Origin of the sequence: Ruminococcus sp. SR1/5 (genome assembly GCF_000209835.1) — a bacterium.
GTDB lineage: Bacteria > Bacillota > Clostridia > Lachnospirales > Lachnospiraceae > Blautia_A > Blautia_A fusiformis.
The window spans coordinates 1,387,626-1,434,981 of the sequence record NC_021014.1 but is presented as its reverse complement, the minus strand read 5'-3'; the positions used below and the strand labels follow the sequence as shown (position 1 = coordinate 1,434,981).

54 protein-coding genes and 1 pseudogene are annotated in these 47,356 nt (G+C 43.1%); 9 read left to right on the top strand and 46 right to left on the bottom strand.

The genetic code is table 11. From position 1 onward, the window contains the following. The 4 genes from CK1_RS07465 to CK1_RS07450 all read right to left on the bottom strand — a co-directional run. Nucleotides 1–898 (bottom strand): hypothetical protein (locus tag CK1_RS07465; RefSeq protein WP_353611138.1); only part of this gene is annotated, 898 nt, incomplete at its 3' end. A 401-nt stretch (nt 899–1,299) separates the two neighbouring features. Then, nucleotides 1,300–1,740: a DUF1284 domain-containing protein gene (locus CK1_RS07460; protein ID WP_015525657.1), complete on the bottom strand. Its 441-nt coding sequence runs from the start codon at nt 1,738–1,740 to the stop codon at nt 1,300–1,302. Next, nucleotides 1,730–2,281, bottom strand: a complete 552-nt coding sequence (locus CK1_RS07455) for a biotin transporter BioY (RefSeq protein WP_015525656.1) — start codon at nt 2,279–2,281, stop codon at nt 1,730–1,732. Before CK1_RS07455 ends, CK1_RS07460 begins: the two co-directional genes overlap by 11 nt. Beyond that, entirely contained in the window at nt 2,244–2,489 is a 246-nt protein-coding gene (locus CK1_RS07450) for a hypothetical protein (protein WP_306288834.1), read from the bottom strand. Before CK1_RS07450 ends, CK1_RS07455 begins: the two co-directional genes overlap by 38 nt. Before the next feature lie 69 nt (nt 2,490–2,558). On the opposite strand from CK1_RS07450, the gene pduB reads away from it, so the two are divergent. Continuing rightward, on the top strand, nt 2,559–3,281 hold the full coding sequence (gene pduB, locus CK1_RS07445) for a microcompartment protein PduB (protein WP_015525654.1): 723 nt from the start codon (nt 2,559–2,561) through the stop codon (nt 3,279–3,281). A 155-nt stretch (nt 3,282–3,436) separates the two neighbouring features. On the opposite strand, the gene CK1_RS07440 is transcribed toward pduB, so the two are convergent. The 4 genes from CK1_RS07440 to CK1_RS07425 form a co-directional block, all read right to left on the bottom strand. Continuing rightward, nucleotides 3,437–4,825: a PcsB-like coiled-coil domain-containing protein gene (locus CK1_RS07440; RefSeq protein WP_015525653.1), complete on the bottom strand. Its 1,389-nt coding sequence runs from the start codon at nt 4,823–4,825 to the stop codon at nt 3,437–3,439. A gap of 266 nt (nt 4,826–5,091) precedes the next feature. Continuing rightward, a complete protein-coding gene (spoVG, locus tag CK1_RS07435) occupies nt 5,092–5,388 on the bottom strand; it encodes a septation regulator SpoVG (protein WP_015525652.1) in 297 nt (98 codons plus the stop codon). Between the two features lie 57 nt (nt 5,389–5,445). Beyond that, nucleotides 5,446–6,567 carry a glucose-1-phosphate adenylyltransferase subunit GlgD gene (glgD, locus tag CK1_RS07430; RefSeq protein ID WP_015525651.1) on the bottom strand — a complete coding sequence of 374 codons (1,122 nt, stop codon included), beginning with the start codon at nt 6,565–6,567 and terminating at the stop codon, nt 5,446–5,448. Further along, on the bottom strand, nt 6,564–7,841 hold the full coding sequence (locus tag CK1_RS07425; RefSeq protein WP_015525650.1) for a glucose-1-phosphate adenylyltransferase: 1,278 nt from the start codon (nt 7,839–7,841) through the stop codon (nt 6,564–6,566). The genes glgD and CK1_RS07425 overlap by 4 nt, the downstream gene beginning before the upstream one ends. A 313-nt stretch (nt 7,842–8,154) precedes the next feature. Between CK1_RS07425 and murC the strand changes: the two genes are divergently transcribed. The 4 genes from murC to CK1_RS07405 all read left to right on the top strand — a co-directional run bounded on the left by murC (nt 8,155) and on the right by CK1_RS07405 (nt 13,157). After that, a complete protein-coding gene (gene murC / locus CK1_RS07420; RefSeq protein WP_015525649.1) occupies nt 8,155–9,534 on the top strand; it encodes a UDP-N-acetylmuramate--L-alanine ligase in 1,380 nt (459 codons plus the stop codon). Between the two features lie 330 nt (nt 9,535–9,864). Then, nucleotides 9,865–10,962, top strand: coding sequence for a DnaD domain protein (locus tag CK1_RS07415; RefSeq protein WP_015525648.1), 1,098 nt, complete (start codon nt 9,865–9,867; stop codon nt 10,960–10,962). A gap of 22 nt (nt 10,963–10,984) precedes the next feature. Next, entirely contained in the window at nt 10,985–11,971 is a 987-nt protein-coding gene (locus CK1_RS07410; RefSeq protein WP_015525647.1) for an ATP-binding protein, read from the top strand. Between the two features lies 1 nt (nt 11,972). Beyond that, nucleotides 11,973–13,157: a ribose-phosphate pyrophosphokinase gene (locus CK1_RS07405; RefSeq protein WP_015525646.1), complete on the top strand. Its 1,185-nt coding sequence runs from the start codon at nt 11,973–11,975 to the stop codon at nt 13,155–13,157. Nucleotides 13,158–13,320: 163 nt separating this feature from the next. Here the strand turns inward: CK1_RS07405 and CK1_RS07400 are convergent, their stop codons facing one another. From CK1_RS07400 to CK1_RS07355, 10 genes are all read right to left on the bottom strand, one after another. Continuing rightward, nucleotides 13,321–14,868 carry an ATP-binding protein gene (locus CK1_RS07400; protein WP_015525645.1) on the bottom strand — a complete coding sequence of 516 codons (1,548 nt, stop codon included), beginning with the start codon at nt 14,866–14,868 and terminating at the stop codon, nt 13,321–13,323. A 27-nt stretch (nt 14,869–14,895) separates the two neighbouring features. After that, on the bottom strand, nt 14,896–15,957 hold the full coding sequence (locus tag CK1_RS07395; protein ID WP_015525644.1) for a metallophosphoesterase family protein: 1,062 nt from the start codon (nt 15,955–15,957) through the stop codon (nt 14,896–14,898). A 111-nt stretch (nt 15,958–16,068) separates the two neighbouring features. Continuing rightward, complete coding sequence (gene asnS, locus CK1_RS07390) at nt 16,069–17,460, bottom strand: asparagine--tRNA ligase (RefSeq protein WP_015525643.1); 1,392 nt, start codon at nt 17,458–17,460, stop codon at nt 16,069–16,071. A gap of 203 nt (nt 17,461–17,663) precedes the next feature. After that, nucleotides 17,664–19,145, bottom strand: coding sequence for an InlB B-repeat-containing protein (locus tag CK1_RS07385; protein ID WP_015525642.1), 1,482 nt, complete (start codon nt 19,143–19,145; stop codon nt 17,664–17,666). 56 nt (nt 19,146–19,201) lie between these two features. After that, nucleotides 19,202–20,692 (bottom strand): UDP-glucose--hexose-1-phosphate uridylyltransferase, encoded by a 1,491-nt coding sequence (galT, locus tag CK1_RS07380; protein ID WP_015525641.1) that lies wholly within the window; start codon nt 20,690–20,692, stop codon nt 19,202–19,204. Nucleotides 20,693–20,829: 137 nt separating this feature from the next. Further along, nucleotides 20,830–21,159, bottom strand: coding sequence for a C39 family peptidase (locus CK1_RS07375; protein ID WP_015525639.1), 330 nt, complete (start codon nt 21,157–21,159; stop codon nt 20,830–20,832). Further along, nucleotides 21,156–23,282, bottom strand: coding sequence for a hypothetical protein (locus tag CK1_RS07370; RefSeq protein WP_015525638.1), 2,127 nt, complete (start codon nt 23,280–23,282; stop codon nt 21,156–21,158). The genes CK1_RS07375 and CK1_RS07370 overlap by 4 nt, the downstream gene beginning before the upstream one ends. 1 nt (nt 23,283) lies before the next feature. Next, nucleotides 23,284–24,456: a class I SAM-dependent methyltransferase gene (locus CK1_RS07365; RefSeq protein WP_021652850.1), complete on the bottom strand. Its 1,173-nt coding sequence runs from the start codon at nt 24,454–24,456 to the stop codon at nt 23,284–23,286. A gap of 110 nt (nt 24,457–24,566) precedes the next feature. Next, nucleotides 24,567–24,947 carry a hypothetical protein gene (locus tag CK1_RS07360; RefSeq protein WP_015525636.1) on the bottom strand — a complete coding sequence of 127 codons (381 nt, stop codon included), beginning with the start codon at nt 24,945–24,947 and terminating at the stop codon, nt 24,567–24,569. Nucleotides 24,948–25,025: 78 nt separating this feature from the next. Next, on the bottom strand, nt 25,026–25,727 hold the full coding sequence (locus tag CK1_RS07355) for a 5'-methylthioadenosine/adenosylhomocysteine nucleosidase (protein WP_015525635.1): 702 nt from the start codon (nt 25,725–25,727) through the stop codon (nt 25,026–25,028). A 174-nt stretch (nt 25,728–25,901) separates the two neighbouring features. On the opposite strand from CK1_RS07355, the gene CK1_RS07350 reads away from it, so the two are divergent. Then, complete coding sequence (locus CK1_RS07350) at nt 25,902–26,150, top strand: TIGR03905 family TSCPD domain-containing protein (protein ID WP_015525634.1); 249 nt, start codon at nt 25,902–25,904, stop codon at nt 26,148–26,150. Between the two features lie 108 nt (nt 26,151–26,258). Here the strand turns inward: CK1_RS07350 and CK1_RS07345 are convergent, their stop codons facing one another. From CK1_RS07345 to CK1_RS07335, 3 genes are all read right to left on the bottom strand, one after another. Further along, the gene (locus CK1_RS07345) at nt 26,259–27,875 is read right to left on the bottom strand and encodes an MBL fold/beta-CASP domain-containing RNA metallo-hydrolase (RefSeq protein ID WP_015525633.1); all 1,617 of its coding nucleotides are present in this window, start codon (nt 27,873–27,875) and stop codon (nt 26,259–26,261) included. A gap of 350 nt (nt 27,876–28,225) precedes the next feature. After that, complete coding sequence (locus CK1_RS07340; RefSeq protein WP_015525632.1) at nt 28,226–28,705, bottom strand: DUF6147 family protein; 480 nt, start codon at nt 28,703–28,705, stop codon at nt 28,226–28,228. A gap of 64 nt (nt 28,706–28,769) precedes the next feature. Continuing rightward, complete coding sequence (locus CK1_RS07335) at nt 28,770–29,609, bottom strand: DUF4367 domain-containing protein (protein ID WP_015525631.1); 840 nt, start codon at nt 29,607–29,609, stop codon at nt 28,770–28,772. A 91-nt stretch (nt 29,610–29,700) separates the two neighbouring features. Here CK1_RS07335 and murG point away from each other — a divergent pair. Then, nucleotides 29,701–30,767: pseudogene (murG, locus tag CK1_RS07330) on the top strand (undecaprenyldiphospho-muramoylpentapeptide beta-N-acetylglucosaminyltransferase). Nucleotides 30,768–30,831: 64 nt separating this feature from the next. Here murG and CK1_RS07325 read toward each other — a convergent pair. Both CK1_RS07325 and CK1_RS07320 read right to left on the bottom strand, forming a co-directional pair. Further along, nucleotides 30,832–31,359 carry an RNA polymerase sigma factor gene (locus CK1_RS07325; protein WP_015525629.1) on the bottom strand — a complete coding sequence of 176 codons (528 nt, stop codon included), beginning with the start codon at nt 31,357–31,359 and terminating at the stop codon, nt 30,832–30,834. 23 nt (nt 31,360–31,382) lie between these two features. After that, nucleotides 31,383–31,787: an HIT family protein gene (locus CK1_RS07320; protein WP_015525628.1), complete on the bottom strand. Its 405-nt coding sequence runs from the start codon at nt 31,785–31,787 to the stop codon at nt 31,383–31,385. 130 nt (nt 31,788–31,917) lie between these two features. Between CK1_RS07320 and CK1_RS07315 the strand changes: the two genes are divergently transcribed. Continuing rightward, on the top strand, nt 31,918–32,592 hold the full coding sequence (locus CK1_RS07315; RefSeq protein ID WP_015525627.1) for a two-component system sensor histidine kinase NtrB: 675 nt from the start codon (nt 31,918–31,920) through the stop codon (nt 32,590–32,592). Here CK1_RS07315 and CK1_RS07310 read toward each other — a convergent pair. The 23 genes from CK1_RS07310 to CK1_RS07195 all read right to left on the bottom strand — a co-directional run bounded on the left by CK1_RS07310 (nt 32,559) and on the right by CK1_RS07195 (nt 46,019). Further along, nucleotides 32,559–33,161 (bottom strand): rhomboid family intramembrane serine protease, encoded by a 603-nt coding sequence (locus tag CK1_RS07310; RefSeq protein WP_306288833.1) that lies wholly within the window; start codon nt 33,159–33,161, stop codon nt 32,559–32,561. The two genes, CK1_RS07315 and CK1_RS07310, sit on opposite strands and share 34 nt — an antisense overlap. Before the next feature lie 157 nt (nt 33,162–33,318). After that, entirely contained in the window at nt 33,319–33,579 is a 261-nt protein-coding gene (locus CK1_RS07305; protein ID WP_306288832.1) for an FHA domain-containing protein, read from the bottom strand. 80 nt (nt 33,580–33,659) lie between these two features. After that, nucleotides 33,660–34,748 carry a DUF6382 domain-containing protein gene (locus CK1_RS07300; RefSeq protein ID WP_015525626.1) on the bottom strand — a complete coding sequence of 363 codons (1,089 nt, stop codon included), beginning with the start codon at nt 34,746–34,748 and terminating at the stop codon, nt 33,660–33,662. Nucleotide 34,749: 1 nt separating this feature from the next. Then, nucleotides 34,750–34,926 (bottom strand): hypothetical protein, encoded by a 177-nt coding sequence (locus CK1_RS07295; RefSeq protein WP_015525625.1) that lies wholly within the window; start codon nt 34,924–34,926, stop codon nt 34,750–34,752. A 249-nt stretch (nt 34,927–35,175) separates the two neighbouring features. After that, nucleotides 35,176–35,508, bottom strand: a complete 333-nt coding sequence (locus CK1_RS07285) for an A24 family peptidase (protein WP_306288831.1) — start codon at nt 35,506–35,508, stop codon at nt 35,176–35,178. A 94-nt stretch (nt 35,509–35,602) separates the two neighbouring features. Next, nucleotides 35,603–36,154 carry a hypothetical protein gene (locus CK1_RS07280; RefSeq protein ID WP_015525623.1) on the bottom strand — a complete coding sequence of 184 codons (552 nt, stop codon included), beginning with the start codon at nt 36,152–36,154 and terminating at the stop codon, nt 35,603–35,605. 242 nt (nt 36,155–36,396) lie between these two features. After that, a complete protein-coding gene (locus tag CK1_RS07275) occupies nt 36,397–37,374 on the bottom strand; it encodes a DUF5702 domain-containing protein (RefSeq protein WP_306288830.1) in 978 nt (325 codons plus the stop codon). After that, nucleotides 37,271–37,888: a hypothetical protein gene (locus CK1_RS07270; RefSeq protein ID WP_306288829.1), complete on the bottom strand. Its 618-nt coding sequence runs from the start codon at nt 37,886–37,888 to the stop codon at nt 37,271–37,273. The genes CK1_RS07275 and CK1_RS07270 overlap by 104 nt, the downstream gene beginning before the upstream one ends. A 40-nt stretch (nt 37,889–37,928) precedes the next feature. Continuing rightward, nucleotides 37,929–38,132: a Flp1 family type IVb pilin gene (locus tag CK1_RS07265; protein WP_353611137.1), complete on the bottom strand. Its 204-nt coding sequence runs from the start codon at nt 38,130–38,132 to the stop codon at nt 37,929–37,931. Between the two features lie 29 nt (nt 38,133–38,161). Further along, a complete protein-coding gene (locus tag CK1_RS07260; RefSeq protein WP_306288828.1) occupies nt 38,162–38,611 on the bottom strand; it encodes a type II secretion system F family protein in 450 nt (149 codons plus the stop codon). Nucleotides 38,612–38,631: 20 nt separating this feature from the next. Further along, the gene (locus CK1_RS07255) at nt 38,632–39,186 is read right to left on the bottom strand and encodes a hypothetical protein (RefSeq protein WP_015525619.1); all 555 of its coding nucleotides are present in this window, start codon (nt 39,184–39,186) and stop codon (nt 38,632–38,634) included. Nucleotides 39,187–39,195: 9 nt separating this feature from the next. Continuing rightward, nucleotides 39,196–39,978, bottom strand: a complete 783-nt coding sequence (locus CK1_RS07250) for a type II secretion system F family protein (RefSeq protein ID WP_015525618.1) — start codon at nt 39,976–39,978, stop codon at nt 39,196–39,198. Then, the gene (locus CK1_RS07245; RefSeq protein ID WP_330490090.1) at nt 39,975–40,307 is read right to left on the bottom strand and encodes an ATPase, T2SS/T4P/T4SS family; all 333 of its coding nucleotides are present in this window, start codon (nt 40,305–40,307) and stop codon (nt 39,975–39,977) included. Before CK1_RS07245 ends, CK1_RS07250 begins: the two co-directional genes overlap by 4 nt. Before the next feature lie 148 nt (nt 40,308–40,455). After that, nucleotides 40,456–40,752, bottom strand: coding sequence for a hypothetical protein (locus CK1_RS07240; protein WP_015525616.1), 297 nt, complete (start codon nt 40,750–40,752; stop codon nt 40,456–40,458). Nucleotides 40,753–40,881: 129 nt separating this feature from the next. Next, entirely contained in the window at nt 40,882–41,262 is a 381-nt protein-coding gene (locus CK1_RS07235) for a TnpV protein (protein ID WP_015525615.1), read from the bottom strand. A 20-nt stretch (nt 41,263–41,282) separates the two neighbouring features. Then, a complete protein-coding gene (locus CK1_RS07230; RefSeq protein WP_008374214.1) occupies nt 41,283–41,690 on the bottom strand; it encodes a DUF6262 family protein in 408 nt (135 codons plus the stop codon). After that, nucleotides 41,674–43,182 (bottom strand): tyrosine-type recombinase/integrase, encoded by a 1,509-nt coding sequence (locus CK1_RS07225; protein WP_306288827.1) that lies wholly within the window; start codon nt 43,180–43,182, stop codon nt 41,674–41,676. The genes CK1_RS07230 and CK1_RS07225 overlap by 17 nt, the downstream gene beginning before the upstream one ends. Next, nucleotides 43,169–43,504 carry a tyrosine-type recombinase/integrase gene (locus CK1_RS07220; RefSeq protein ID WP_306289078.1) on the bottom strand — a complete coding sequence of 112 codons (336 nt, stop codon included), beginning with the start codon at nt 43,502–43,504 and terminating at the stop codon, nt 43,169–43,171. Before CK1_RS07220 ends, CK1_RS07225 begins: the two co-directional genes overlap by 14 nt. Further along, a complete protein-coding gene (locus CK1_RS07215) occupies nt 43,501–43,692 on the bottom strand; it encodes a hypothetical protein (protein WP_306289077.1) in 192 nt (63 codons plus the stop codon). The genes CK1_RS07220 and CK1_RS07215 overlap by 4 nt, the downstream gene beginning before the upstream one ends. A gap of 38 nt (nt 43,693–43,730) precedes the next feature. After that, nucleotides 43,731–44,174 (bottom strand): site-specific integrase, encoded by a 444-nt coding sequence (locus tag CK1_RS07210; RefSeq protein ID WP_015525612.1) that lies wholly within the window; start codon nt 44,172–44,174, stop codon nt 43,731–43,733. A 38-nt stretch (nt 44,175–44,212) separates the two neighbouring features. After that, nucleotides 44,213–44,896 carry a hypothetical protein gene (locus CK1_RS07205; RefSeq protein WP_306288826.1) on the bottom strand — a complete coding sequence of 228 codons (684 nt, stop codon included), beginning with the start codon at nt 44,894–44,896 and terminating at the stop codon, nt 44,213–44,215. Nucleotides 44,897–44,914: 18 nt separating this feature from the next. Further along, the gene (locus CK1_RS07200; RefSeq protein ID WP_306288825.1) at nt 44,915–45,592 is read right to left on the bottom strand and encodes a tyrosine-type recombinase/integrase; all 678 of its coding nucleotides are present in this window, start codon (nt 45,590–45,592) and stop codon (nt 44,915–44,917) included. A gap of 4 nt (nt 45,593–45,596) precedes the next feature. Next, nucleotides 45,597–46,019, bottom strand: coding sequence for a site-specific integrase (locus CK1_RS07195; protein ID WP_306288824.1), 423 nt, complete (start codon nt 46,017–46,019; stop codon nt 45,597–45,599). A 240-nt stretch (nt 46,020–46,259) separates the two neighbouring features. Between CK1_RS07195 and CK1_RS07190 the strand changes: the two genes are divergently transcribed. Then, entirely contained in the window at nt 46,260–47,057 is a 798-nt protein-coding gene (locus CK1_RS07190; RefSeq protein ID WP_015525611.1) for a helix-turn-helix domain-containing protein, read from the top strand. Nucleotides 47,058–47,356 lie beyond the last annotated feature (299 nt).

Genomic DNA, 47,356 nt, shown 5'->3' with positions numbered 1-47,356 from the left:
CGGATGCATCTGTGACCGTTGCTTTTACATCGAATTTTGTTGCACTGTATGTTCCGTCTGTATTCAGAGTTTTATACTGTCCTGTTTCCTGTGACGGTGCTTCATTCAGCGTAATATCTGCTGCCTCTGTATAGACACCCTCTCTCGGAAGCTTGGAAGCAGCTTTCAGCGCCTGTGCATCTACATAGGTTTCCGCGTCCACTGCAACACTTACATTCTTCACACCCTGGATCTGATATCCGGAAGAGGTCACCTCTGTGCTGTCCTCATTAGCAAAAATCTGATTTTTACTCGTTGTTGCCGAAGTGATAGCGTCATAACTCTCCTGAGTGGTATCCCCGGCATAAAATTCCGAATAACTTAAGGTTGTCGTTCCGTACAGCTTTCCGCTCAGAGCTGTCTGCCCGTCTGCTACTTTTACATAAACGCCTGTTGTTCCTATCTGTGTATATCCCTCTGCCGGCTGCATGGACCAGAGATATTTCACTCCTGCAACAGTGATCTCAGAAGCATCCTGAAGAACCTCGCCTGCTTCTGCCATAAATGCTTCTCCATCACCGAATACCTCTTCTGTATCATCCTGGATCTGCGGCTCCTCTTCCTGTTGAATCTCTTCTGCTGAAATTTCTGCTACTTCTTCCTGAATAGCTTCTGCATCACTTTCTTCCGGCTCTTCCGACTGGATATCAGCTTCACCAACTTCCGGCTGGCCCTGGGAAACAGACTCCTGATTCTCGTTCTCTCCTTCTTCCTGTGCTGTCTCTCCTTGTGTTTCTTCCGACACGTCACTAAAAACTTCCGCCTCAGACGCCATTGCCGTTACCGGCACTCCTGACGCGATCACCGCTGAGCTCAGAACGAGTGCAGCTGACTTCTTAAAAAGCTTCCACTTATGCATACCTGTCCTCCTCTTTGTCTTTTATATTACACGACTTTATACCAGATCATGACCTTACAGCTGCTCTGGTTAATTGAAATTTCTTCTGCAGAATATTCAACATATGTCAGTTTCCGCAGAAGTGCTCTGTCAAGCACGCTTTAGTTTGTCTAAACTAACATATCGTCATTTTATCAATGCTTAAATTATTTGTCTATACATATCTGGCAAAAAAGCCTCGCGGTTATTGTTGTTTTTTCTCAACTAAAAATTGTTTTCAAAATATTTATATTATTATCTAATATTTCAAACAAAAAAGTATATATTCCAAGACATCATTTCAGGAAATGCAACAGCCATTGCCATTTCCTCCGGCATTCTCAGATCATATACTTTTTATATTTCTATATTTTTGCTTTCTTTTATGCCCAGCGGCTCTTCTGTTCTTCGCAGATACTGTTCCACTGGCAGTTTCCACAGATTTCCTTACGTTTATCCATCGCAAGGATTTTTTCCTGGACTTTTTTTGTAAATTCGCTGAAGTGTAATGTCTGTCCGGCCTTCAGTCCACATTTTTCCAGCACGGCATTGTCATACTCTGCCACTTTATCTCCGGCTTCGCAATGTCCGCCCAGATTATTCGGACAGGCAGAGCAGATCTCATCCGTATCCACATGAAGCCTTATTTTCTTTCCCTCCAGAAAAATCTTCAGCATCTCGGCCATATGTGCAGTAAAACCGTTACTGTAGCCTTCCCCCTTAAAATACGCCAGGCACATACCATGATGAGGGCGCAGAGGAATGACTATTTCCTCTGTGCCCTCATCAGAAGCATATGCCGCAGCACTGCTTTTATCTTGCATATTTACGTACCTTTCCTGATAAAACATAAGCCAGTGCAATCTTGATAAGATCCGGAATGATAAACGGGAACACACACCAGCCAAGAACTGCCATAAGGCCTACCGGACCTGTGCTTCTTGTGTAGGCAAACATAAACCATGCGGTTCCAAAGGCATAGCATACGATCAGTCCAACGATCATGGAAATGATCTGAACAACCGGCTTTCTGCCAAAAACGTGCTCAATTGCCCACATAACAAGTGCGGAAAAGATAAATCCAATGATATATCCACCTGCATTTCCGAGAAGAGCTCCAATGCCTCCGGAAAATCCTGCAAAAACCGGAACTCCTACTGCTCCAAGAAGAACGTAAACCAGAACTGCCAGAGTTCCTCTTTTTCCTCCAAGCACACCAACTGCCATAAATACTCCGAATGTCTGCAGAGTAAACGGTACCTGTGCCGGAATGGAAATCCATGAGCAAACTGCCATCACTACTGCAAAAACTGCAATGTAAACAAGATCATACGTCTTGCTTCTGCCTGCTGCCACTGTTGTCATAATAATCTGTATCCTTTCTTTCCTTTTCTGCTTTTCCTGTCGGAAGATCATTTCTATTCTTTATAAATGATATCCGCTCTTTCGCTGTTAACAATTTAACACAGCAGGATTTTAATGTCAACTTAATTTTATTTTTAAGTTTACATTTTACAATGCCGTTTACAACTATGTAAACCTGCCATTTACAAATGATATTGTCAATTTTCACTTTCAAATTCCCCTCTCTGATGCTATACTGAAACCAATGAGTTTTCAGCAAAAAGGGGGATTTTTCCACATGGATATACACGATATTCATAACATCAGCACCAACTGCACACGGACTGAATTTGTAGGGACCGCAGTCCTTGACACAATCGGACTCGTGATCTCCGGAGTTGATGATTCTCTGCTTAAAAAGATGAACGTAGGTACCCAATACCACTGTCTGGGGCTTTTCAGTTCCCGAACAGGCGCTGCCGGCCAGATCACAGCTATTGACGATGCAGTAAAAGCCACAAATACAGAAGTCCTTTCCATTGAACTTCCAAGAGACACCAAGGGCTGGGGCGGTCACGGAAACTATATCGTCCTTGGCGGAAATGATGTATCCGACGTGCGTCACGCCATTTCTCTGGCTCTGGAACTGACTAACAAATATGCAGGTGAGGTCTACATCAGCGAATCCGGCCACCTGGAGTTTGCTTTTTCCGCAAGTGCAGGTCCTGCTATCCATAAAGCCTTCGGCACACCTCTGGGTGAAGCATTTGGTTTCATGGCAGGTTCTCCGGCTGCTATCGGTCTTGTGATGGCAGATAATGCCGTGAAATCCGCAGCAGTATCCATTACACAATATATGACTCCGAATATCGGTACCAGTCATTCCAATGAAGTGATCATCGCCATCTCCGGTGATGCCAGTGCTGTAAAAGCTGCTGTACTGGAAGGCCGTCAGACAGGCCTTGAGCTTCTCATCGGTATGGGAACCTATCCGGAGATCCCGGGTACGCCGTATCTGTAAAATCTCCGGGTTGCAGGAAATTTGTGAATTTCCACACACTACACTTCACGAAACACATATCTGCGTCATGCATACAAAAGCAGCGCTGCAAGGATCAGCATACGATCCTGCAGCGCTGTATTTCTCTTAAATATTCTCCTCTGGATTTTCCCGGATCAGCCCACCTGATATACATCTGCAGACTGAAGTCCGAAGCTTAATGCCTCAGAATGGCTTCCACAATAGATATCCACATGTCCGTAAGGAGTTCCCAGATCCTCTACCGTATAAACAGTGCCGTTGATCAGAAGCTTGGTCCCAAACGGAACACCCGCCATAGCAACGGTACGTCCTGCTGTCGGAACTGTTCCGCTGGCGGTAAGATTGCCGGCTGTACCGCAGCACTGTGCACAGTTGCAGTATGCGGTCAGTGTAAAGTTTCCAAGATATGTTCCCTGACTGGAAGAACCGGAATCGGACGTATCCGCAGAGGCATCTTCCGTCTCCTCGGAAGCTGTCTCATCATTGGAAACCTCCTCAGAAACCTCCTCCTGGGAGCTGTCCTCGGAAACATCTTCGGAACTTCCGGACTGTACATCATCCGCTTCCTCTTCCTCCTCTACAACAATGTCTGTACTTGTAGAGCTGCTGGAAGACTCGGTTGTATCCTCCTCCGGATCATAGCCGTAATCATCGTCAGAATCAGCCTCTTCACTGTCCTCGTTATCCTGATCGGCTTCTTCCTGGGCTGCCGCTTCTGCTGCCTGTCTCTCAGCCTCTGCTGCCGCTTCAGCCTTAGCTTTCTCTTCTGCAGCCTTCTCCGCCTCTGCCTGCTGTACCAGAGCGGTAATACTGCTGTCTGCATTACTGATATCTGACATCAGCTGCTGAGCCTCTTCCTGGCTGGCGCTGATCTGGTTTACATAAGAGTTAATATCATCGCTTGTGCTGGAAGCCATGGACTGCACTTCCTGCTGTTTGGCTGCACGCTCCGTCATCAGATCATCGATCTCTGCGGACTCCGTCTCAACCTTTTTCTCATTTTCCTGGATATTCTTCTGAAGACTCACATATTTATCCAGCATGTCTCTGTCGTATGTAGAAATCTGGATCGCATTCTCCGCGCGATTGAGGAATTCTGCAAGGCTTTCGGAAGAAAGCAGTGTCTCTAGTGCGGAAGTTCCGGCATTTTCATACATATATGCGATTCGAAGCTTCATGGATTCATACTGATCTGCAGAAGCTTTCTTTGCTTTTTTCAGTTCTTTTTTTACTTTATTTAATTCATCTTCCTTCTCAGCAGCCTGGATACTAAGCTCAGAAATGCTGTTGGTAAGATCCTCATACTGTGCGTTTAAATCAGCCAGATAGCTCTCCAGCTCCTGCTTCTTGCTCTCCAGTGTGCCGATGCTGCTCTGTACCTGCGCAAGACCCTCCTCAGCGGCCTGTTTCTCCGCCTGTGCCTCTGCGATCGCAGCGTCTGTACCTGATGCATATACGGTGCTTCCCATGGAAAGGGTCAGCATACCTGTAAGCAGTAATGTGAAAACTTTTCTATTCTTCATATAAACACCTTTCGTCCTTTCATGGATTCTAGTATAACACATTTTTCATAAAAAGCAATAATTTTATTTTATTTCTGTAACAAATACGTAATAATTTAAATTTTTATGAACTGAAAAGCGTTTTTTTTGTTTTCCGGAGCACAAAAAAACTGCCCTCTCACAGATTTATCTGTAAAACGGCAGTTTTTATTCTATGCTGTTTCAATCCAAAGATCATCAGCTACGAGAATACTTCTCTGATGTAATCCCCCCTGAAGCTGCTTCTCTTACTCCGCAGCCTCCATAAGAACCTCATTCTCAGCTTCCTCAGCCATTACTTCCTGATACTTGTCCAGGATGATCGTCTGGATCTGCTCTCTTGTTGCTGAATTGATCGGATGTGCGATGTCACGATATTCACCGTCGCTTGCCTTACGGCTTGGCATTGCGATGAACAGCCCCTTCTCGCCTTCGATCACCTTGATGTCATGTACCACAAACTCATCATCTATTGTGACAGACACAACGGCCTTCATTTTCCCTTCTTTTGCTACCTTCCTCACACGTACATCTGTAATATTCATTGCTACTTGCCCCTTTCATTTCGCTAACCGTATCTGCGGAAAACTGATCTTCCGCATTTATAATACGTAGCGTTCGTTTTTCTCTACGACGATCTTCACTTCTCCTTCTTCGCCGCAGTAATATGAATTTGCCCGGATGGTATCCCGGCTCTCAACAATGCAATTCTCAATATGCGTATTATCTCCAAGATATACGTCATTAAGGATCACAGAGTTTTTGATCACACAGTTATTTCCTACAAATACATCACGGAACAGAACAGAATTCTCCACAGTTCCGTTGATGATACATCCGCTGGACACCAGACTGTTCTTCACAGTTGCACCCGGATTGTACTTAGCAGGAGGTACATCTGCGATCTTGGTTTTGATCGCCGGCTCCTGTTTGAAGAAATAGTTCCGGATCTCCGGTTTCAGGAAATCCATATTTGTCTGATAATAAGCCTCTGCAGTAGAGATATTATTCCAGTAGTTATCGATCTTATATCCGTAAATCCTCTTCAGATTTTTGTAACGGATAAGAATATCATTTACAAAATCATGCCTTCCTTCCTGGGCAGCACGCTCGATCAGTTCGATCAGCTGCCTTCTTCGGATGACATAGATACCAGTAGATACCGTATTATAGGAGGAAACGATCGGTTTCTCCTCAAATTCCTCGATCCGACAGTCCTCATTCATGCGAAGAACACCAAATCTCTCAACCTGGCTCTGATCCTTGCATGTAGTACATACAACGGTAACATCTGCCCGCTTTGCGATATGATACTCCAGGATTTTATTGTAATCCAGCTTGTAGATTCCATCGCCGGAAGCGATCACCGCATAGGGTTCATGACTGTTCTTTAAAAAGCTCAGGTTCTGATAGATCGCATCTGCAGTACCCTGATACCATAAGCTGTTATCTCTGGTAATGGTTGGAGTAAAGACATAAAGTCCTCCCTGTTTTCTTCCGAAATCCCACCATTTGGATGAACTTAAATGCTCATTAAGGGAACGGGCATTATACTGTGTCAGCACAGCAACCTTCTGGATATGTGAATTTGCCATGTTGCTGAGGGCAAAGTCGATCGCGCGGTAACTTCCTGCAATAGGCATTGCCGCGATTGCTCTTTTGTTTGATAATTCTCTCATGCGGTTATTATTACCGCCTGCCAAAATAATACCTATCGCTCTCATTCTTTCCCACCGTCCTTTGCTGCAATTACCTGGCCGGCTGCCAGTTCTCCGTCAGGGTAGTCTTCTTTTGTTGTAACACCGGCGATAGCGGTATTCTTACCGATTTTGACACTGTCCGGAATCACGCTGTTTTCGCCGATAGCCACAAGTCCAAAGGAATATACAGCCGGTTTCAGAACATTCGGTACCTCCTCGCCGCATCCGATCACAACATTATTTCCGATGACAACATCTTCTGCCACGATGGCTTTATCCATAACAACGTTCTCACCAACTGCTGTATTCTTCATGATAATAGAATCACGGATCACACTGCCCTTGCCGATGATAACATTCGGACCGATCACTGAATTATGTACTTCACCATAGATTTCTGTTCCCTCACCGATGATACACTTGTCCACAACTGCATCTGCGGAAATATACTGTGGCGGGATCACATCTCCCTTGGTGTAGATCCTCCAGAATTCCTCATAAAGATTAAACTCCGGAATGATATCGATCAGCTCCATATTTGCTTCCCAGTAAGAACCAAGAGTTCCTACATCTTTCCAGTAGCCGTTGTACTCATAAGCAAAAAGGCGCTGCCCCTTCTCTTTACAGTACGGAAGGATATGTTTACCGAAGTCACAGCCATTCTGATCCTTCAGGGCGATCAGTGCTTCCTTCAGAACCGGCCATGAGAAAATATAGATACCCATGGATGCAAGATTGCTGCTTGGATGCTCCGGCTTCTCCTCAAACTCAGTAATACGGCTGCTCTCATCAGTAACCATAATACCAAAACGGCTGGCTTCCTCAATGGGAACCGGCATACACGCGATCGTAATATCTGCCTTGTTCGCCTTGTGGAAATCCAGCATCACTTCGTAATCCATCTTATAGATATGGTCACCGGAAAGGATCAGTACATAATCCGGGTTATACTGCTCCATATAAGCCAGATTCTGATAGATCGCATTGGCAGTTCCTGTGTACCATTCACTGCTTGTGCTCTTCTCATACGGAGGAAGGACTGTGACACCGCCTTCATTGCGGTCAAGATCCCACGGAATACCGATACCGATATGTGTATTCAGGCGGAGAGGCTGGTACTGTGTCAGCACACCCACCGTGTCAATTCCCGAGTTAATACAATTGCTCAGTGGAAAATCGATGATACGATATTTACCACCAAAAGCGACTGCCGGCTTTGCAACCTTTTCTGTCAAAACTCCTAACCTGCTGCCTTGCCCACCGGCCAAGAGCATGGCAATCATCTCTTTCTTAATCATGCGATCACCTCTTGTATGTTATGATTATTCCATTATAGCATACTTCACTGTATTAGTGAACATTTTTTACAATTATTTTAGCTGTATTTTACTTTTTTTATCGCTATTGTATATTATAAATTGGTAAGACTCATCATTTTTTTCATTTCTCTGGTAATTTTCAACATTTTTCGATGTTATTTTCTGGTTACTTTTATATTCCGGAAAAAACCGCTTTTTTAGCCAAAAGAACCACTTTTCAATTGTTTCTGTTGGCGTTATAATAAAACAGACAAAAGAGCTACGAAAATAACATATATATAAGGAGATTATTATGTATCAGATAGACTTTCATAAACCGCTCCATATTCATTTCATCGGGATCGGAGGCATCAGCATGAGCGGCCTTGCCGAGATCCTTCTGGAAGAAAATTTCCGGATTTCCGGTTCCGATGCCAAATCCAGCCCGCTGACCCGCACACTGGAAGAACGTGGCGCTGTGATCTATTACGGACAGCGCGCTTCCAACATCAAGGATGATGTAGATGTGGTTGTCTATACAGCAGCGATCCACCCGGACAACCCGGAATTTGCCTGTGCGAAAGAAAAAGGGCTTCCAATGCTCACCCGCGCAGAGCTTCTGGGACAGATCATGCGGAACTACGATACACCGATCGCAATTTCCGGAACCCACGGAAAAACCACTACTACTTCCATGGTTTCCCATATCCTTCTTGAGGGTGACTGTGATCCTACCATCAGTGTTGGCGGAATCCTTCCTGCTATCCACGGAAACATCCGCGTTGGAAATTCTGAGACCTTTATCACAGAGGCATGCGAATACACCAACAGCTTTTTAAGCTTCTTCCCTAAGATCAGTGTGATCCTGAACATGGATGCCGATCATCTGGATTTCTTCAAGGACATCGATGACATCCGCCATTCCTTCCGGAAATTTGCAGAGCTTCTCCCTGCTGACGGCACTCTGATCATCAACGCCGACACACCGGAGTATGAGACGATCACCCGGGAGCTTCCATGCAATGTTCTTACCTATGGTCTGGAGCACGATGCCGATTACACCGCAGCAGACATTACCTGGGATAAATACGGACATCCTTCCTTCTCCGTTCTCTTCCGTGGCAAAAAGATCGGCAGCTATTATCTGCGTGTACCGGGTATCCACAACGTATCCAATGCACTGGCCGCCATTGCCGTAGGACGCCTTCTGGACCTTCCGAATGATGTGATCGTCAAAGGTCTCGGAAGCTTTACCGGTACAGACCGTCGTTTCCAGTATAAAGGTGAGATCGGCGGTATTACCATCATTGATGATTACGCACATCATCCAACCGAGATCGAGGCAACCCTTCATGCTGCAAAGAATTATCCGCATCAGAAGGTATGGTGTGTATTCCAGCCTCATACCTACACACGTACCAAAGCTCTTCTTCCGGAATTTGCAAAAGCGCTGACTCTGGCCGATCATGTTGTACTGGCTGATATTTATGCCGCACGTGAAACAGACAATCTTGGTATTTCTTCCCAGGATCTCCAGAAACAGATCCAGGAACTTGGAACCCCCTGCGAATATTTCCCGACTTTTGATGAGATCGAGAGCTTCCTCTTAAAAAGTTGTGCACATGGTGATTTGTTGATAACTATGGGCGCCGGAGACGTTGTAAATATTGGAGAACACCTTCTCGGAAAATAATTATCCACATTATCCACATGCTTATGCACATTTCAGACGTGCCTGGCATGTGGATTTTTTTGTGTATAACCTACTTGACATAATTCAACAGCCAAATTCAACAAATACCGCATTTTTCTTACAAAATTAAGGTTTTTGTTAGTTGCTGATAATGTTATCCTCAAAGTTTTCCACACTATCCACATTTTCCACATGGAAATTAGTGCACAACTTCTGTGAAAATAGACTATTCTCAAGTAAAAGCGGTTGTGCTATAATCCTTTTTAGCATGGCGGACTTTGGGATATCACCTGAAATATCTGCTGTATTTTAGAAAGGGAGCTGCTGATCATGAGCCTGATTTCACTTCAGAATTCCTCTGAACTGGAGGTAACGATTCTTTCCAATCGCTTTATTGACAATTTCATGCCTCGTGCCAACGGGGAGTTCGTAAAGGTATATATCTACCTTCTCCGGATGGTATCTGCCGCTCCTTCTTCTTTCAGCCTGGAGCATATGGCAGACAGCCTTTTCTGCACGGAAAGAGATATTTCCCGTGCGCTGAAATACTGGGAAGGTGAGAAACTGATCGCATTAACCTATACTGCAGATCAGAAGCTTTCCGGGATCACTTTGCTGGAACCCTTTGCGGATACCGGTCATAGAGAGAGCAGCGCTTCCGTGGATACTTTCACCGGTTCCGGCAATTCTGCTTCCGTTTCCGGGAACACGGATCCGGGAGTCCCAAGCTCCGCTGATTACATTCTCAGTCTCACTCCTGACCGGATCAGAGAACTTAAGCAAAACGAAGAGATCAGTCAGCTTCTCTATATCACAGAGCAGTATCTGACCAAAACACTGACGCCTACAGAAATGCAGAAGATCCTTTTTTTCTATGATGAACTCCATATGTCTGCGGATCTCATCGAATATCTTGTGGAATACTGTGTTTCCAGAGGCCGCAAGAGTATGCGTTATATTGAAACTGTTGCACTCGCCTGGGCAAAAGACGGCATCACCACCGTCGAGATGGCCCGGGATGCCAGCTCCCGTTTTTCCAAGGATTATTACACGATCCTAAAGGCTATGGGGATCAGCGGCCGCAATCCTGTTGATAACGAGATCACTTACATTGATACCTGGCGCAAGACCTACGGTTTTGATCTGGAGCTGATCCAGGAAGCCTGCAGCCGTACTGTCCTTTCCACCGGACAGCCCAGTTTCCAATATGCAGATAAGATCCTCTCCGGCTGGAAAAAGAAAAACGTACATACGCTGGAGGATATCCGGCTTCTGGATGCCGCACACAAAAAACGCCAGCTTGAGAAATCCGTTTCCAGGAAGAAGCAGCCCCAGACTCAGCCTCAGAATAGCAACCGCTTCAATAATTTCCACCAGCGTGATTATGATTTTGCGGAATATGAGAAACGTCTTTTAAATAATCAGTAACAGAACCTGGAAGGAGCGCTTTATGCCTTTACAGAATTTTCAATATGATACTATAATGAGAGAATACAGCCGCCGGCAGGCACAGAACCACCGTATTCTGGAGGAGCACACAGCCGAAGCCTACGGAAAGATCCCCCGTCTGAAAGAGATCGATGACGAGGTGGCAACTTTAAGTGCTGACAAAGTCCGTCGCCTTTTAAACGGCGAAGAAAAGGGAACTTCGGATCTGAAGGCAGCCATTCAGGAGCTTTCCGATGAACGGATCACCCTTCTTGTTGCAAACGGCTTTCCCGGAGACTATCTTGAGATGCCTTACACCTGCCCTGACTGTCAGGATACCGGCTATATCGGCAGCCGAAAATGCACCTGTTTTAAAAAAGCTGAGATCGAACTGCTTTATGCACAGTCCAATCTGAATGAAATTCTCGAAAAAGAGAATTTTGACAGCTTTTCATTTGACTATTATTCTGCTACAATAAAAAACGAAGCCACGGGACTGTCTGCCCTGGAAACAGCCAGACGGGCCTATGACACTGCACAGCGCTTTGTGCAGAACTTCGACCATAAATTTGAAAACCTGTTTCTATATGGTGATACCGGTGTGGGAAAAACCTTTCTTTCACACTGCATCGCCCGAGAGCTTCTCAGATCCACCCACTGTGTCCTGTACTTTTCCGCCTACGATCTTTTTGATATGATGGCTGCGAATTCTTTTTCCCGAAAAGATACCGGCACAGACGAAGAACTGATCTATGACTGTGATCTTCTGATCATTGATGACCTGGGAACGGAGCTTACCAACAGTTTCGTATCTTCACAGCTTTTTCTCTGTCTCAATGAGCGGATCATGCGCAGGAAATCTACGATCATTTCCACGAATCTGACGCTCAAAAATTTCTCGGATACCTATTCCGAGAGAACATTTTCCCGAATTGCCAGCAACTATCAGATGATATCGTTGATCGGGAAGGACATCCGTATACAGAAAATATTTTTAGGAGGAAATTAAAATGGCACAGGTAAATACAAAAGATTTTTCCACACTCCCGGTAGGAAGACTTGGACTGATTCCCCTTCAGAGCTGCAGCTCATTAGGCGCGAAGGTGAATGACTGGCTGGTCAAATGGCGTGCCGAAAGACAGTATCCTGGAATGGACTCCTTTGCATTCGAGGGATACAAGCGCGATTCTTACATTATTGACGCCAAGACTCCACGTTTCGGCTCCGGTGAGGGTAAATGCACCATCAACGAATCTGTCCGCGGTGATGATATCTACGTAATGGTAGATGTGACAAATTACAGCTTATCCTATCCGATCGGACCTTACACGAATCTTATGTCCCCGGATGATCATTTCCAGGATATGAAGCGTGTTATCGCCGCTGTAGGCGGAAAAGCCCGCAGAGTCAACGTGATCATGCCATATCTCTATGAGAGTCGCCAGGACAAACGTGTCGGAAGAGAGTCTCTTGACTGTGCCAATGCACTTCATGAGCTGATCGATATGGGTGTTGAGAATATCATCACCTTTGATGCACATGATTCCCGTGTACAGAATGCGACTCCTCTTCATGGTTTTGAGACTGTACAGCCATCCTACCAGTTCATCAAGGCTCTTCTTAATAATGAAAAGGGACTTCATATCGACAAGGATCATTTCATGACGATCAGCCCGGACGAAGGAAGCATGAACCGTGCGATCTATCTCGCCAATGTCCTCGGTGTTGATATGGGTATGTACTATAAACGTCTGGATTACTCAAGATATGTAAACGGCCGTCATCCGATCGCAGCATATGAATTCCTCGGACCAAAGATCGAGGGCAAGGATATGATCCTGATCGATGATATGATCTCCTCCGGTGATACGATCATTAAGATCGCGTCTCTCCTGAAAGAGAAAGGAGCAGGCAGAGTTTACATCTGCTCTACCTTCGGATTCTTTACCGATGGTCTTGATAAATTTGACGATGCTTACAAGAAGGGCTACTTCGACAAGCTCCTTACTACTAACCTGGTTTATCAGTCACCGGAGCTTCTTGAGAAGCCATACTACATCAGCTGCGATATGAGCAAATATATTGCTCTGATCATTGATACGCTGAACCATGATACCTCTGTCAGCCACCTTCTGAATCCGGTAGACAGAATCAAACGCTGCGTAACAAATTACATGAGCCAGCATGAGAAATAAATAAATCATAACGCACGCAAAGCGGCTGCACCTTCTGAGAACGATATAACAGTTTCTCAGAAAGCGCAGCCGCTTTATATTTCTGTAACAGACGGATATCCATGATCCGCATCTGCTGTCTGCTTTGCTTTTGATCTTTATGCTGAAATCTTCCTGCAAAAGCTCACATAGGAAGCTTCTGATAGGGAATCCTCTCTTTATCCAGGATCTCCATTTCTCTTTTATGGCAGGTACTTATGATCACCTGTCTGTTTTCTTTATGCAGCCACCTGAGAGCCGCTGCAAGACGTTCTTCATCATACATGCCAAATACATCATCCAGGATCACAGGGAACGGTTCCTCTTTGCAGAAAAGCTCTCCTGCTGCCATACGAAGGGCAAAATAAATCTGCTCCAGTGTCCCGCGACTCAGTCTCTCAATGGATACGATACGCTCCCCTGTGTTCACAGATATATGCAGTGCCTCATCCATCAGAACCTCCTGGTATCTGCCACCGGTGATCTCACTTAATATCTCAGATGTACGTTTTTTCAGACGGACCCCTACCTGATCCGTAATGTTTCCGGAAAGTGCCTCAATCGTCTCCATAGCCATATTCAACGCCTGGATCTCCGTTTCCTCCGGAGTGATCACTTCTGTGTTTTCTTCACATTCCGTCAACTCTGCCTGCAGGTTCTCCAGCGCTGTATGCTTCTCTTCGTAGTCACTGTCCAGACTGTTCCGGTTCCAGGTCAGCTCCTCATGTCTGGAATGCCAGCGCTCTCTCTGACGTTCTCTCTTATTCAGCTCCCTGCTGAGCCGTATGCGAAAAAACAATGCCGCTACAGAAATCGCCGCAGTTGCCACGCCTGCCAGAACACTGAAAATGACCTGCCCGGAAAAAGCCGCCAGGCAGCCGGTACCGGCAATCCCACCAAGCAGCACAACTGCCAGAACTGCATCTGTCAGCTCCCGTCTTCTTTTTACACGATCGATCCGAAGCTCAAGAAGATCCTCTGTACTCCGTTCTCTGGTCCCTATGTTCATCCCGTCCTGCTGCTGCATGATCCGATCACGCTTCTCATCCAATTCACGGATCTCTCTGCGGATATATTCCATGTTTGCGGAAATCTTTTCTTTTTCCTTTTCCAGCTCCTTTTTTCGCCGGGCCGCTTCTGTCAGATATCCTTTTCTGGACATTTTCAGCATCTGCATGGCTCGTCCCATGTCAATGGAACTGTCACCGGTTCCCTGATAGCTGGCCATGTAATTCTGCAGTTCACGTACGAGATCTTTTCCTGTAACGCTTTTCAGCTGTGCCACAGACACCGTATTATCATAAACTGCCTCACTTACATTTCCCAGAATAGTCCCAAGAGCTCCCTGTTCCGCATCCACAAGACTGCCATCATCTTCACAGAGAAGCTCTCCCAACTTCTTTTCTTTATAAAAATTCCTGGTAAGACGATACTTCTTCCCCTTACTTGTAAACCACATGATCCCACCATATTCTGCCGGATTTTCCCATGGTTCATATTTTGTATATGTATCGTTCAGAGCAGCCTTTCCCCGCAGTCTGCGAACGCCGTAAAACATGGAGCGGATAAATGTATGTGTGGTAGTTTTTCCACTCTCATTTTCACCGTAAAGTACGTTGATCCCAGGCGAAAGCTCCATATCCTTGGCCCGGATCTTCCCGAAATTTTTTATTTTTAAACGTCTGATAACCATCTTATGCTATCCTCCTGTGCTGCCCCTTTATCGCCGGCTGCCTGTCTCAAGCAATGCCTGAAGCCCATAATACAGCGCCTTTTTTTCCACGGTATCCATACCCTTTTTGGCCAGAAAATAGCCGATATAATCACCGATCAGAGTACCGCTGTAGCGTTTGTAGAGCTCACCAAGATCATACGCCGGCCAGGATTCATCCACAACATCGGTAACATTTCCGAGACTTTTCAGTTTCTCAGGGATCAGAAGAAGATCCGGCGAACGCATTCCCTGAAGAACGATCCTGTAGATATTCCTTCCTCCTCTGCGGAAAATCTGGGATTTTACCGCTTCTTCCAGAGATATCTGTGTAGTTTCCTCGTGAAGTGTCATTACCAGCTGCTGATAGGAACGACAGGCAAAGGGAACGAACTCTGTACGGATCCTTCCGTTGATCAGTCGTCCCTCCATATATCCATGTTCCCCTGTATCATTCCTGTCAATGGGCTCCAGAGCCCCGGAAAAGGCCGCCTGGTCACGGATCAGGATCTGCGGCTTGTGGATATGCCCTAACGCCACATAATCGAAGCCTGATGCCGCCAGAGCTGCTGCACTGAGAGGAATATGCTTCTCATCGCCGCCATGGGCCAGCAGAATATGGATTCCTTCTTTCTGGACAGGGACAGCCTGATCATAAAGTCCGTCTTTTATTTCCCGGTCATAGTAACTCAGTCCATATACATAGACATCAAGCCTGGGATCTTTAACGCAGGTCAGTTCCCTGCTCCTGAAAAATATAACATTGGAATTCCACTCAAACGTATTATAAAAAGAATCTCTGCTTATAAAATCATGATTTCCTGCCATCAGATACACTCTGGTATCCGGGATGGTGGAAAACAGATAATTTACTTCCTTAAGCTCTCTCATAAGAGGCTGGCGGTGGAACAGATCTCCGGATATAAATAGCAAATCCACCGGATCTTCGCGGATGCCCGCAATAACCCGGCGGAAAGTGCTCCAGATTTCTTCCTCCCGCTCTTTGCTCCACGGGCAGCCCCTGTCGGGAACTGCGCCCAGATGCACGTCTGCAAGATGAATAAATCTCATAATGTTCTCCCTTGTGTGTCAGTCACACATATCAATACCTGTTGCAAATTTCTCCCTGCTGTTCTCTGATCTCAGGAGCACAGAACGTCCTGCTGTGCAAAAGTGTTCTGATCAAAGATCGCAGTTCTTTACAGTTCTCGGGAATGGGATCACGTCACGGATGTTGCCCATACCTGTAAGGTACATGACACATCTCTCAAATCCAAGACCAAAGCCGGAATGACGTGTGGAACCATATTTACGAAGATCCAGATAGAAATCGTAATCCTCCGGTTTCAGACCCAGCTCATCCATACGTGTTTTCAGCTTGTCGTAGTCATCCTCTCTCTGGCTTCCTCCAATGATCTCTCCGATTCCCGGCACCAGACAGTCCATAGCCGCAACTGTCTTTCCATCCTCGTTGAGTTTCATGTAGAATGCCTTGATCTCCTTCGGATAATCTGTAACAAATACCGGTCTCTTGTAGACCTGCTCTGTCAGATAGCGCTCATGCTCTGTCTGAAGATCACATCCCCAGAATACCTTGTAATCAAATTTGTCATTGTTCTTCTCAAGGATCTCAACAGCCTCTGTATAGGTCACATGCGCAAATTCAGAATTAAGCACATGGTTCAGTCTGTCAAGAAGCCCCTTGTCAATGAAGGAATTGAAGAAGTTCATTTCCTCCGGTGCATTCTCAAAGACATAACGGATCACGTATTTCAGCATAGCCTCTGCAAGCTCCATAGCATCCTGAAGGTCTGCAAACGCACACTCAGGCTCGATCATCCAGAACTCAGCTGCATGGCGGGTAGTGTTGGAATTCTCAGCACGGAAGGTCGGTCCGAATGTGTAGATATTGCGGAATGCCTGTGCATAAGTCTCTCCGTTCAGCTGTCCGCTTACGGTAAGATTTGTCTCCTTTCCGAAGAAATCCTGTGAATAATCAACACTTCCATCCTCTGTCAGCGGAATATTCTTCGGATCCAGTGTTGTTACCTGGAACATCTCTCCTGCACCTTCACAGTCACTTCCTGTGATCAGCGGTGTATGCACATAGACAAAGCCTCTCTCCTGGAAAAATTTATGGATCGCATATGCACAGAGAGAACGTACACGAAATACAGCCTGAAAAGTATTTGTTCTCGGTCTTAAATGTGTCATGGTCCTTAAGTATTCAAGACTGTGTCTCTTCTTCTGAAGTGGATAATCCGGTGCGGAAGCTCCCTCTACAGATATCTCTGTTGCCTGGATCTCAAATGGCTGCTTCGCCTGAGGGGTAGCTACCAGCGTTCCCTTAACAATGATGGCCGCTCCAACGTTCAGCTTGGAAACCTCTGCGAAATTCTCCATGTTATCGTGATATACGATCTGAAGAGTTTCAAAAAAGCTTCCATCATGAAGTACGATGAATCCAAACGCCTTGGAATCACGAACACTTCGTACCCATCCACCTACGGTGATCTCTTTGTCGAGATACTGTTCACGGTTTCTGTAAATCTCTTTCACTGTTGTCAGTTTCATAATCTATACCTCATTCCTCATATTCAGGATCACACGTCCCTGCGGACCTCCAAACGTCCGTATCGAATTAAGTATAGACTATTCTCATGGTTCGTGCAAGGAGTAATTGCCCTGTCGGACAGAAAAATAGCAGGCCGCCGGACAGAAAAATCCCGCCTGGCGGAATGTCTCCGGCAGACGGGATTTTTCTGTCTGTTATACCATTAATAATAAGATGCGTTGATACTTCCTGTGTTGAGATAAGTAATGCAGTAATAGTAGATCCTCTTGAATGTCTTTGTTGTGTAGTGAAGTCCATCATCACTGTCAGCGTCTGTGCCATTGTAGGAAGCATTGGTCCCGTAGCCTTTTTTCATAAGTACGCTGTACATATCGATGTACTTGTAATCCAGAGAAAGACCGGAACGGATCTTGCTGTTGAATTCTCTTACCTGTGCTTCTGTACGGGCGCCTCTTCCTGCTTTTGTGATCATGGTACTGTTGATCGGGTTTACGGACATATAAAAGAGTTTACAGTTCTTACTTTTCAGTGTGGATGCAATATTGGTCATATAGCTGACATAATTGCCTGCATTTCCCAGGTCATTGACACCCAGATTAAAGATAACGGCGATCGGTTTGGAACCTTCTGTTTTGTCGATCTCTTCTATAAGCTGTGCATATCCTGTATCTCTGAACCAGCTCAAGCCCTTTCCTGGGTTTGCAACAAAAGAAACCCCATTTGTTACAGAACTGCTCATCTGTTTTTTCAGTGTCGCCTGTATTCCTGCAGTACGGGAATCCCCCACAAAAATAACCTTACTGTACATCATACCGATCGCCGGATGAGCCATCTCATCGGAACTGATGTCCTTCTCCAGTGCACGGTTAAATACCGTCGCATACAGATTGGTGTTTTTGCTGATCCGCAGAAGTTCACCGGCTTCATAATCCGGATCTGTGGAAGAACCGGTCCGTCTGGTCTTAGACCAACCCATAAACGTATAACCTGTCGCATTGGATACAGATGGGAGCTTAAGGTAACCGCCCTTTCCAAGTGTTACTGTCTTCCATACGGTTCCGTTTGCCTTGCGGAGATTTACTTTTACTGACTGCATCTGTACGGAATAGTATCTGATATTACCGGAGATTTTAATCTTCGTTCCTACTTTTTTTGCAGTAGATGCCTTGCCGTTCTTTGCTGTTGACCAGCCAAGATTTACATATCCCGATCTGGATGGAACTGCAGGCAATGTGTAATATGTACCCTCTTCTACTTTTTTCTGCAGCTTCTTATATGCGGAATTGGTGCTTCCATTTCCAAGATAGAAGTTTACGGTATAGTATCTGCTCTTTCTGCGGACCGCATACAGAGTCATATCTTTTCTGACCTTTACGCGGGCACCTGCTTTATATACCACCTTACTGCTCCCCTTCCGTGTGGTCCATCCGAGATTCTGATATCCCACAGCCTTGGGTACTGCCGGAAGCCGGATCGTAGTATTTAATGTCACATTCTGTGTCAGTGCGGTATACGTCTTACTTTTGCTGGTACCTGAATTATTATTGAACTTAACGGTATAAACAAGCTTCGCCGCCGACACCTTATGCGATGCAGCCGGCACAAAGATCAGTGCAGCTGCCACAAGTGCCAGCAAAAGCCATTTTATCCGAAAGGCCTTTCCGGTTTTTTCTCTGTTTTTCATATAAATAAACTCCTCCTGAAATACATATCCATCCCCGGGTGCCTCCGTACTTTTTTTTACAGAGTATTGATAAATCTCATAAATGCATCCCTGCCCTCTGGTGTGCATTTATAAACACCGGCATCCTCCAGTACATGAACAAATACATTGCCCACTTCCCTGCGAAGGACTTCCTGGATATTATCTTTATCAAGTTTCTCATATTTTGGCAGAAATTCTGCAACCCATGCAGCATGTTTCTCGATTTTCTCATTGGAAGCGATGTCCCTGCCGCTTAAAATGTATTCTTCAAGAAGCTCCAGCTCTTCTTTCAGACGTGCCGGAAGAACAGCGAGTCCCATAACTTCGATAAGACCGATATTCTCTTTCTTGATATGATGATAGCATGCATGCGGATGATAAACCCCCAGCGGATGCTCCTCTGTTGTGATATTGTTACGTAATGTCAGATCTAGTTCAAAGGTATCTCCCACTTTACGTGCGATCGGTGTGATGGTGTTGTGCGGCTCTCCGTCTGTTTCTGCAAAGATAAATGCAGCCTCATCCGTATATCCTCTCCAGCCTGCCAGTACATGTGTTGCCAGATCGATCAGTCTCGTCTCGTCTTTGCTGCGGATACGCAGTACGGAAAGAGGCCATTTTACAATGCCGGCTTCCACATCTTCGTATCCCGGGATCGTCACATGCTTTTCAATCTCTGCCTTCGCCATGGCAAAGGTATAATGCCCGCCCTGGAAATGATCGTGGCTGAGGATAGAACCTCCTACGATTGGAAGATCCGCATTGGAGCCAAGGAAATAATGTGGGAACAGCTTTACAAAATCAAACAGCTTGATAAATGTATTTCTCTCGATCTTCATCGGAGTATGCTGACTGTTAAATACGATACAATGTTCATTGTAGTAAACATATGGAGAGTACTGGAAGCCCCATGGACTGTCATTGATGGTGATCGGGATGATCCTGTGGTTCTCCCTTGCCGGATGATTGACTCTTCCTGCATAGCCTTCATTTTCCGGACAAAGCAGACATTTTGGATAGCTACTGGACTTTACCAGCTTGGCAGCTGCGATAGCCTTTGGATCTTTTTCCGGCTTGGACAGGTTGATCGTGATATCGATCTTGCCATATTCGCTGTCTACTGTCCATTTCTGATCTTTTTTTACGCGATAACGTCTGATATAGTTACTGTCCTGACTCAGCTTATAAAAATAATCTGTGGCTTTTTCCGGATCTTCTTTATAAGCAGCCCAGAATTCTCTCTGTACCTGAGCAGGACGCGGCATCAGACAGTTCATCAGTTTTGTATCAAAGAGATCTCTGTACACAATACTGTCCTCAATGATGCCCCTCTTTACAGCCTCATCAAGAAGTTCGTTCAAAGTCTCCTCAAGATTGATTTTAGCATACTCTGTCTCCGGTTCTGTATATTCGCTTTCCCCAAAGGCATCCAGAAGAAGATTGGTTGCATAAATTCTTTCGCATTCCGGAGTAATACCACTCTCCACCCCATACTGTACCAGTTTTTTAATACTTTCACTTAACATTGCTTTTCCCCTTTCCTGTCGCGCTTTTCCCGGAAAACAGGAACTTTTTCCTGTTTTCCGATTTATGCCAAACGGGAACTCCCGTCTTGCCATCCTGCTGTAACCCCATGGCCTTCATCCGGCCTGCTCTGTAAGCATCACTCTATGACGTTTTCTATATAGGTGAGAAATACATTTCCGGCACTCTCAAACAGCGCTGTACTGTCATTCATTCCATACGGGCTGATCTGCCCTGTTGCCGGATCATAAAGATAGGTATTATATTCATCATAGCCTACGATCACCACACTGGAATTTTCTCCTGTCTTGGCGATCACCGGTCTCTGGGCACTGACCTCATAAAGAACATTGTCAAGAGTGCAGCCGGTCAGATCGATCACCGTTCCCATATCACCAAGGCTATCCTGAAGTTCTTTTTTCTTCCAGTTGGCTGTACGTATACTTTCCGGTACATCCTCTATATTCATCTGGAGCTTTGTTTTTTGTTTCCACGTTCCCAGACATACTGCTGCGCACGGTTAAGTACCACTCCAGTCTGCGCATCCGCGCGTTTCACAGCTGCAGCCGGATCGGTATAGATACGGTCAAGAGAACCATATGCATAAACATAATAAAGTTCTCCCTGTGGAACGGTAGTATCCAATGTTACCGATGAGTCTTCAGTACTCTCGATCTTGGAACAAACAAGCAGCGGACTGTCTGTCTCCGGTTTCTGAGTCATGGTCAGGCGGATCAGCGTTCCTGCACGGTTTGTAGTGATCAATGCTACATCTATCTGGCTTCCGGATGCTTTTTTGTTATTCATGATATTGTCCTTTTTCTGGACTGTATAAGCATTCCCGGATTTTGCAGAAAGTTCAAACTCCATCATGGTACTGCCAACCGTTACGTTGGTGATATAAAGGCCATCCTGACGATACTCTTTTTTCACCTTTCCTTTAAAGCTTTCAATGCGGAATGTACTGATTCCCTCTGTTTCATGTCCGTTGGCATCCGTAAGAATGTCTTCATCGGAAAGGATCCCATATACCAGATCTTCATTCATAAATCCCAAAGCTCTCAAATTTTTTCCGCTTTCCGGCGAAATATCTCTTGTTTTCAGAGAATCAAATTCAATTTCCCGGATCTTCCCTGCATCATCTCCGGATTCGATCAGCCATGCTGCATGTGCCTTGGTATCTGACACAACAAAATGGTTCTGTTTGATTCCTTCTTCCAGAACCTGTGAGGTTCCTGTCTCAATATCTACCTGATACAGCTTCTGTGCAAACAGCAGAAACAGCTGATTGTTTTTGTTTACATAAGTGAGTGTTCCAAGATCTTCCTTCAGGAACTCGTAGGATTCTGTACTTGGTATGAATACTTTTTCTTCCACCACATTACGGTCGCTGTTGTAGTGATAAACACAGACACCGCTGTATCCCTCGTGAACACCACGGTTCATGTAACCGTACAATACAAAGTCCACATCCCCGTTATCTGCCACTCGGATGATCTTGATATCATGTTCGTTGCGCACATATCTGGAATCGTTATCTTCCTCTTTGCGGAAGCTGAAGATCCTTGTGATCTTTCCGCTGGACGGTGCATAAGACCAGAGATCCCCATCCTGCTCAAAAGCAACGATCTTTCCACTGCTGTCTGAAGCATAGGTGACATTCTTGTCACGGACACCCAGAAGCAGGCCTGCATCGGAAACTACCTTCTGAGACGGATCAAATACCTTCGTTGCAGAACGTTTAAAATCAAGCAGCATGATCCTTGTTTCTGTATAACGCATACGGTAAAATTCCGTAACATCATAAATTTCGGTTTTACCCTCATCATCCTGTGCGGAAACCTGATAATCCAGCGTAATACTTGCAGTCGTTTCATTGATATCATCGATCAGCGGAACTCCTTCCATGTAGAGCTTCGGAGAAAGGGATCCCCAGCTGATATTGGAAAGTCCGGAACTGATGGAAATATTATTGTAATTCGTTCCGCCGGAAATATCCTCCGCTTCCAGATATCCGGTCAGCGTATCTGCCTGTTCCTTGTCCAGACACTTTGTGGAAAAATCCTTGACAAACTGAAGATACGCTTCTGTATTCAACTGGGTTCTGGAAACCACTCTTGTATAGTAGTAAACTTCCCCCTCACTGGTATCCAGCGTGATCTGCATGGAATACTCCTGGTTCATGCGAAGGTCACTGCCGATCTCAATCTCTGTACTTAAACAGCCGTTGTCCTCTTTCGTGAGATTCTTGATCTTACGGTTCTCCATAACTTTGCTTCCGTCTGAAGTCCGTACCTCATAAGCAAGCCCTGTTACTGTATCAGCATATGGGTTGATCTCAAAAGACACTTTTTTGGTCGTATCCAGCGGAGTAATACTTCCTCTCATGAAATCGGTCTGCATCTGCTGTCTGTATCCATACATCTTATTTGCCTGGGTACTTCCGATCTTTACCATAACCTCCGGAAGTGTGGCATCGTTCATATCTGAGCGGTTATCTGTAGACTGACTGTTCATCAGAAATGAGGTCCCGGCTACTACTGCCACAAAGATCACCAGCAGTATCACTCCCTTACGTAGGATCTTCATCATGTCATTCTCCCTTCTGTGAGGCTGACTCTTCCGGATAAAGAAGCCTATCCAGGGTAGGAGCCACATGAAGAGCCTTCATGGTATCCGAAAAACTGTCCCTGCTCTTTTTCTTTCCGGTTTTTACTGCGCGGATCAGAATATTTTTTGGTGTATGTTCCATATCGATAAATTCAAGAAGCTGGGTTTCATATCCTTTGCTTTCCAGAAGCTCGGCACGAAGACCATCTGTGATCAGAGCTGCCATTCTTTCCTTCAGGATCCCATAACGCATAACAGGCTGGAGCATTTCGTTTCGAATCTGACGATTCAGTTCATGCTGACAGCATGGAACAGACAGGATCACCTGAGCCCCCCATTCCACTGCCTTGGCCAGAGCGAAATCTGTTGCTGTATCGCAGGCATGAAGTGTCACCACCATGTCCACAGAAGAAACGCCTTCGTACCCTGCAATATCTCCCTGGTAAAAATGCAGCTTGTCATAACCATAAGATCTGGCCAATTCACTGCAATGCCGTATCACATCTTCCTTAAGATCCAGCCCTATGATGTTTACATCAAAACCCTCCAGTTCTCTGAGATAATAATACATAGCAAAAGTAAGATAGGATTTTCCGCAGCCAAAATCCAGGATCGTGATCTCTCTGTCTTTAGGAAGCTTCGGAAGGATATCCCTGATAAACTCCAGAAAGCGATTGATCTGTCTGAACTTGTCATATCTGGAAGCAACGATCTTTCCATCCTTTGTCATAACTCCCAGATCCACCAGAAACGGAGCTGCCGTTCCCTCTCTGAGAATGTACTGTTTCACCCGGTTATGAGGAGCGATCTTTATCTTCTCATTCTGCGCAGGCCCGTGTTGTTTTGTTTTGATGGTTGCTTTCCCTTTCTTGCTGATAAGGATACTTCCATCCTGACTGCGTCCAGTTGCCTGAAGCTGACGAAATTCCTCCATGGCATGCTCCAGATAAGCGATCATCTCTTCCCTGGTAAAATTCTTATGATAAACCTTCGTCCCTTCTGTCATGGACGCCTGGTAAAAAATCTGACCCTTCAGCTCCACAGGACGAAGCTTCACCTTGGAAGGTCCCTCGCCAGTCCTGCGGCCACTGACAACAGCCTGTATCAGCTGTTCATTAATCTGTTCTTCTAAAAATTCCCTTATTGTTTTCATCATACTTCCATTATATTCACTTTTTGTTTTATTGTATATGGACAGATGTTGTGCGAACCAGTTTTGGTCGCTTCTGCCAGTATCACTGTATCGTTCATGGGTAAACCGCCATTTTAATACTCAGTGCGGAAACATTTTCTGCACCTTTTCCTCCTGCATCTTCGTCTGGAAATCTCCTGATACACCAGCACTTCGATCAGATCATCCAGGAACCCTCCTGGAATCTCCTGTACACTGGTATCTCCTTCCATCTGTCCTTTCACCTGGTGACAGATGTGATAGAGCATGAAACGATCCGGATATTCATCATACAGCCGGCTTCCCTCATAATCCAAAAGCTGACACTGTGCTTCCGCTTTTTCCTGGATCCTTCGGGCTGTATCCGGATAGTATGATCTCATCAGATCAAATTCCTTTTCCTGTTCTCTCTCTTCATTATAAAAACCAGGACTTCCCTGTGTAGCATAAAACGGATAAAAATCTGGATAGATCATAACTCTTCTGCGGTCCTCTCTCTGCTATCTCTTACAGTATATGCAGAAGAAAAATGACGGTTCCCTCCAAAGTTCCGATCAGGCCATCCGTTTCAGCATTCCCTGGGTCAGACGTACGCTGTGCTCAATTGCAAGCTTTTCAAAAGCCGGATAATCCATGTTTGCACTATTATCTGCTTTATCTGAGATAGCACGGATGATCAGGAATGGAATCCCGTTAAGAGCTGCTGCCTGTCCGATCGCTGCGCCCTCCATCTCAACAGCATAGGCGCTGAATTCCTTTACAATATTATCTTTTACACCCTGATCACATACAAACTGATCTCCGGAAGCAATTCTTCCTTCAAAAACCCTGATCTCCGGATTTACCTCCTCACATACATCATGTGCGATCTTACGAAGGCACTCATCTGCCTGGAAGGAAAACTCTTTCATCTGCGGAATCTGTCCCTTCGGATATCCGAATCCGGTTGCATCCATATCATGATGAAGAACATCTGTGGAAAGTACGATATCTCCAATATTGATATCATTGTTAAGGCTTCCTGCGATACCGGTATTGATCACCGCTTCCACCTGAAAGAGATCTGCCAGGATCTGGGTGCACATGCCGGCATTTACCTTACCGATCCCGGACTGTACCACAACTACCTTCTTTCCTTCCAGAACACCCTCATAAAAATCCATTCCGGCTCTGGTAGTAATGGATACATTCTCCATAACCTCTTTCAGTCTTGCTACTTCCTGTTCCATTGCTCCTATGATTCCAACACATTTCATGATCTGTAAATCCTCTCTTTCAATATGATATCCCGCTGAATTTCACAGTTTTTTCCGTTCAGCAGTATCTTTTTCTTTTTCTACATTGTTCATTATAACAAATTTTATTTTTTATGGAAACTTTTTTTGAGAGATGCTATAATCGATAAATAAACAGAACAGGAGGTAACCAGAATGGTTTATAAGACAAAAGGCGTCTGTGCTCAGGGAATTGAGTTCGAGATCGACGATAATAAAAAAGTTCACAATATCAAGTTTACAGGCGGATGTTCCGGAAACACACAGGGTGTTGCACAGCTTGCAGAGGGAATGGATGCAGATGAAGTGATCTCCCGTCTGGAAGGCATCCGCTGCGGATTCAAACCAACTTCATGTCCGGATCAGCTTGCAAAAGCCATCCGCCAGGCATTGAACGAAGGCTGATCTCACATAATCTTATTTTGTATATCGGATTTATCATCACCCTGCGAAAAATTTCCGCAGGGTGATTTTAGGATGATCTGACAAAATAACTGCCTCAACGTTATTCGGTTAAATGTCCGTTCTATCCCACTTGTCACACAATGACTGGATATCTCTTGCAAAACGATCCAGATCTTTATTGGGGCAGCCTTCATTCTTCCGGATCACGGACATCAGGCGACGTCCCATAGCCAGCAGCTTCTCATATGCACGGGCAGCCTTGGTTGTTTTCGGCGAAGCAGTTGCCTTTACGATTCGAACACCGACAGCCTCATGGATACACCGGTTCTCCAGAAGATCATATTCAGTTCCACTAAAGGGTGCTGTTGCATCATACCCAAGCTCTTCTTTAAGCCTCTGGGCAAAAATCTCCGTCACCGTATCATCACCATGCGTAACAAATACGTGTTTTGGTCTCGTCTCAAAGGCTTTCGCCCATTCTATAAGTCCGTTTACATCAGCATGACCGCTGATTCCCGGCATTTTGCATATTTCAGCAGCTACCTGCACAGTCTCACCAAACAACTTCAGCTCCACAGCACCTTCCAATAATGCCCGTCCCGGAGTTCCGATAGCCTGGTATCCAACAAAAAGAATGGTATTTCTGGGATTCCACAGATTGTGTTTCAGATGATGTTTGATACGACCAGCATCACACATACCGCTGGCGGAAATGATCACCTTGCAGTCCTCATCAAAATTGATAGCTCTGGAATCATCGGTAGTAACGGAGGTCTTCAATCCCTGGAAGGATAACGGATTGATACCTTTATTCAAAAGATCCATTGCTTCCTCATCATAGCAGGTATATGCATTCTCACTGAAGATCGTAGTTGCCTCATTGGCAAGGGGACTGTCTACATATACCGTAAAACCATCATGGCCGTGAACCAGTCCCTGTTCTTTGATCTGTCGGATAAAATACAGCATTTCCTGAGTACGGCCTACTGCAAAGGACGGGATCACCAAACTGCCGCCTCTGTCAAAGGTCCTCTGGATGATCTCTGCCAGTATTGCCGGATAATCCGGACGTTCTCCATGACTGCGGTCTCCGTAGGTAGATTCCATCACAACATAATCTGCCTCTCGGATATATACCGGATCCCTGATCAGCGGCTGATCGATATTTCCGATATCGCCGGAAAAAACGATCTTTTCTGTTTTGTCCTCTTCCGTCATCCAGACTTCAATACTGCTGGAGCCAAGAAGATGTCCTGCATCCACAAATCTTACTTCGATTCCCTCTGCCGGTTTGATGATCTTATCATATGGGCATCTGACGAAGTTCCGGAGCACACCCATGGCATCTTCCATCGTGTATGCAGGAATAAATTCCGGTTTTCCTTCTCTCCGCCCCTTTCGGTTTCTCCACTCAGCCTCGAACATCTGGATATGTGCGCTGTCACGAAGCATGATATCGCAGAGATTACAAGTTGCCTCTGTCGCATAGATCGGCCCCTGATAGCCTTTTGCATACAAGGCCGGAAGATTTCCGGAATGATCCATGTGTGCATGTGTCAGAAGCACAAAATCCAGATCACCCGGAGCCACCGGAAGCTCCTTATTTTCATAATAATCCGGTCCCTGCTCCATTCCATAATCCACCAGAAACTTCCGTCCCGCCGCTTCCAGATAATAACAGCTTCCAGTCACCTCATGCGTAGCACCGATAAATGTTATCTTCATGCACAAGCCCCCTTTTCCGTCCCACGTTCTGAAATTTCCATATCAAAAAAAGCCTGAAGGATCTCTCTGTGATATCCGATCGTCCAGAAACGCTGTGATATACAATTCCAAGAAGAAATAATCGACTTTTTGTTTATTAACGGTTTGTTATTGTATTTATTATACACGAAATATATGTTTTTTGACAGTCTTTTTGTGAAATATGTTTCTTTTTTAAGGGGATTTTTTAGATTTTTTGATATTATTCAGAATTTTTAGACATTCCCCAGCGAAGGTAATGTAAAGTTTACTGGATTTTTTATTTTTTGGGGGAGTGGCATCGCTGGGGGGTGTGTTATTTTGTTGATTTATTATTTTACAAGAATACCATTGGTTAAGGTTGTGGTTGATTCTTTACTGCCATCTTTAGCTGCGTGATAGCCTCGTACACGGTAGTAATAACCCTTTGGTACGATTACCGTAAGATCTTTAACTAAATTACTTGCGTTTGATGCTGTAAAACTCCAGCTTTTATATGTAGAATATGTTCCATTTACCTTTCTTTCCAAGTAAACATCCAAATAAACTTTACTGCATACATGATGGCACTGAGTTATTCCAGAGATTCCAACTTTATTACTTGCCATCTTTTTTATCGTTGTTGTTCCAAAACTTAAGTTATTGCCTCTAAGAACACTGTAAGTCGTATCCTCTGCATAATCTCCATCCGTATCTGTTTCCACTGAAAAATCATCTGATAAGCCTTCTGCCATTGCAGGAACTACAAATAATATACTGCAGCAACATGCCAAAAACAACATGCTTATTATTCTTTTCATTTTCTCTTTCATATAATGCCTTTCTCCTTTAAACTTTCATTACATTATATATACGATGAAAAAAAACATTATCTCGTCAAAATTTTATATTTTTGATTAATTTTATAAACTCCTTTTCTTCCATTTGGGATTCTATTTGATAAAATTCTGTGGAATTATTCCAATATGCAACATAACTGGCTTTCTTATCTCCTTTAGCCATTATTCTTTTCACCTGAATGCTCGCTTCTCCCTCCGGTAATTTGATTGTTTCTATTTCTTTTCCATCTAAACTCGCACCAGTACTTTTGGTTTCCTTATCATATTTATTAATATATAATGTCATAATTGTGTCATTATAATCATACTGCAATAAAGCATATTCAAAATCTTTACTTATATTGTAATCTTTGAATTCAAGTCCCTCAGGCCGATATAAAAAGCGTGGAATATCAACACTTAACTCTTTTTCTATATCATCAATTGCCTTTTGCTCATCTTCACATTCTTTCTCATTCGTTCTATCATTATCTACCACAATCTTCGTATCATGTCCAACCCAATACCTCACAGAATCAATAAAATACCTCCTGTTCGCCTGGCTGGTCATGCTTGCGGCGAAGATACCGGCTGAGCATACAAGTACTGCTGCCGCTACGCGAGCTGCTTTATGACTTTTCTTTTCGGGCAGATAAACGATTTTTACATTCTCTTTATGATCATCAGTTTTAATACTGTCAGTTTCGTCTTCTTTGTAAACACCATCTGCTTTCAGTTTTTCTACAAGCCTCTGATAAGCAGCCTTTGCCTCCTCTTCTGTTTCTCCATCATCAGGAATCACTCCATCTGGAAACAGGATTTTTTCCATCTCTTCGGTTTCTTTTTCATATTCTTCTGCCAACCATTTTTTCAGTTCGGCATCCCTGAAATTTTCCATTATTTTCTCCTGTAATCCTATCTTTCCTTGACAATTCCTCCGTTAGAGTTCATATTTAATGATAGTATATGACTATTCAGGAGGAATCCAAATGAAACACATCGTACTTACCGGCGGTGGTACTGCCGGACATGTAACTCCAAATATTGCCCTGATTCCAAAGCTCAGGGAGCTTGGTTATAAGATTTCCTACATCGGTTCCTACGAAGGAATCGAAAAAAACTGATCGAAGAACTTGGAATCCCATATTATGGAATCTCATCCGGAAAGCTGAGACGTTACTTCGATCTCAAAAACTTCTCTGACCCGTTTCGTGTACTGAAGGGATTCAGCCAGGCCAGAAAGATTCTGAAAGAGCTGAAACCGGACGTTGTTTTTTCTAAAGGCGGTTTCGTTACGGTTCCCGTTGTGATCGCGGCCAAACGTTTAAAAATCCCCGCATTGATCCACGAGTCCGACATGACTCCAGGTCTTGCCAATAAACTCTGTCTCTCTTCTGCATCCAGAATCTGCTGTAATTTTCCTGAGACAGTCGCCAATCTTCCTGCTGACAAAGCAGTTCTTACAGGAACTCCGATCCGCCAGGAACTTCTTTCCGGAAATGCGGAAAACGGTCGTAAATTCTGTGGCTTCACTGCTGACAAACCGGTACTTATGGTTATCGGTGGTAGTCTGGGAGCTGCTTCTGTCAATGATAATGTCCGCAAGATCCTCCCTGAACTTCTGAAGGAATTCCAGGTTGTTCATCTCTGCGGAAAAGGAAAAACTGATGAATCTCTCAACGGTACTGCCGGATACGTCCAGTATGAATATATCCAGGACGAGCTTCCGGATCTGTTTGCCATGGCTGATATCGTGATCTCCCGCGCAGGTGCTAACGCAATCTGTGAGATCCGCGAACTTCATAAGCCAAATCTTCTGATCCCGCTTTCTGCCAAAGCCAGTCGTGGTGACCAGATCCTTAACGCTCGATCCTTCGAACGCCAGGGCTTCAGTAAAGTGCTGGAAGAAGAGGAGATTACAGAAGAAAAGCTTCTGGAAACCATCCGCCAGCTCTATACCGATCGTCAGAAATATACAGATGCTATGGCAGGAAACGGCCAGGTAGATTCCATCAGTAAGATCACTGATCTTATTGAAGAATGCGCCAGAGCCTGACTATATTTCCACAACAGCCATATGAAAACTCTGCCACTCCCTTCCGGGCTGGCAGGGTTTTCTTTTATTCGTATACTTTGCGAAATTCTTCCTGCAGCCAGCGCTTCGCTTTATATATCCTGTTATTGACACCACTTTTCGTCAGACCATATTCTTCTGCAACTGTTTCAACGGAAATCTCCAGATATTTGACCTGAATTAAGATCTCATAATTTATCGGCTGTTTCTTTCGAAATCTTCTCAGCACCATATACATAAATTCTTTCTTCTCTTTACGCAGAAATACATCTTCCGCATCGACCGAATTCTGTTCTTCCAGAAATGCCGCAACTTCTTCCTGACAGACAAACTCATGCTTGGAGCTTGATTTCTTTATATAATCCAAAGCCTTATTCATAGATGCCCTCTTGATCAGAGAAAACATCATCTTTTCATTATCAATATTCAGGCCATCCTTTATAGTATACATTTTGTAAAGTACATCCTGACTGACATCATCAGCAGCACTCCAGTCATGGAGAACTCCATACGCATACCCTCTGGATATTTTTCGGTATTTAAGATAAAACTCTTCAAATGTCTGATTATTCATTTTTCCTCTTTAGTGGCTATTTGTCATTCTTTAATTTTCTTTAAGATTTCATCTCTCACCTCATCGCTGAGTTCTCCGGGTTTCCAGGTTAAACCAACACCATCTCCCTCATATCTCGGAATCAGATGCATGTGAAAATGAAACACAGTCTGTCCTGCGATCTCTCCATTGTTCTGCACAACATTAAATCCATCACAGTTCAGTGCATCTCTCAGCTTTCCTGCCATTTTTTTAGCCAGGATCATTGCTTTTCCGGCAGTCTCATCCGGAAGTTCATAAATATTCGCTGCATGCTTTTTCGGCAGGATCAATGAGTGTCCTTTGCTTGCCGGTCCCAGATCCAGAATCACGCGAAATTCCTCATCCTCATAAAGTGTTGCTGATGGAATCTCTCCATTTGCGATTTTACAAAATATGCAATCTCCCATTATTTTGTCCTCCTTGTTTGCAAAATTATTTTATCTATATTCTTATTTTGTCGTATTTTCTCGAATTTTTCAATACTGTTCTTGTTGATATTTGAAATTTCTGATGTTAATATTTTTTCGAGGTGATAATATGTGCAACGATACTACAGTCAGTAAATTGAAAAACGATTTTCATTATACACTTTCAAAATTTTCACATGAACTCCGGAATCCTCTGACTCTTATTAACAGCGGACTCCAGATGATCGCATCTGCACATCCTGATGTCAAAGAATATGAGCACTGGGATGATGTTATGGATAATCTTGATTATGTAAAAGAACTTCTTGATGAACTTTCTGCATTTAATAATGCAGGCCATGTCAAAAGAGAAAACATTGACACCTGCAGCTACCTCCGAACGATCCTTTCCTCCATAAAACCTACTCTGGATTATCTGGAGATCACACTTGAAACAGATATTCCGGATTCATTGCCATCGATGGCTCTTGACCGGATCCGTGTCCGGCAGATGCTTCTGAATCTTCTGAAAAACGCATGGGAAGCCGTTCCCATTCCCGGAGGAAAGATTTCTTTTTCTGTCATTCCGGAAAATTCCGGCATCCGCATTGATATCCGGGATAACGGATGTGGAATCTCAAAGGAACAGCAGGCTACGATATTTCAGCCATTTTTTACAACCAAAGAATCCGGGACCGGCCTTGGCCTTGCTGTTTCAAAACAGATTGCTCAGGCACATAGTGGAGACATCACGCTTGAGAGTACTCCCGGTCAGGGAACTGTTTTCCATATTTTTCTGGGATGATAAAGAATTACAGCGATCAGGGAACCACTCAGCAAACCGCCTATATGCGCTACGTTATCCACGCCTTCACTTGCAAATCCGAAATACAGTGAAAATGCGGCCATGATCAACATCTGTCTGACAGTCAGATCCGCCACTCTTCCTCTGTGCCGTATGATCACATAGATCATACCGCCCATGACTGCAAAAACAGCTCCGGAAGCTCCTGCAGATAAAGAAGCGTTTCCTGCATACATATCAAAAAACAAAGAGAGCATATTTCCGCCCAGACCACCAAATATATAGATCAGAAAAAATTTTATCTTTCCTGTTACCGGTTCCAGCCTCTGGCCAAGCACAAACAGAACCAGCATATTATTGATCAGATGCGGCGCACCAAAATGCAGAAACATACTGCTAAACAGCCGATACCACTGTCCCTGTTCCAGGATCAGCGGTGCATAAGCAGCACCGCATTCCAGCATATGCTGCCCGTTCTCCGAACCGCCGGTAAATTCCACCACAAGAAAGATCAGCGTATTTATGAGGATCAGTAAAACTGTCACAGGTTCTTTTTTTATTTCTTCCAATTCCGGCCTCTTTCCACAGCGGTTCCGGAAATATTCCCCATAACTCGCTGTTATAATCTGAAAATTTAAATTTATTTCATTATTTTAACAGATTTTCATCAGGCGGACAACCTACGGCCCTATATTAATACGATACAAAACCGGATTTTTCGCTCTGTTATTTCAAAAAAATATAACGGGCCTGTGCAAAATCAACTTCATCCTCATCCTCCAGCAAGTAATCTTCTCCTGTTTTCAGAAGCTGTCCATTTACAGAAGTCCCATTTCTGGAGTTCAGATCTGCCAGATAATATGCCCCCTCCCTTTTTCGGATCTTGGCATGGATTCTGCTGACAGTTGGTATATTGATCACTGCATCCGCCGCAGTTTCCAGTTTTCCGATCACTGTGATATCTCTTTCCAGATAAATGGTAGCCAATTCCCCCGGTTCCCGGCTCACCAATGTAGCAGGACCTTTGGATGCACCTGCAGAAAGAACTACCGTTTCACCAAATCCATCTAAAAAATCTTCCGCTTTTGTCGGAATATTTTTTTTGATCTGTTCCAGTTCTTTTCTGCTGTCATCGGCATTGCACCCGGACAGCGCACCAGATTCTTTCTGATCTTCAGCATATACAGCTGCCTCTTTTTCCGCCGCACCATATTTCTGTTCAGGCACCGGCGTATCCAGTTTTTCTTTTTTCCACAGACTTTTTTGATCAGAATATAGCTCAGCATCCCCAGTATCATTGCTGCAAGAATTCCCAGAAGAAAAATTTCTTTGCTTATTCTTGGAATATATCCGCCGGCCATTCCTGCCGTAATTCCTAGAAGAAGCACCAATGCTGCACCAAATCCAGCCACTGGCTTCCATATTTTGTTTGTTTTCCGCTTCTGTGAGTCCGCTGAAGATTTTTTCTGTTTTTCATTTCCGGACACACTGGCTCTTTCCCAGCCTTCCACCTGCCACAGATCCTCTGCTTTTTCCTCCTCTGTCATCCTGTTTTCTTCCTGGACCACTGTTTTCTTTTTTTCATATGGAGAAAAATCTTCCTCGTCGCTGTTACATATTTTATATAACTCTTCCTTGATGTATTCCAGATGAAAGCTGTCCTCCAGTGCACGTCTGTATACATTATATCCCAGCATAACCGCTTTTCCGTCTTCATGATCCAGCTTTGGAAGGATATACTCCGCAAGACTCTGAAACTGTTTCTGTATTTCCCCATGAAATCCCGGAAGATAACAAAATCGGACACTTTTTCTTTCCGCATCCAGATAGATATATTCCGGTTCCAGGATCAGCTGACAGGGATTCAAAAGATACTCGGACATTTCTTCCATGATCTGTATAAAGCCTCCCAGTATCACCTGAAGCGACTCCAGATCCATCTTTTTTTCCTCAAAAAGCGCAGTCATGGAATGCCTGGAAGTTATATCATAATACACCATGAATTTTCCGTCGATTCCCTGTATCCGACACTGAAGAAGATCAGGCACAGCATTGGCCACGATCATCCTTACCTGGTAAGAATCTGTATCGATTCTCTCATCTCCTGTCAGGATCAGATAATTATGATTCATATCTCTTTTATATTCCGTTCTCATTTTATGGCGTCACCTCTCCCAGCATATCCACAGTTCCTTTTACCTTGCGGATCCATCCCACAGGCCGCAGAGGCTTTGCCTTACCACTGACTTCCAGCTTCCATTTCTGCCCCAGGAACCCGGCAGGTACTTCCAGTCTGTAAGTTACTTTCACAGTTTTTCCTGCATTTGTCTGCATGCTCAGATTCTCTCCTCCCGGCAGCCCGATATCTCCCAGCATTCTACCCTGTATATCCGCCTTTTCATATATGTTCCCTTTCTTTTTATATCCTTCCATACTGCCACTGACTGCTGCCTCATAAGCTGCCGCAGTGAGATATGCTCTGTCATGTACAAAAAATCCAGATACAGCACTCCGATCAGTATCATAAGCACCAGAGGCATGAGCAATGCAGCTTCTATTGTAAAGCTCCCCTTTTTATTTTTCTCACAAAAATATCCCTCCCAAATATCCGATCAACAGAAACGGTACAAAAGGAATTTCCTCACTTCGACTCTTTTTTAGCATAAGATACTCAATGCCTGAGTAGATTCCGCACAACAATAATGCACCACAGAGGATCCCTGCCAGTTCTCCGGCTCCCAGCACAGAGCCCATTGTCAGTATCAGCAATCCGTCTCCAAATCCGACCATTCCTCCACTGATCAAAGCGATCAAAATTATAAATACTCCGATTCCCATGGAAATAATCCCTGCCGGCCAGAGAAGCCCCTGCCTGATCCGCCACAGGATCCCGCCTGCCAGAAAAATAAAAAGCACCGGTAAACAGATTTCTTTTTTCGGATATCTGTCCAGGTATTAATTACAAGAAGTACAGTCATGCAAATTTTTACACTGCTCATGATCTCTCCCTTCAGCCACATCGTCCGCAGGCACTCATTTCACCGGAAACCTCCGTTTCTTTCACCATCCGTACAGATCGTTTCAATGCGCTGCAGCTTTCCCTGTTATGAAAACGGTTACTCTTTTTTGTGATATATACCACTCCGGCCGGTTCCTGCCCACGACTGCACAGCTCACAGGCCTGATACTTTTCTCCATATGCATTTTTTAAAGCTTTAACCGAAGAGCCTGATATCTGCTGAACAGACAGATTCAGATAACTGCACCCCAGTTTTCTGTGATACACACTTCCTGATTCTGTCACATACACCATAGGCTGGCTCTCCACTGTATCCTTTCCATTTTCGTATACCACACCATTCCACGTATGGACCTTTACCGTATTATGGAACCATATTTTAGGAAGCGGGATCAGACCGCCTATGGGCTGATAGGAATATAAGTCCGGCAATGTGATCGTTTCTGTACCTGAACCGCCAGCACCATACGCATACATACCTGCTTCCTTTGCTTTCTGGCACAAGCCGGTCAGATGCTCCGTCTGTACCTTGTAAATATCCATAAAAGAAAGCAGCGTGAGCACTCCGAAAAAAACAGCGGCAAAGCCATCGCAGTCTCCAGGGTGAGACTTGCTTTTTTCAGAAAGGTGCACAGGGATACTTTTCCAGAAAGCGTTTTCCGGCTTATCGGGGAAAGCAGGAAAAAAGCTCTTCGAGAGCGCCTTTCTCTTTTTTGATCCAGTCTGTTTATCTGATTTTTATCTTCTTTTTCTTTCTGAAAAAGCATCCCTGTACACCTCTCTTTCTATTCATACATATACTGACGCGTAACTGTAAATATTTTCCGTCTGTTTGCTTTTACATCTGCAGACGCTTCCACGGCAGTGATGCAGTGATCCATCTGAAAACCCGGTCTTTTTCCCTTTTCACGTACAGAGCACTCGATCATGTCCATTCCTCTCAGAACTTTATCCTGTTTTCCTTTCGCCATAAGCAGAACCTGAAGATAATCCTCATAAGACATTCCATTCCCTGCATCCTTTCTTGAAGAATCCAGTTTGTCCAGGATATTGGGCAGATTACTCAAAGACAGCTGCCAGTCTGAGGAGTTTTTTATAAGAGGTACATGTCCTCCTGCAAAAAGTTCCCGGACATCCAGAATACTCTCCGCAAATGCCCAGCAAAAGATCAGTGCCGCTTCGATCACTGCTGCCGCCGGTGGGATCAGAAAACCTGATGCAATCGCCAGCGCCAGTGTTTCGACCTGTATCCGTTTTCCACCATCTGAAAGCAGATACGCCATGTTAACCCCCTGACGGATCACCAGAAGTTTTCCTGCCACGGACTTCAGATTTTCCCGATCACTGTTCTTCCCTCCAAGAATATATTCCACCTGATAATTCACCCCCGCCGCTGCCGGTCTTCGATAATTTCCCAGTTTCTTTAGCAGATACTGTCCAAACAATATTCCGGACGTATACGAATTATCGGATCGTATATCCGTATCCAACATTAGTCCTGTCTGTAGTTTTCTTCCGGATGTAAGGCTTTTTCTGTCTGTAACCGCATCCGATATTCCCCGTTCGGATGGTACTACCAGATCAAGAAGTCCCATTTTACGGACTCTTCTGATGATCGGAATAGGATTTTCCACGCTTTCATCAACACCGCCGGTAAAATCATCCCCATTTCCTGCATCCGAAAAATCTCCCTGGTTTTTTGTTGTTCCTGTTCTTTTTTGCTTCTTCGCTCTTCTGCGCGGCGTCCGTAATAGCAGAATCATAGGAATCCAACGTTCCTTTATTTTCTGCCTGTTCTCCTTTTTTCTCTGCATCCTCTGTCTTCTTTTCCTGATCCTTCAGTTTTCCGAGAAGAGTCTGTACCCCCTGGCTTCCCAGAGTTTCACGCATATACTGAACAGCCTGCTGGTAAAAAATCTCGCCTTTTCCATCGCTCAGAAGCTGATAACCATTGAATCCGCCCTGGAGAAGCTCCAGTTTCTGACTGTTCTGTTTCAATACAGGTTTCATATAAGTCTGAAAATCATCATATACAGAAGCCATATCCAGTTCTTCTTTTCCACCTGCATACAGTGCAAACAGCTCATAATCTTCCAAAAGCGTTCGGTCATACTGTCCAAATAAGGAATATAAGCCGATATCCATACTGTTAAGTATCTGTGTCCTGGCAGCTGCCATGCGTACAGATTCAATGCTGGCACACACAAGAGAAAGAACCAGGCTCAAGATCAGAGCCAGAAAGATCGTAATGCTGCCTTTTTTCACATTTCCTGCCAAGGGGTACCTCTCCTTTCCAAAACGGAAATATCAGCAGATATCACCGTTTTTTCTCATTTTCAGATCGTATTGCTTTGTTTTGTGATTTTTGTAAGGATTTTTTAACAAGTGCTGTAAGCTGTTCCTTAAAGATGATGACCAGACTGATCAGAACCACCAGAATCAGGATGATCTCCACAACACCCACCGCATCCTCTTCCATCGCAAATTCTTTTACATACTTCCACATATTTTCATTTGTCACCTCACATTTCCTTTCTCTGTTCTCCAGTCCTACCCTCCGTAAAAGGAAAGGCATGCCGGCAACATGATCACCGCCATCACCACCAGGAGCATCAAGACCATCGGAAGAAGCAGTTTTGTTGCTGCTGTATCTCCCAGCACTCTTGCTTTTCTTTTTCGCTCCTCCCAGGCTTCCACGGATTCCTTTTCCAGCAGATCGGCCAGATACCTGCTTCCTTTCTGGAGGTTCTGGATCAGTAGTGTTGACAGAGTTTTATACTTTACCTGTCCGCACCGTTCTCCAAATCTCCGGTAAGCCTCTGCTTCGGAAATCCCACTGTCCATCTCATAACAGGCTACTCGGATTTCTTCGTAAGCCTCACGTTTTTTACCATCTTCTCTCTTTCCGTAATCCAGTGCTATTTTCTGGAACGCTTTTCTGGCAGTTAAGCCTGCCTGCACCAGAAGGGTAAATTTCATGATCAGTCCTGGATAATCCATCAGCATCTGTTCTCTTCTTTTTATCTGAGCATTCTGTTCTTCCCGTTTTTTTGCAATGACAGCTGCTGCCGCTGCTGCCAGACCAAGAGCTGAAAGCAGGTTTCCTGTTTTGTCTTTTGGCTGCTCCCATTCAATATGTTTTCCATTCCATTCATCTGGAAGATAATAGTACTGCGGATCGTTTTTTTCTGATTATATTGTACGATCATGTCCTGCAGCTCTTTCTCGCGCTGCTGTTCTTCGCTAAGTTCTGTTTCCGGTTCTTCTTCGGATCCTTCTGTTTCTTTTTCCGGCACCTGCACATACAGGGAACCGGCTTCTTCTCCGTCTACAGATACTTTGAATTTCTCTTCATAAGCACCTGTCTCCTCTTTTTCCATACGGTATCCGGATGAATAAACCTTATCTCCGCCACTTTGAAATGTCAGGAGCATACCGATGATATTTCCGGTAAGCGCTATCCGTATAAACAGTTTCTTTTCTTCCGGATTTCCGGCTTCCGGAGGCAGCCGCCCCATTTTTCCTGCCAGAAACACCCCAAGGATCACCATAAATATCAAAATATGTATCCACATTATCCTCACCTACACTTCTATGTCTACAATCTTCACACCCAGCCAGTAAGACAAGCCATAGATCACCATGCAAACTGTCATGGCACAGATTCCGAAAGGATTCCCATAAAGTACATCCAAAAATCCCGGCGAAGTCAGTTTCAGATAGCAGATGATACCGGCCGGCATGATACTCATAACCATCTGTTCCGATTTCTTTGCGGCCAGCGTTGCCTCGATCTCTTTTTTTACCTCGATCTTATCACTAAGCATTCTGGCTACTTTCTGGATCACCTGCGTCATATCCCCGCCTGTTCTTTTTGCTGTATAAAATACTGCTGCAAAATTTTCAATATCTTCCACTCCGCTGCGTTTTCCCAGATCCAGGAACAGCTCTTCCACCGGAACACTCAGACGCAGCTGGCTTTCGATATACCGAAATTCATCCAGGATATCACTTCCCTTTTCATAAAGTCTCCCCAGATCCTTTACACTGGCACGCACCGCATTCTCCGCGGAATAGCCGGCCTGTACCGCCACATTCATGGCCGTCAGAGCATCCCGGAACTGATAATTCAGCTCCCTCTGCTGCCGTGCAGTGCATTTTTTCCTCTGCATTTTCAGAAAAAGCACTGGTATTGGAAGCATAAACAGCAACACAGGAAGGCTCTGATAAAACAGATAGTCGGCTACAGCGCATACGGCAGCTCCCTCCAGAAGATACTTTGCGGTCTCCTTCCCCGTAAAATGATACATCCTGTAATCTTTCCTCGTAGATCTCCATTTCTGATTCTTTCCTTTCCGCTCTTTCATAGTCTGATTCCTGCCCGTTTCATTTTTTCACAATGCAAAAGTTCTCCGGTTTTTACAAGTCCCTTTCCTTCTTCCCAGCGATACAGCGGCCTGGTCTGGATCTCTCCGTTTTCAAATCCACATACTTCTGTGATTTCCAACAGCTTTCTGCTTTTATCCCGCATACGCCCGAGATGTACCAGAATGTCTACCCCGGAAGCGATCTGCCTTCGGATTGCTTCCAGGGGAAGATCGATTCCCATCAATGTCATCGTTTCAATTCGGGAAAGCATATCCTGACTGCTGTTTGCATGAAGTGTTGAAAGGCTTCCATCATGTCCCGTATTCAGTGCCTTTATATGGACTCCCTATGTTCCCATCATGCAGAAATACAATATCTGTACTTAATATACACTGTATATAATGTTATTATCTTGCCATTCCACAGTTGCAAAAAGAAAAGAGAGCCTTTCACAGCCCTCTTTCATATTGACTTTCTCATTCATTTGTCATACTTAACAGTTTGGCAACCAATGTCTCTAAACTTTTTCCCAAAAATGGGACAAAGTCTGGTATTGCACCAAATGCCATCCCAATTATTATCATTCGCCCACATTCTCTTGCAGATTCCAATGCAAATCCATAACTCAAAACACCTGTCAGAATAAATATAATTGATAAAAAGTAAAGCAAAATATTTCCCAACATCATCGGAATTTTTAATAACCAGCGAATCAATGTCATTACTGCAAGAATTAAATATAAAAACACTTTTATTATGTACTTAACCAACATTTTTAATCCTCACTTTTTTGTCTTTCCGGACAGCAAGAATCTTGCCATCCGGACTTCCTTTTTTTGCTATCCGGACTTCCACTTTTTTGCTATCCGGGCTGCAAAATTCTTGCTATCCAATGCAGTTCATTATCCTTTTGTGTATATCATTTCCGTCAAAATCATCTCTTCTGCATCATGACAAATGGCATTCATCCTCCTTGTCCATTCCATGTTGTCCTGCCTTTTTAATTTCTCTATAATTCCTTGTTTCTCCATCATCTGTTTTACTAATTGTTCTTCCCTATCCCTTGCTTCTGCATCAATCTGATTCAAATGCTCGACAAGTTTTCCTTGTAACAACAATATTTGATATTTTGCCTTTCTGTGTTCCTGTAAATAGCTTTTACGAAGCATCCCATATTTCCCATAAGTTGGTTCGATATCTGTAAGTGCCAATTTTGGCAAATAATAATCACCACATAACATATAAGTAAGTCCATTTTTCTCATCATAAATTTCGTTCTGCATAAAATATTCTCCTTTTCTTCCTATAATTGGTCGTACATCTTCAACAGTGTTCCCTTTTTCATTTGACTATATTTCACCTGTAATTCTTCATATTTTTTCTGAAGACTTTCATATTCGTTTTTCGGAACACTATCGGATAATTTCTGTTCTAAACTCTTAATCCGTGCTTCCTGTGCTTTTGCAATAGCATCACTTTTAGGATTTCGCAATATCATTCCCTGTTGTTTTTCCTTCAATTCCATCATGACCTGTTTCACATTCGGATTATTATAGAAAAAACCTCTAGAAAGTCCTGTTAGTTTTGTAAGTTCAGCAACTGAAATTTTTATATTTTTTCTATACATTGTTTCAATAGCTGTTATTGCTGTTTCCGTCATTTCCGCACTTTTTTCTTTTGCCAGTGCTACCATTTTATCGTGTTTCTGCATTTTCCTTTTCCCTCCTGTATTGTGCTAATAATTCATTCATTTCATCTCGTACAGCCTTTGTATCCTCCGCCAATGCTTCGTTTCTTAACCGCCGATAATGTGGTATGGTTCGTGTATCCTTATGCCCCAACAGCCTTGCAATGCTATCATCATCTAATTTCATTTCTGTAAGTTTTACTCCAAAAGTATGTCTAAAACGATGTGTACGAAACTCAAAATAATTTCCATTATCATCCCTGATATCATTTTCATAAATCATGATATTTACATGATATTTCAACATTGAATCTGTATACAATTTTCCATTATCTTGCAGAAAAATATATTCTGAATCTGGATGCTCCTTTTCTGAAACTTCTATTGCTTTTCTAATCAATTCTGCCAGCTGATCGCTAACTGGTCTTTTGTATTTCCTTGTTTTCTGCTGGATAATAGTTATAAAATAATGTCCAGATTTCTCAGATAAGCAATCCCTTCGCAAAGTCAACGTATCCTCTATTCTTGTACCGAGCATCTGATGTATTATTAAACATCTGCCTAACTGGGGCTTTAATTTTGTTAATGCACAATTAAATCTTCTGATTTCTGCATCTGAATACGCTTCTGGTAAAGCGTTGTCATATGCTCTGCAATCACTGGACAGAAAAAGGTTGCATATATTTCCTATTTCCAGTTCACGCCCTATTTCATCCAACAGATTATCCAAAACCGACAGCTCTGTCGTGTAACTGACTGATGTAAGACCGGTATCCGTTTTTATATAAACCAGATAATCTTCTATCATATCCCTGCTAATTTCTGTAAAGTGCTTTACTCCTGGGAATCGATCATACATGAAACTAGCAAACCGACGGAATCCACGCAATTCACCTTTTATACTACCCATTGCTTTTGTCTGGCAGTGGCTATACAATATTTTCTTTATTATCTCTTTAAATTCTTTCTGCCTGATCTCACGAAAATCTAATCTATATCTTCCACGAATCGGATTACTCCTTGGCACAATATCCAACTTTCTCATATCCCATACATCTTTTTCATTTTCTGGAATATCTGCTGTTTTACACTTCACAACATACTCATAATACATTTTCAGAAAAGAAATCTGAGCGCTACTTTGTTGCTCAACATTCCGCCTATCCGGTCTATTTCTTCTAACATACAGCGCCAATCCTTTTTTATATAAAAATGCTTTATAACTTCTCTCCAGTTCTTCCCATTTTTTATCAGTGATGCTGCTACAACTTGTACACTTCTCATTCAGAAATTCTTTCAACAGATCAAATCTGTAAATATCATTTACTACTGTTGATAATGACAAACGTCTACATCTATCATCGATATACCCATAAATCTCATCCTGCATCTTTTCATTATGAATCTCTGATATGTAGTACACCCTGTTTTCCTTCCATTTCAGTCCTGCCAACTGTTTTTCTGTAGCTTGTTGATAACAGTCATACGAAATCAAATTAATATTACCTTTCATCATCTTCTGCTCCTTTCAATTTAAATGACTGATTTTTAGAGAAATATTTATCTTCAGCCGATACAATACGTTCCGGCATGAAATCAATGTACTGTTTTGTCATATTCTCACTTGAATGTCCTAGATAATCTCGTACCCCTTGTATAGAAACCCCATTTCCGTACATTGAAGTTGCAAGGTTATGTCTGTAATCGTGTGCTCTAAAGATATAATCTCCGCAGGCAATCCCACGAACCTTACACTCCCGAATCATCTGATTTGAAAATGTCTGTCCATTAAATGCACCACCCTTTTTATTTTTGAATAAATACTCCCCATTTTTTATTCCGTACTTTTTTCATAATCATTCACCAGTCCAACCAATAAACTGGGAACAGGAATGACTTTTTCTCTCCGCATTTTGCTTTGATATATGCGCATCCAATTCTCATTGCCTTGTGAATAAAAGGCTCCCGATTTTATTGTACAAACCTCGCTTTTCCTAATTCCTGTGCAAAACAAAATCAAATACATCAACTGTAAATGCTCTGGGAATGCCGGCAGCTCCTTAATCAGATGAGCAATTGTTTTTTCTGGAACACTTCTTTCATTGTGTTCTGAAAAACCTTTTTTAAAAATCGTTCCGGATAAAACTTCAACACTTCAATATTTTTCATTTTCAAAAACTGTAGAAATGTATGCATATGTGTGATATATCGGTTAAAAGTAGAATACTTAATATCGGACTTATCCAAAACAGACACATAACCCTCTATATCTTGTATCTCCAGTTCAGTTACTTTCTTACTCTGTCCATCCAGATATTTTAAAAATTGTGATATAAAACTTATTGTATTTCGGATATTTGATAAAGACAGATCCGATATCCCGACCAAATATTTTGCGTATAATTGTAAATACCAACGATTTTCTTTTTCGTAAATATTAATAAATGAAAGGCTTTTAACAGGTGAACTAGCATTGATTCTCGATTTATCAAACTGAAACCTATCCATATACCAGATACACGCTCGCCAATTTGTCTCTGAATCTGTCAGAAATAACGTTCTTCTCGCAAACTCAACAATCTTAGAAGCCTGTTTTTTATAATTTCCGACTCCTTGTTTAAATACAGATAAAATCTGTTTTCGTCTGCCTGTTCCATTTCTTCAATATCATCTATTCCGTACTTATCGCAAAACCGTATAAGTGCTTTTAATGGTTCTAAAAAATATCTTCGATGTCTTTGTACCTTATCCATATTCAGAATTTCACACAGCAATATTTTTGTCTGTCGCACCAACTGTGATGAATGTATCCTCGTTAAGTCCCATAACAAATCATTCTTATCAACCACCTGACGGAAAGATTGTGCTTTCTTCTTATTGGGGACATACAGCAAAAACAATTTGTCTTGCTTAAAAAACTCCTGTTCTACAGAGAAGGGCTTTCCTTGTGAATAGACATCCGGCATATTTTCTATTTTTAAACGATCAAATAAGCTCAGTAATTCCGCTTTATATTTTTCTGAAATATCCTCTTTTTCAAGAGAATCCATATACATTTTTCTCGTTTCATAGTTAATATCTGCAGTACACTGTATATCTGTATACTGGAAAAATTTGTATAACCGGTTATAGTATTTTGCTTCTCCATTCGTAACTAAAGATATTTCTTCCTTTAATTTCTCGGATATTTTTTCCTGATATAACTTCGGAACAATTTTTAATACTGCCAAGGTAATCCCTCCTTCCTTTTACAGAAAATCTGCAATTTGGTATAAATCTTCATTATTTGAGTAGTATTGATCTGTCGCTTCTATCAATCGTTCATTATTTTCACCCAAGTATTTAATGGTAGTTTCAACTTTCTTATGCCCCAGGGCAAAACGAATGTCATTCAAATCCCATCCTTCTTTTCTTCTTTCCTCCGCAAAATAGTGTCGAAGCTGATGCGGATGAGAATTGATATCCGTTTTTTGGGATAGCCTTTTCAACATGCTATACACAGAATCCGCATCTAATGGCTCTCCTTTGTTTTTTCCAGTCAATTTTGTAAATAAATACTCCGAGTTCATCAGACTTTTTCGGTTATCAGAAATGTACTTAACCAAGAACTCAAAAGTTGTATTACTTAACAAAGCCATTCTATATTCTGCATTTTTTGCTCTTGCCAAGTTGGTATTGTATTCACGATACCTTACCCGAACCGTTCTTCTTTCAAAATCAATATCTTCGGTATAATGGATTCCCAGAATTTCCCCTAATCTAAGACCGGTTTCTGCCATCATTGCTATCAGCAATCGATCTCTATCATTCGAACAGGCATTTATCAGCTCCTGTATTTCTTCGGATGTTATTTCTTCCAGATTAGGTTCTTCTTCTTTGAAGAAACCTTTAAACGAATTCACTGCATTTTGATGATTTACTCCCATACTGTCAAAATACGATTACTTTTTTTACTCGTAAGACTTTAAGCATTGGCAAAACATCTTCCAGTTCCAAAAACTGGTAGTATCTGAAGACTGCACCAAGATACATATTGCAGGTCTTATTGCTCGTCTGTGTATTATGCTCAGTATGCTTTCCACTCTTAACCCAATACAAGAAATCAATAAAATGTTTATTCTGCTCTGAATAAGATAGCAATATAATCTCATCCAATCCTATCGTTTGCTCCTGCAGAAAATTGTAATAATATGAAAGTGCGAAAGCTGCGGATTTTACAGTATTCGGAGAAGCATTAATCTGATCCAGATGCTTCAAATACTTTGATGGAAGGATTTCAATTTCTTCAATATCAGAAATAATCAAAAAACGTGGTCTATTATCTTTCAAAATCGAAACAACCCTATATTTCAATCCACAGCCCTCCTTCCTTTCTTTTTGATTTGTTTGACTTCTTTGACTTCTTGATTTACATTATACACAAAGACGTCAAAATGTCAATTACGTTTTTGACTTCTTTGACTTTTAAGAGAATATCAATAAAGTATTTTTTGATTTCTTTATGTTTTAAATTGATTTTTAGGGATATAATTGATAAGATAAAATACAAGAAGTCAATTTATACAAAGTCAAAGAAATCAAGAGGAGATTTGAATGAACGAATTTATATCAAATTCAGGCACACTAATAAATCCTGACAGCGTTTACGATCAGGAAAGATTCATCAATATACTTCAAATCATTTTACAGAAAAAAACACAAAAAGAATTATCTGAACAAACAGGCTTAAATAATGCAACCATTTCACGAATGCTCAACGGTGCCCGATCTGGAAGACCATATAAAAGCACTATTGATAAAATTGCAAAAGCCATTGATGATCCAGAACTTATCCAAGAATTATATGATGCAACGGGATATTCTTCTAAAAAAATGCGGGAACGAAAAAAGATAATTGCAGACAATGGATTTTCTTTGGATCTCTCTACTGTTCAGGTGCATGAAAAGTTTTTTTCTACCTTAATGCGTGGACTTTCCATGATGACAAGTCTGCATAAAGTTGAATGGACAATAAAATCTGGAACGCCCAGATCATACGATTATTTAATTGAATTAAAAGAGGGAAATATAGATTATTGGTATATTAGATATGTAGATAGAATTACTTCTGATGAAGAAAGGAAAAAAGCCTTAACTGCCATTTATGGAGAATTTGCAAAATTGAAATTGGGCGGAAAAATCAAAGTTTCTTGCGCCACTCCTTCTTACGAAGATTATGATTATTTTGTTACAATTCCACCATTCCAATTAAATACAAATGCTTCAATTATATATTTTGATTCTGAACTCGAAAGATTTGCAGACGAAACCTTTTTAGAGACAGCTTTACCACTTAAAGAAAATATTCCTGTTAAGGATTTTTGTAATCTTACCGAATCACTGATACTATAACTTTTTGATTTTATCACAGAGAGAGTTGCTTATGGCTCTCTCTTTTTTTAACGCTTCCTCCTCCCATATTCTAACTCATTATGGCAAATCATTTTCTAAAGCAAGTATCGCCTAGAGTAACTCAAAATCCCATTTCTGGATTATGATTCTCTGACGAACTTAATGGAGATTACGATTCCCCATACCCTCAATATCACAAAATATCAAATTTTGCTATTAGCTCATAATAAATTTTCGCAGCTATCTGTTTTTGCACTCATAGTTATCAAAAGCTTTTTATAACCATCTGCTTCTACCAG

What these genes read in the sequence shown, in the direction of transcription:
- CK1_RS07460 (WP_015525657.1), bottom strand. Translation starts at nt 1,740, where the DNA reads ATGCAAGATAAAAGCAGTGCTGCGGCATATGCTTCTGATGAGGGCACA.
- CK1_RS07455 (WP_015525656.1), bottom strand. Translation starts at nt 2,281, where the DNA reads ATGACAACAGTGGCAGCAGGCAGAAGCAAGACGTATGATCTTGTTTAC.
- pduB (WP_015525654.1), top strand. Translation starts at nt 2,559, where the DNA reads ATGGATATACACGATATTCATAACATCAGCACCAACTGCACACGGACT.
- CK1_RS07440 (WP_015525653.1), bottom strand. Translation starts at nt 4,825, where the DNA reads ATGAAGAATAGAAAAGTTTTCACATTACTGCTTACAGGTATGCTGACC.
- spoVG (WP_015525652.1), bottom strand. Translation starts at nt 5,388, where the DNA reads ATGAATATTACAGATGTACGTGTGAGGAAGGTAGCAAAAGAAGGGAAA.
- glgD (WP_015525651.1), bottom strand. Translation starts at nt 6,567, where the DNA reads ATGAGAGCGATAGGTATTATTTTGGCAGGCGGTAATAATAACCGCATG.
- CK1_RS07425 (WP_015525650.1), bottom strand. Translation starts at nt 7,841, where the DNA reads ATGATTAAGAAAGAGATGATTGCCATGCTCTTGGCCGGTGGGCAAGGC.
- murC (WP_015525649.1), top strand. Translation starts at nt 8,155, where the DNA reads ATGTATCAGATAGACTTTCATAAACCGCTCCATATTCATTTCATCGGG.
- CK1_RS07415 (WP_015525648.1), top strand. Translation starts at nt 9,865, where the DNA reads ATGAGCCTGATTTCACTTCAGAATTCCTCTGAACTGGAGGTAACGATT.
- CK1_RS07410 (WP_015525647.1), top strand. Translation starts at nt 10,985, where the DNA reads ATGCCTTTACAGAATTTTCAATATGATACTATAATGAGAGAATACAGC.
- CK1_RS07405 (WP_015525646.1), top strand. Translation starts at nt 11,973, where the DNA reads ATGGCACAGGTAAATACAAAAGATTTTTCCACACTCCCGGTAGGAAGA.
- CK1_RS07400 (WP_015525645.1), bottom strand. Translation starts at nt 14,868, where the DNA reads ATGGTTATCAGACGTTTAAAAATAAAAAATTTCGGGAAGATCCGGGCC.
- CK1_RS07395 (WP_015525644.1), bottom strand. Translation starts at nt 15,957, where the DNA reads ATGAGATTTATTCATCTTGCAGACGTGCATCTGGGCGCAGTTCCCGAC.
- asnS (WP_015525643.1), bottom strand. Translation starts at nt 17,460, where the DNA reads ATGAAACTGACAACAGTGAAAGAGATTTACAGAAACCGTGAACAGTAT.
- CK1_RS07385 (WP_015525642.1), bottom strand. Translation starts at nt 19,145, where the DNA reads ATGAAAAACAGAGAAAAAACCGGAAAGGCCTTTCGGATAAAATGGCTT.
- galT (WP_015525641.1), bottom strand. Translation starts at nt 20,692, where the DNA reads ATGTTAAGTGAAAGTATTAAAAAACTGGTACAGTATGGGGTGGAGAGT.
- CK1_RS07375 (WP_015525639.1), bottom strand. Translation starts at nt 21,159, where the DNA reads ATGAATATAGAGGATGTACCGGAAAGTATACGTACAGCCAACTGGAAG.
- CK1_RS07370 (WP_015525638.1), bottom strand. Translation starts at nt 23,282, where the DNA reads ATGATGAAGATCCTACGTAAGGGAGTGATACTGCTGGTGATCTTTGTG.
- CK1_RS07365 (WP_021652850.1), bottom strand. Translation starts at nt 24,456, where the DNA reads ATGATGAAAACAATAAGGGAATTTTTAGAAGAACAGATTAATGAACAG.
- CK1_RS07360 (WP_015525636.1), bottom strand. Translation starts at nt 24,947, where the DNA reads ATGATCTATCCAGATTTTTATCCGTTTTATGCTACACAGGGAAGTCCT.
- CK1_RS07355 (WP_015525635.1), bottom strand. Translation starts at nt 25,727, where the DNA reads ATGAAATGTGTTGGAATCATAGGAGCAATGGAACAGGAAGTAGCAAGA.
- CK1_RS07350 (WP_015525634.1), top strand. Translation starts at nt 25,902, where the DNA reads ATGGTTTATAAGACAAAAGGCGTCTGTGCTCAGGGAATTGAGTTCGAG.
- CK1_RS07345 (WP_015525633.1), bottom strand. Translation starts at nt 27,875, where the DNA reads ATGAAGATAACATTTATCGGTGCTACGCATGAGGTGACTGGAAGCTGT.
- CK1_RS07340 (WP_015525632.1), bottom strand. Translation starts at nt 28,705, where the DNA reads ATGAAAGAGAAAATGAAAAGAATAATAAGCATGTTGTTTTTGGCATGT.
- CK1_RS07335 (WP_015525631.1), bottom strand. Translation starts at nt 29,609, where the DNA reads ATGGAAAATTTCAGGGATGCCGAACTGAAAAAATGGTTGGCAGAAGAA.
- CK1_RS07325 (WP_015525629.1), bottom strand. Translation starts at nt 31,359, where the DNA reads ATGAATAATCAGACATTTGAAGAGTTTTATCTTAAATACCGAAAAATA.
- CK1_RS07320 (WP_015525628.1), bottom strand. Translation starts at nt 31,787, where the DNA reads ATGGGAGATTGCATATTTTGTAAAATCGCAAATGGAGAGATTCCATCA.
- CK1_RS07315 (WP_015525627.1), top strand. Translation starts at nt 31,918, where the DNA reads ATGTGCAACGATACTACAGTCAGTAAATTGAAAAACGATTTTCATTAT.
- CK1_RS07300 (WP_015525626.1), bottom strand. Translation starts at nt 34,748, where the DNA reads ATGAGAACGGAATATAAAAGAGATATGAATCATAATTATCTGATCCTG.
- CK1_RS07295 (WP_015525625.1), bottom strand. Translation starts at nt 34,926, where the DNA reads ATGCAGACAAATGCAGGAAAAACTGTGAAAGTAACTTACAGACTGGAA.
- CK1_RS07280 (WP_015525623.1), bottom strand. Translation starts at nt 36,154, where the DNA reads ATGGATATTTACAAGGTACAGACGGAGCATCTGACCGGCTTGTGCCAG.
- CK1_RS07275 (WP_306288830.1), bottom strand. Translation starts at nt 37,374, where the DNA reads ATGATTCTGCTATTACGGACGCCGCGCAGAAGAGCGAAGAAGCAAAAA.
- CK1_RS07260 (WP_306288828.1), bottom strand. Translation starts at nt 38,611, where the DNA reads ATGGATTATCCAGGACTGATCATGAAATTTACCCTTCTGGTGCAGGCA.
- CK1_RS07255 (WP_015525619.1), bottom strand. Translation starts at nt 39,186, where the DNA reads ATGTGGATACATATTTTGATATTTATGGTGATCCTTGGGGTGTTTCTG.
- CK1_RS07250 (WP_015525618.1), bottom strand. Translation starts at nt 39,978, where the DNA reads ATGAAAGAGCGGAAAGGAAAGAATCAGAAATGGAGATCTACGAGGAAA.
- CK1_RS07240 (WP_015525616.1), bottom strand. Translation starts at nt 40,752, where the DNA reads ATGTTGGTTAAGTACATAATAAAAGTGTTTTTATATTTAATTCTTGCA.
- CK1_RS07235 (WP_015525615.1), bottom strand. Translation starts at nt 41,262, where the DNA reads ATGCAGAACGAAATTTATGATGAGAAAAATGGACTTACTTATATGTTA.
- CK1_RS07230 (WP_008374214.1), bottom strand. Translation starts at nt 41,690, where the DNA reads ATGCAGAAACACGATAAAATGGTAGCACTGGCAAAAGAAAAAAGTGCG.
- CK1_RS07225 (WP_306288827.1), bottom strand. Translation starts at nt 43,182, where the DNA reads ATGATGAAAGGTAATATTAATTTGATTTCGTATGACTGTTATCAACAA.
- CK1_RS07215 (WP_306289077.1), bottom strand. Translation starts at nt 43,692, where the DNA reads ATGTATTTGATTTTGTTTTGCACAGGAATTAGGAAAAGCGAGGTTTGT.
- CK1_RS07210 (WP_015525612.1), bottom strand. Translation starts at nt 44,174, where the DNA reads ATGGATAGGTTTCAGTTTGATAAATCGAGAATCAATGCTAGTTCACCT.
- CK1_RS07200 (WP_306288825.1), bottom strand. Translation starts at nt 45,592, where the DNA reads ATGGGAGTAAATCATCAAAATGCAGTGAATTCGTTTAAAGGTTTCTTC.
- CK1_RS07190 (WP_015525611.1), top strand. Translation starts at nt 46,260, where the DNA reads ATGAACGAATTTATATCAAATTCAGGCACACTAATAAATCCTGACAGC.